The organism is Curtobacterium oceanosedimentum, assembly GCF_040545555.1.
In the GTDB taxonomy this organism is placed as follows: domain Bacteria; phylum Actinomycetota; class Actinomycetes; order Actinomycetales; family Microbacteriaceae; genus Curtobacterium.
In genome coordinates this window covers 1-57,671 of sequence record NZ_JBEPMD010000018.1, presented here as the reverse complement: position 1 = coordinate 57,671, position 57,671 = coordinate 1, and the positions used below count along the sequence as shown (strand labels likewise).

The window sequence follows — 57,671 nt, the reverse complement described above, 5'->3', positions numbered from 1 at the left end:
GCCCCGAGGTCGTCGTTCTCCGGTGCAACGACCGAGCCGTCCACCCGCCGGGCCATCGCGTCGACGAACCGCGCCAACCCGGGGTCGTCACCGAGCCGGAAGAACGTCGTCTGCGCGCCGAGCCGTCCGGCGTTCTCGAGCTCGCGGACGGTCAGCGCGATCGTCACCGGGTCGGGTGGGTAGCCGAACCAGACCTGCCCGTTCGGCTCGAGGTGCGACGTCGGCTCGCCGTCGGTCACGACCAGCAGCACGGGCTGGGCCGTCGGGTGCTTCCGGAAGTGCCGGTTCGCCAGCAGCAGGGCGTGGTGCAGGTTCGTGCCCTTGTCCCACTGCGCGTCCAGGCCGACGAGCTGGTCGACGTCCATCACCTCGGCTTCGCGACCGAAGGCGATGAGCTGCAGGTCGTCCCCGCGGAACCGGGTGCTGACGAGGGTGTGGAGCGCGAGGGCGGTGCGCTTCATCGGGACCCAGCGGTCCTCCATCGCCATCGAGAACGACGTGTCGACGAGCAGCGCGACACAGGCCTGTGTGCGGGCCTCGGTCTCCTGCACCTCGACGTCGTCGATCGTGAGGCGGACGCCCGCGCCGGTCCGTCCGTCGGCCGCTGTCCGGACCAGGGCGTTCGTGATCGACCGGGGGAGGTCCCACGGTTCGGTGTCGCCGAACGCCCACGGACGCGTCGCACCGGAGGGCTCACCGGACGCGCCGGACCGACGGAGGTCGCGGGCACCCTGGCGCCCCGACATCCGCTCGGCCACGTCCTTGAGCAGGCTCTTGCCGAGCTGCCGCATCGCCTTCGGGCTCAGGCGGAGCTGCCCGTCCGCCCCGCGCTGCAGGGCCCCGGAGTCCCGGAGGGCCTGCTCCAACCGCTGCAGGGTCCGGGCGTCGACCGTTGCCTCGTCCCCGAGCTGACGCTGCAGGGCATCGAGGTCGAGGTCGGCCAGGTCGGAACCCGGACCGGACTGCGCGAGCTGCTCGGCCAGGGCATCGAGGTCGGCGATGTCCTGGAAGACACCGGTGCCGTCGCCGAGCCCGAGGCCCTGCTCGCCGTCCATCCGCTCCGAGCCGCCCCAGTCCTCGCCGGGACGGAGCGCACGGAGGTTGTCGTCGAGCTGCCCGAGCTGGCCCATCAGGTCCGGCGAACCGAACGCCTGCTGTGCCAGGGCGTCGAGCTCGTCGCGCTGCTCCTGCGTCATCGAGTTCCGCATCCGCTGGGCGGCAGCAGCTCGTGCGGCGAGGTCGTCGAGCAGCTCCTCGACGTTCTCCGGGTCGGACGGGAAGTGCTGCCCGTGCTGCGCCATGAAGGCGTCGAACTGCTCCTGCGTGTCGGCGCCCCGCCGGTGGTCCTCGAGCAGCTGGTTGAGGTCGCGCATCATGTCGGACACGGCCGCGCGGTCGTCGTCGCTCGCGTTCTCGAGCGCCTGCTTCATGCCGGCGAACCGCTGGTCGAGCACCTCGCGCCCGAGCAGGTCCTTGATCTCGTCGTACTTCTGCCGGGCGGTCGGGCTCTTCCAGTCGTAGCCGTTCAGCTCCTGCACGGCGCTCGCGGGCGACGGCGGCAGGCTGTCGAGCTGCATCTCGGCCAGGGCACGGTCGCCGTCGTCGAGGTCGACGTTCCGGGCGAGCTCACCGCGCTCGGCGAGCAGGGCCTCGTCGAGGAGCTCCTTGACCTGCTGCAGGGTGCCGTCGAGGTTGTTCCGGCTGGTGAGCTCGCGCCGTCGCTCGGCGACGCGACGCATCAGGTCGTCGAGCCCGCGCTGGGTCTGGCCGCCGCGCCGGAGGAACTCGCGGAGGGCGCGCTCGGGCGAGGTGCCGCCCATGACGTCCTCGCCGATGGCGTCGAGCGCCTCGGACAGGTCGACCGGGGGCGCGAGCGGATCCGGTCCGCCCCCGTACTTCCCGTAGGAGGCGGTCTTCCCGTACCGGGCGTCGCGGGTCAGGCGGCGGTTCTGCCGACTAGCCATAGACGGCCTCGCCGCCCCCCGACTCCTTGCTGATGCGTCGAGCGAGGAAGAGCCCCTCGAGTGCGAGCTCGATCGCGCCGGCCCGTTCGCCGTCATCCGTCGCACCGAGCCGTTCGCAGACCTGGTCGTAGACGTCCGACTCGCCGATCGAGGGCAGTCCCTCGAGGAACGCCCGGGCGCTGACCTGCTCGCCGGTGGTCACCATCGTGCCGCCGTCGAGCGCCTCGACGAGGACGCCGAAGTCGATGCCGCGGAACCGCGAGCGGACGGTCTCGGCGGTCGCGGTGCGGAGCAGGTGCTCGAGGACCTCGTCGGCACGGTCCTCTTCGCCGTTCTCGAACTCGATCTTGCCGCCGAGGACGTCGACCGCGGTCTCGAGGTCGATCGGCCGGGCGACGGGGTGCTCCTCGCCCTGCCGCGCCGCGCGGTGCACGGCGGCGGCGGAGATCGTCTCGGCCCCGGCGATGGCGAAGCGCGCGCTGACGCCGCTGCGCTGGTCGACGGCGCTGGACTGCCGGAGGGCACGGGTGAACCGGGCGAGGATCTCGATCAGGGCGTCGGGGACCTCGGCGGTGAGCTGGGCCTCCTGCCGGATGACCGCGACCTCGTCGGCGAGCTCGATCGGGTAGTGCGTGCGGATCTCGGCGCCGAAGCGGTCCTTCAGCGGCGTGATGATCCGGCCGCGGTTCGTGTAGTCCTCGGGGTTGGCGCTCGCGACGACGAGCACGTCGAGCGGCAGGCGCAGCACGTAGCCGCGGATCTGCACGTCCCGTTCCTCCATCACGTTGAGCATCGCGACCTGGATGCGCTCCGCGAGGTCGGGGAGCTCGTTGATCGCGACGATGCCGCGGTGCCCGCGGGGGATCAGTCCGAAGTGGATGGTCTCGGGGTCGCCGAGGCTGCGCCCTTCTGCGACCTTCATCGGGTCGACGTCGCCGATCAGGTCGGCGACGCTGGTGTCCGGTGTCGCGAGCTTCTCGACGTAGCGCTCGTCGCGGTGGACCCACGAGACCGGCAGGGCGTCGCCGAGCTCCTCGGCGCGACGGATGCTCGCCGTCGTGATCGGTTCGAACGGGTGCTCGCCGAGCTCGGACCCGGTGATGACCGGGGTCCACTCGTCGAGCAGTCCCTGCAGGGTGCGGAGCAGACGGGTCTTCCCCTGCCCGCGTTCGCCGAGCAGCACGACGTCGTGCCCGGCGATGAGCGCGCGTTCGAGCTGGGGGATGACGGTCGTCTCGAACCCGTGCAGGCCGGGCCAGGGGTCGCGGCCCTCACGCAGGGCCTGGAGGAGGTTGTCGCGGATCTCGGCGCGGACCGACTTCTGGACGTGTCCAGCAGCGCGGAGCTCGCCGACCGTGTGGATGTCAGGTCGGGTCACGGTCCGCACGCTACGCCCGCGCACCGACATGCGGACGTCAGCCGAACAGGCGGCGCGACGCGATCTCGGCGCCCTCGGCGAGCACGCGCAGCTTCGCCCAGGCGACGTCCGAAGCGACGAACTCGTAGCTCGCGAACGTGGCCAGGCCGCAGTCCGTCCCCGCGACGATCCGCGTGGGGTCGCCGACGGCCTCCGCGGCCTCGACGATCCGGTTCGCGACGAGCTGCGGGTGTTCCAGGTAGTTCGTCGTCACGTCGATCACGCCGGGCACGAGCACCGCGCCGTCGGGCAGCGGCAGGTCGCTGAACGCCGGGAACTCGTGCGCGTGCCGAGGGTTGCCGAACGGGATGCTGAAGGACCCGACCTCCGCCCGGTACAGGTGGGGGAGCAGCACGTCGACCGGCACGTCGTCCTGGTGCGGGCCCTGCCAGTTGCCGTAGCAGACGTGCAGTCGCGTCCGTTCCTTCGGGATGTTCCGCAGCGCGTGGTTGAGCGCGTCGACGTGCAGGTCCACGGCGGCGAGGAACTCGTCGAGCGACGCGTCGCCGAAGTGGATGACCCGCTCCATGGCGAGGTCGGGGGCGTCGAGCTGCAGGACGTGCCCCCGCGCGACGATCTCCTCGTACTCGACGCGGAGCTGTTCGGCCAGGGCGAAGACGTACTCGCGGTGGTCGCGGTAGTGCGGGTTCTCGTCGTCGAGCAGCAGGGTCGTCGCGACGATGCCGGGTGTCGCGGCCGAGATGAAGGTGCCCGCCGGGATGCGCCCGGCGGCGGCGTTGCGGGCGAGTTCGCGCTCGAAGCCGTCGAGGTCCTCGCGGATGCCGGCGCGCTCCTGGTCGTACTCGAGCAGGCCCTGGGCGAGCGGGGTGTCCCACACCCGCGCGAACTCGGCGCCCTCGTCGATCTGCCGGGCCTGGAACGCCGCGTACTCCGGGAACTTCACGCTGTCGAGCGTGGGCTTGCGGTGCCCTGACCCGCCGAAGCCGGACAGCCGCTCGCGGATGTACGTGGAGAAGCCGACGCGCGGGACCTCGCCGTCGTTCACGACGTCGATCCCGGCGTCGAGCTGCGCGTCGACGGTCCGCGCGAGGACGGCGGCGGTCTCGTCACGGAGCGCCTGTTCGTCGTACGGCTTCCCCTGGTCGCGGGCGACGAGCAGCGCGGTCAGCTCGGGCGTCCGCGGGAGGGACCCGGTGTGCGTGGTCAGGATGCGGTCGGTCGAGTTCTGCAGGGGCACGCTCGCCACGGTACCGAGGCGGACGCCTGCCTCGCACGACATCCTGAATCTGTGAGGACGTAAAGCTGCGCTCGCACTGGGAACCAGCCTGGAATCTCCGGAGTACGGTCCGCTCTCGTGAGCAGTACGACGAACGGGGCGATCAAGAGCCTGGTCCCCGCCAGGATGGACAGACTGCCGTGGACACGGTTCCACTGGAGCGTCGTGGTCGGGTTGGGGGTCTCGTGGATCCTCGACGGACTCGAGATCCAGATCGTGTCGAACGCCGGCTTCCAGGCAGACCTCGACCTGTCGACGCAGCAGGTCACCCTGCTCGGGACCATCTACCTGGTCGGACAGGTCGTCGGAGCGCTCGTCTTCGGGCGCATGTCGGACCGCCTCGGGCGTCGGAAGCTCTTCATCCTCACACTGGCGATCTACCTGATCGGCTCGGGCATCGCGGGCCTGGCGCAGGACTTCTGGTTCCTCGCGGCGTTCCGGTTCGTCGCGGGCCTCGGCATCGGCGGTGAGTACGCGGCGATCAACTCGGCGATCGACGAGCTCATCCCGTCGAAGTACCGCGGTCACGTGGACATCGCGATCAACGGCACGTACTGGGGTGGTGCCGCGCTCGGCGCCTTCGCCAACATCTACCTGCTCGACACGTCGATCTTCGCCGAGAACATCGGGTGGCGCATCGGGTTCTTCCTCGGCCCGGTGCTCGGCATCGCGATCATCTTCCTGCGGCGGCACATCCCGGAGAGCCCACGGTGGCTCATGACGCACGGGCGCGAGGAGGAGGCCGAGCGCACGGTCTCCGAGATCGAGGCCTCGGTCGAGAAGTCGACCGGGCACCGGCTGCCCGACGTCGACCAGTCGAAGGCCATGACCGTCACGCCGCTCGACAAGGTCGGGTTCCTGACGATCGCCAAGGTGCTGCTCAAGCAGTACCCGACCCGCACCCTGGTGGGCGCGACGATGATGATCACGCAGGCGTTCCTCTACAACGCGATCTTCTTCACGTACGCCCTGGTGCTCACGAACTTCTTCGGCCTGAAGACCGCCGAGACGGCCGTCTACTTCTTCCCGTTCGCCATCGGCAACCTGCTGGGGCCGATCCTGCTCGGCCGCTTCTTCGACACCTGGGGTCGGCGGCAGATGATCTTCCTGACGTACCTGGTGTCCGGGCTCGTCCTGGCGACCTCGGCGTTCCTGTTCCGTGCGGATGCGATCAGCGCCACCGTGCAGGTCGTGTTCTGGTGCGTCTCCTTCTTCTTCGCCTCGGCCGGGGCGTCGAGCGCGTACCTCACCGTGAGCGAGATCTTCCCGCTCGAGCTGCGGTCGCAGGCGATCTCGTACTTCTTCGCGCTGGCGCAGATCTTCGGTGCGGTCGCGCCCGCGATCTACGGCGCGTTCATCGGGGACGGGTCGTCGCGCGAACCGCTCTTCTGGGGGTACCTGCTCGGTTCGGCGGTGATGATCGCCGGCGGGATCGTGGCGTTGATCTTCGGGGTCGACGCGGCGCGCAAGGGACTCGAGGACATCACCCAACCGCTGTCCGTGCTCACCGGCGAGTCCAAGAAGTAAGATTTCGTATACGTGATGTTTAGCGCCGAGGCCCTCCCGCTGGGAGGGTCTCGGCATGTCACTCCTCCACATCCCGACACCGACCGGATCGTTCCACCGGTCGCCCACCCCCGGAACCCCCGGTGGTCGTCGTGCGTGACCCTGGGGCGATGGATCGGTCATCGTCCTCGGGGAACGACCGGGTCCCCGACCCGAACGGCATCCGGCGCAGCCTGCTGCGGGACGCCGTCTTCCTCAAGCTGCTCGAGAACGTCCTGCGCGGGGTCTACCGGCGGGGGCAGCGGCTCCGGCTCGACGACATCGCCCGCGACATGCAGGTCTCGCGGACACCTGTGCGCGAAGCGCTCGTCCCGCTCGAGTCGCTGCGGCTCGTCAGCGTGCAGCGCTACGTCGGGGTCGTCGTCGCGCCCTGGTCCGTCGGTCAGATGGTCGAGCGGCTCCGGGTCGCTCGGGCGATGATCGCCGATCCCGCGCCCGGGTGCCAGGGTGTCGACGAGCCCTTCGATGCGCACGTGCTCCGGTCCTGCCTGACCGAGGCCGGGGCGCTCGTCGAGCTCGGCGCCTGGTACCTGCGACGGCGTGGTGCGATCGTCAGTGCCGACTGGCTCGCGGCGCAGCGGGCCGTACTCGACACGTTCTTCACCGACGACGTCGCCGTGGCGAACGGGATCGACGCCGTCGTCGGGCGGCGCGCTCGGGTGCAGCAGGTCGAGCGGGCTGCCGCTGCGGCGGAGCGAGGACAGCTCAACCTGTGTGCGTCCGAGCTCCTGGGGTTGGCCGAGGACCTCATCGCGTTGCCGGACCGGTTCCGCTCGGCTGCCTGAGGTGTGGCGAGGGCAGCACACGGTGACGAGCGCCCAGAGCGGGGGCGCGGACCGGGTCCGCGCCCCTCGACCGTCCCCGTCCGGGCCGCCGCGATCGAGTGCGTCGGCTCGGCAGAAGGGGGGATGGTGTCTGGTGCTGTGTCGCGGCGACAGGGGAGGTGATGCCCCCGGAACGTGATGTCCGCGTCCCGTCGATGCTAGGCGTCGGGGTACGACCCGACAACCCCCACCTGTCCCCACTTCAGGGGACCCGGCGATCGAGCCGACGTGACCGTGTCGTCGCGTGAGGTCGAGAGGACGCTCGTCCTCCTGTATGGTGGGACACGCGCTCGCGAGAGCGCACGGAGACGTCGCATAGTCCGGCCGAGTGCACCACCCTGCTAAGGTGGAGTCCCCTTTGAGGGGACCGAGGGTTCAAATCCCTCCGTCTCCGCACCACACAGAACCCCCGCCACCGGCGGGGGTTCTGTCGTTCCGGCACGGTGCGCCCGAGCTCCCGGCGAGCGCGGTGCCTCGGCGGTGTCTCGGTCTGCCCGTTACCGTTGGCCCGTGCTCCGCTCGTCCGCCCGCTCCGTCGTCGTCGTCGCCCTGGTCGTGACCGCCACCGCGCTCACCGGCTGCGCCGACACGTCCGCTGCCCACGGTCCCGCGGTCGAGGCGTACGTCGAGCCGGGATCGCCGACGGCCGCCACGCGGGTGCGCGCCGCCGCCGAGCGGGCGGGCACGATCGGCATCGACGGTGTCACGCTCACCGCGGACGGGCAGGGTCTCGCACCACTGCCCGACGGCGTCGACCGACTCGCCCGTGCTGCGGCCCGCGGGGGTGCTCGACCGGAGCTCCTCGTCAGCAACTACTCCGAGACGCTCGCGGACTTCTCGCCGGAGACCGCCTCGGCGCTGCTGGCCGACCCGGTCGCCCGCGAACGGGTCGCCCGGGAGCTGGCGGCGCTGGCGCACGACCACGACTGCGCCGGCGTGCAGATCGACCTCGAATCGCTGCGCGACCGTGACCGCGCGGGACTCGTCGCCTTCGCGGCTGCACTCGACGACGCGGTGCACGACGAGCTCGGCGCCGGAGCCCCGGTGTCGATGGCGGTGATGGCGTCCACCTCGGCGGCGGGCTTCCGGGACACCGGGTACGACCTCGGTCGGCTCGCGGAGCACGTCGACCGGTTCGTGCTGATGACCTACGACCAGCACGGTCCCTGGAGCGCGCCCGGCACGATCGGGGCCCTGCCGTGGGCACAGCGGGTCGTCGAGGCGGCCGAGCACGAGGGGCTGGACGCCGACCGCATCGACCTCGGCGCCGCCGGGTACGGGTACCTGTGGGGCGGACCGGACGCCGGGCAGGTGTCGCCGGCGCACGCCCGAGCCCTGGCCGGCCGTGCCGCGCGGTGGTCGGAACGGGCAGGGGAGTGGTCGGCGACCCTCGGTGACGGCCGCGAGCTGCACTGGTCGGACGCGCGCTCCTACCGGGCGCGCGTCACGCTGGCACAGCGACTCGGACTGCACGGCGTGGCGCTCTGGTCGCTGACGACGGGGCCACTCCCTCGGTGAGTCGGGAGGAGATGCGGACGGCCGAGCCCGCGGCCGGTCCTTCGTGGTCTCATCCCCCTTCGGTGGCAGCCGGTTAGCATCGACCCGTGCGCATGCTGGGGACTGCACGTCGACTGCTCGGCTCGGAGAGGTCACGCCCTGACCGAGACGGCGCCGCAGCCGATCTCGTCAGGGGTGCGGACGATCATGCGGCTCGCGTCAGATCGGTCGTGGTCAAGCAAGCCGTGATCTCGCTCGGCGTGGCGTTGTTCATCGGACTGCTGCTCGCTTTCAACGAGTTCAGCGCCGGGGCAGCGCAGGGTCCGATCGGAGGTGCGGTGCGGACCGAACCGACCTCGGGTGCGAACGTCATGGCCGCATACGCTCTGTTGAGCGGTTTGCTCTTCGCGTTGCAGGTCAGTGTCCGGTCGCTCAACAAGGAGAGCGATCTCACCGAGCAGATCGACGCGGCTGAAGCTGGTCGTCGGCGGACCGTCGCATTCCTGGCGGTCGTTGCGGGCATGTCCGCGTTCTGGCTGTGCTACCTCTGCTTGTGGTGGTTCGCTCGCCCCGGCGACGAGATCGATCTGCTCCGGATCCTCGGGCCGGTAGGCGCGAGCATCGTGCTCGCGGTCATATCAGCAGAGACCTTCGTCGCTGCCGAGCTCCCAGACGACCCGATTCTCCGGCGTGCTGTCCAGCAGCGGAACCTGACAGCGGCGGTCGAAGCACGGGGACGGCTTCCCTCCGGTGGGGAACGTGCGGCATACCTTCGGGCGGTCCTGCTCATCGGCTTGGTCAGTGTGGCGTGTTGGCTCGTCTGGTGGCTGGTCGCCGGACAGGAGCGCCCGCGACTCATCATCGGGTTCGCACTGGTCGCACTCTCCGTGACGATCGGCTGCTTCTTCACCACGATCTCCGCGGTCGTGGCCGTGGCCCGCAGACAGGTGCTCGACGGCGTGATGGTGATCGTCATGCCGGTGCTGATCCTCGTGGTGTACGGCGGGACGACCTGGTTGGCACTCGCGACGTCGAGAGACGCCGCTGACCTCGGCGATGCGTACGGACAGTTGGTCGGATGCATCGTCGTGTTCCTCGGCCCGCCGGCCCTGATCGCGCTCGTCTCCGTGCGCGGGCAGGGGGACGGAGTGGTCGGAGTGGTCATCGTGTTCGCTGCCCGTCGTCTCGATCGCGCAGTCGAGCGGGCAGATGAAGCGCTCGGAGAGGTCAGTCCACGGAGAACCGCATCCCCGTCGCTGGTGGCAGCCTGGTTCTTCTGGCTGCCGGTCGTGCCGCAGCTGCTGCTCAGGGTGGCGAAGGCGGGTGGTGACGGGGACGAGCACCCGATGCGGCTCAGGATCGTTGCGGCTCTGTCCTGGACGTGTCTCGCCGTCTACTGCGTCGTGCTCATCCTTCCGCTTGTTCTCGAGCGCGCCTGACCGGGAACGCGGCCGCGGCGGGAGCGGAGTGCGCCTGGGCAACGGGTGGCGACGCAACGCACCGGATCGGAGCCGGTGGTCAGGGTCCTGCGCTGGGCGGGACGAGAGCGGGATCCCCGACGGAGCCCCTACGCGCCTCCCGTCCGCCGCGAGACAGCGCCCGTGTGTGCCTTCCGGATGATCGGTGACGCATCCTCCGGTGCCTGTCACCGCGCCGTTGTAGCATGCACGACACCTGTCCCGAGACGAGGAGGCCTGCGTGCCGGACCAGACCGACCGAGCCTTCCCGATCGAGCACGTGCGGGCGGTGGGCGACGACGTCGTCGCGGCCGTCTCCACCGTGGTGGACGGCAAGGTCGACGCGATCCGCACGGCCTTCACGGTGATGCTCGCCGAGGGGCACCTGCTCGTCGAGGACGTCCCGGGCGTGGGCAAGACCGTGCTCGCGAAGGCGCTCGGTGCCACGGTCGGCGGGACGGTGAACCGCATCCAGTTCACGTCGGACATGCTGCCCTCCGACGTCACCGGCGTGAACATCTACGACCAGTCGTCGGGCACCTTCCGGTTCTCGCCCGGACCGGTGTTCGCCAACGTCGTCATCGGCGACGAGATCAACCGCACGAGCCCGAAGACCCAGTCGGCCCTGCTCGAGGCGATGGCCGAGGCGCAGGTCACCGTCGACGGCGTGACGCGGCCGCTCGAGTCGCCGTTCATGATCGTGGCCACGCAGAACCCGATCGACATGGAGGGCACCTACCCGCTGCCCGAGGCCCAGCGCGACCGCTTCATGGCCCGCATCGCGATGGGGTACCCGAGCGCCGACGCCGAGCGCCGGATGCTCGCCGCGCGCGGGACCCGTGACCCGCTGTCGTCGCTCCGACCGATCGTCGACGTCCAGACGCTGCGGGCGATCGTGCACGCGGTGCGCGGGGTGCACCTGGCCCCCGACGTCGAGGCCTACATCGTCGCGATCGTCCGTGCGACCCGGTCGCACCCGGACCTCGTGCTCGGCGCGAGCCCCCGCGCGACCCTCCACCTGGCCCAGGCCGCCCGTGCCCACGCCGCGCTGCTCGGCCGCCCGTTCGTCACGCCCGACGACGTCGCCCACCTCGCCCCGCTGATCCTGTCCCACCGGCTCGTCCCGGTCGCCCGCGGACTCGGTGGGGGCGCCGAGGACACCGCGCGCGACGTGGTCGTGCGGATCGTGTCCGACACCGCCGTGCCCTTCGCCTCGGCCGCCGTCCGCTCCTGATGCCCGACGGCGGAGGGCCCTCGACGACCGCGCTGCGCGCCGGAGCGGTTCGGTCGTGGGTGCTCCGGACCGGCCGACGCGGTGCAGCGATGCTCCGGCGCACGCCGTTCCCGCGGCCGACCGCCCGGGGGTGGACGGTGCTCGGGTCGGGCGTCGCCCTGGTCGGCGGCGGTCTCGTCGCCACCACGAGCATCGCCGTCTCCGCCGGGCTCCTGCTGCTCGTGCTGCTCGTGCTCGGGATCGTGATGGCGCTCGTCGTCGCCGCGCCGCTGCGGGCCACCCGGTCGACGGCCCGTGCGGTCGTGCAGGTCGGTGAGGTCCACCGTGAACGGATCACGCTGCGGGGGACCTCGTTGCCGATCGGCCCGCGGACGACGCTGCTCGTGCGCGAGCAGCTCGAAGACGCCCTCGCCAGCGTGTCCGACGCCGAGACGTACGCGTTGGTCGGTCCGAACGAGCCGCCGGCGGTGCTCGACGTCGAGGCCCTGGCGATGCACCGCGGGCGCACCCTGGTCGGCCCGGTGACCATCCGCGTCGAGGACCCGTTCGGGCTGCTGCGCATCGACCGCCCGGTCGTCCCCGCCGAGGAGCTCGTGGTCGTGCCCGCCTCCACCACGCTCGGCGCGATCGACACCGGGGCGCTCGCGGGTGCCGTGTCGGCGGACGAGGGGCGTGTCGGCCAGGGCGGCTCCGCCGACGACAGTGAGCTCCGGCCCTACCGACAGGGCGACCCGATCCGTCGCGTGCACTGGGCCCAGAGCGCCCGACGCGGTGAGCTCCACGTCCGCCAGACCACCCAGGCGCAACCGCCGGAGGCCGTCATCGCGATCGACGTCCGACGCGAGTCCTACCAGGCGCTCGGCCGCGACGACCTCGCCGAGCTCAGCGACCTCGGTGGCGACGCCGCGTTCGAACACGCGGTCGTCGTCGCCGCGAGCGTCGCCCGGGCACTCAGTGCGCGGACCTCGCGCGTGGTGCTCGTGAGCGACGACACCCCGCGGGCCGATCGGCACACCGGCGACGTGGGCAGCCTGACCGACGTGCTGGTCGGGCTCGCCGACGTCCGGGTCCGCTCGGACGCCCGTCCCGTCACCGAGGTCCTGCCCGAGGTCCACGGCCGCGACGTCCACGGCATGACCGCCGTCGTCACCGGCCGGTGCACCGCCGAGCAGGCCGCCGAGCTCGTCGCCGCGACGAGCGGATCGAGCCGCGGCATCCTCGCCACGATCGTGCCGCCGGACCCCGTGGTGCGCGGCATCCTCGACCGCGCCGGCTGGCGGACCCTCGTCGTGCCGGTCGCCGGTACCCGGTCGCAGGGGAGCGCCCGGTGAGCGGGGGACACCCGGCGGGCGGGACCGCGATCGCCGACCGCTCCCGCACGCCCGCCGGCTCCGACCGCCCCGGACGTCCGGCCGAGCGGTCCGACGCCCCGGCCCCGTGGGTCGTCGCACTCGCGCCGCTGCCCGTGCTGATCGCGGCGCTCTCGATGCGACCGCTCGTGCAGGGCACCGCCTGGTGGGTGTCCGGTGTCGTCTTCGCCGCGGTGCTCGTCGCCGTCGTGCTCGCCGTCCGCCGACGCGCGCCGGGCGTGCGCTTCATCGCCCTGGTCGTCGCACTGGTCGTCGGGTCCTGCGTCGCCGCCGTCGCGAACGACGTGCACCCGCTCGGCTGGCTCGACCGCGAGGGCGCCCTCGGCGAAGCGCTCGCCGCCATCCGGCTCAACCCCGCGCCGCTGCCGCAGAGCGACGCGATCCGGCTGATCGTGACGATCGCGATCGGTTGGGTCGCCGGGGTGTCCCTGTTCCTCGCGGCGATCGCCCCGACCGTCGCGCTCGCCGCCGTGCCCGCGCTCGTCGTGCTCATCGTGCCCGGTGTCGTGACGGGGGAGCCCGCGTCGCCCGTGCTGGTCGTCCTGGTGGGCGTCGCGTTCCTCGGGCTCCTGTGGCTGTCCGTCCGACCGGTGCAACGGGCGTTCCCCGCCGCCGTGGTGGGTGCCATCGGGCTCGTCGTCGCCGTCGGGCTCCCGGTGCTCGTCCCGATCAACGCCAGCTGGCTGTCCGGGGTCACCGGTGCGCTGCAGGCCCCGATCCAGCCCGGTCGCCCCGGCACCCTGCTCGAACTCGGCCGTGACCTGCGCCAGCCGAACGAGCTCGAGGTGTTCCGCTACCGCACCGCCGACGGGCAGCCGGAGTACCTCAAGCTCGCCGACCTCGACGAGTTCGGCACCGGCGACTGGGTGCCGACGGTCACCGACGCCAGCGACGCGGCGACCGCGGACCGGCAGCAGTGGGCGGTCGGCATCAACCCCCGCCTGGCGAGCCGTGGCGACCTGACGGTGCAGATCACCGGGCTGTCGAGCAACTACCTGCCCGTGCCCGGCGGAGCCGCGTCGGTCGAGTCGCAGTCGACGAACCTCGACCTGTCGCAGTGGCGCTGGATGGGGGACTCGAACACCGTCCGGTCGACCGGCCCCGTGACCCAGCGCGGTTCGACGTACCAGGTGTTCGGCGCCTCCACCTGGTCGGGTGAGTACCTCGACGCGATCGCCGCGAGCGGGATCCTCGGGCGCACCGACGGTCGGGGCTTCACCGCGCCGAGCGACGCCCAGCTCCGTACCGACCTGGCGTTGCCGAAGGACCTGCCGCGAGACATCCGGCAGGCCGCGCAGCGGGTGGCCGGTGGCCTGCCGAACGACTACGCCCGGGCACGTGCCCTGGAGCAGTGGTTCCGGAGCGACCTGTTCACCTACTCGGAGACCGCCCCGGTCGAGCAGGGCTACGACGGCGACAGCATGGACGTGATCGACACGTTCCTGCGGGTCCGGCAGGGGTACTGCGTGCACTTCGCGTCGTCGATGGCGGTGATGGCCCGCACGCTCGGGATCCCGTCACGCATCGCGGTCGGGTACCGGGCCAGCAGCGACCAGACCGAGGACGGCGAGTACACGGTCTCGAACCGCCAGCTGCACTCGTGGCCCGAGCTGTACATCCGTGGCGCCGGATGGGTGTCCTTCGAACCGACCCCGAGCTCGGACGCCGCTGCCCAGGCGGGCACCGAGTCGTCGGCGGCCCCGGCTCCGGCGCCGTCGGAGACACCGCTGCCGGCCCCGGGCGAGACGGCTCCCGCCGAGGCCTCGCCGACCCCGACCCCCTCGGCCTCGACCGAGCCGGGAGCGGCCGCCTCGACGGGCGGCTCCGCCGGCCCGGGTGCCGCCGGCCTGGCCGTCGGTCTGCTGCTCCTGCTCGCCGTGCTCGTCGCGCCCGGCGTCGTCCGGGTCGTCCGCCGACGTCGTCGGCTCGCCGCTGTCCGCGCCGGACGCTCGCCCGCCCTGCAGGCCTGGCGTGAGGTGCTCGACGACGTCGCCGACCACGGGTACGCACCGGGGCTCGCACCGCCGGGTGACGCCGCCGCCGCAGCCCGGACGGCGCGCGCCGTGCTCGGGCGTCTCGCCGGGATCGTGCCCGCCACCGTCCTCCCGCACCTGACGAGCATCGTGGACGCGGTCGACCTCGAGCGCTTCGCCGCGGAGGGCGCGGCTGGTGTGGACACCGAAGCGCTCCGACGGGCCGTCCTGGAGGCTCGGGTCGCCCTCGACGCGTCCGTCCCGCGGGCGCGCGTGGCCCGGTCGCGCCTGTTCCCGCCGAGCCTGCTGCCCTCGTCCGCCTGGTCGCACGAGGGTCGGCGGAGCCGCCGCGCGGCGCCGCGCGTCAGCGCCGCGGGCGCACCACCGCGTCCACCAGGCTCGCGATGACGTCGCCCGGGTTCACCCCGGGCAGCGCCGGCCCGTCGAACACGATCCCCACGTTGGCGCCGACGAGCAGCACGGCGAAGTCCTCGAGCGGCATGCCCGGCTCGACCTCCGGGTGCGCCCCGAACCACGTCCGGACCAGCTCGAGCACACCGTCCTGCAGCTCGCGGCGCTGCCGGACGAACTCGGGCATGAACTCGGGGTGCCGCAGGGCGTACCCGCGGAGCTCGGAGACGAGCGCGAACTGCCGACCCTGGTCGTACCGCCCGAAGGCCGCCCGGACGACGTCGGCGATGCTCGCGGCGTCGACGTCCTCGCGCACGACCTCCTGCAGCGCCGCGAGGATCCGGTTCGTCGAGCGCTGCATGACCTGGGCGACGAGGTCCTGCTTCGACGAGAAGTTCGAGTAGACGGCCCCCTTGCTGAAGCCGGCGCGAGCGGCGACGTCGTCGAGCCGGGCGCCGTGCACGCCGGACTCGGCGAACACGTCCGCACCGGCGACGAGCAGTCGTTCGCGCACCTCGGAGCGGGGTGTCCTGGGACTGGGGGATGAGGCGTCCTCGCGCATGGGTCCTGGTCCGTGATCGTCGTCGTGGACGGTGGTGCGCCGTCCTGTCGATCCCCGCGCGTCGGTGGCGCACGGGCCGTGCCGCACCCGGTCCGGTGCGACCCTCGAGGTCCTGCCGCGCCGCGCGTCGTGATCACGCGCGGCACCAGCGGGGCCCCCGGCCCCGTCGCTCGGTGGACCGCCACGTTCGGGTCGTGTCGGTGCGTCGAGGACGGTGGTCACCGGGTCGATACCCGGCGGTAGCGATGATACCGCGCAGGGGCCCCGATGACCCCGGTCCCGCGCTCCGGGGACGGATGGACGTCACCGCGGCGGAGCCACCGGCGAGACCGCCGACGGAACCGCCGCCGCGGGCTGCTCAGGTGTCGTCGGGGGTGCCCCGCTCGCTGCGGACGGCTCCGCGGCCGGTCCGCCGTCCGGGGCGACGGAGCAGCCGGATCGCGTCCGGCCGGAGCCGCCGTCCGCGCTGCAGCAGTGCGCCGAGCGTCGACTTCGGCTGCCACTCGCGGCCGTTCGGCAGGCCCCACCCGCGCTTGACGGCGCCGTACCGGAGTCCGAGCGACAGCACGATCGCGGCGATGATCCCGATCGACGGCGACCCGAGGTACGAGGCCACCACCATCACCGCGGACGCCGCGACGGCCACGGTCGCGTACAGCGCGTTCCCGCCGAACACCGCGGGCACACGCCGGAGCAGCAGGTCGCGCATCGCCCCACCACCGACCGCGGTGATGGTGCCCATGATGATGGCGGCGGGCCAGCCGAGCCCGGCGTCGAAGGTCCGCTGCACCCCGACCACGGACCAGAACCCGATGACGGCGGCGTCGAGCACGGTGAAGAGCCGGTCCCACGTGAGCTCGGAGAACGACACGAGGAACGCGACCAGCGCGCCGGCGATCGCCACCGGCAGGTACAGCGGGTCGACGAGCGCGACCGGCGGGCCGTTCTGCAGCAGGGTGTCGCGGAGCATGCCGCCGCCGAGCCCAGAGACGAAGCCGACCACGAGGAACCCGAACAGGTCGAAGTCCATCGTGCGCGCGAGGGATCCGCCCAGCAGTGCCGAGGCGAACACGCCCGCGAGGTCGAGCACGTTGGTGACCGACGCCAGGGCCTCCGGGGTCAGCACGTTCATGAGAACAATCAAACCCCACGTCGCAGGAGTGGCGAGCCGAGTGCTGGTTAGGTTAGCCTCACCTTCGCCATGATCGCCACCCTCGTCATCGGCCTCCGCGAAGGCCTCGAAGCGACGCTCATCGTCGGCATCATCGCCGCGTTCCTCCGTCGCAACCGCGCGCCCCTCGCCCCGATGTGGGCCGGCGTCGGGCTCGCCGTCGCGCTGAGCATCGCGGTCGGCTTCGGGCTGCAGCTCGTCGAGCAGGCCCTGCCGCAGGCCCAGCAGGAGGGCATGGAGACGATCATCGGCGCCGTCGCGGTGGTCTTCGTCACCGGGATGATCGTCTGGATGCGCACCCACGCGCGCACGCTGTCGCGGGACCTGCAAGCCAGCGCCTCGGCCGCGCTCGGGCGCGGCACGGCGTGGGCCCTCGCCGGCATGGCGTTCCTCGCCGTCCTCAAGGAGGGCTTCGAGACCTCGGTCTTCCTCCTCGCGACCTTCCAGGCGTCGTCCGACACCGGCTCGGCCGCCCTCGGCGCGGTCGTCGGCATCGCCGTCGCGGTGGCGATCGGGTACGGCATCTACACCGGTGGCGTCCGCCTCGACCTCGGCCGGTTCTTCACCGGCACCGGCGTCTTCCTCGTCTTCGTCGCCGGCGGCCTCGTGCTGACGGCGCTGCGGCACGCGCACGAGGCCGGCTGGATCGTCGTCGGCCAGCAGCGCACCGTCGACCTCGGCTGGCTCGCCCCGAACGGGTCGCTCCGCGGCGCCCTGGTCACCGGCGTGCTCGGCATCCCCGCCGACCCGCGCGTGATCGAGGTGACCGGCTGGCTCCTCTACGTCGTGCCCGTCCTGGCGATCGCGGTCTGGCCGCGCCGCTGGCGACCGTCGGTCGCCCGCATCCCGCTGGTCCGTGCTGCGGTCGCCGCCGGGCTCGCGGCCACGGCGGTCGTCCTGGCCCTGGCCGTCCCCAGCACGGGCGTCGACCTGCCGCGCACGACCACGGTCTCCGGCGACGCACGCTCCGTCACGGCCGACGTCGACGGTGCGGCCGCCGTCCTGCACGTCACCGGCACCGGCCGGGAGGCGCGCACCACCCTCCCCGCGTCGGCCCACCGCCGCGTGACCCGCTCCGGCACCGCAGCCGACCGCTGGCAGGTCACCGAGGACGTCTCGGCGACCGGGCGTCCGACCTCGCTGACGCTCGACGACCTCGTCGGCCTGTTCGGTCGGGTCCCCGTCGGCATCTCGCCGAGCACGAACCCCGGGCCGTTCGCGGCCCGGTGGACCGTCCGCGACACCGTCGCCCTGACCACCGTCGGTGGGGGCGTCCTGGACGCGACCCGCTCGGAACGCGACGTGCTCACGCTGAGCGGTGGGGGCCTCCCGGCCGCCCGGACCACCACGCTGGAACGCACGGTGTGGGCGGTGCCGACGGACCATGTCGACCGCGCGGCCGCGGACCTGGCAGCCGCGCACACCCGCGCTGCCGAGCTGCGGCTCTGGGACACCTGGCTGCCGGTCGTGCTCCTGTTCGCCGCGGCCGCCCAGGCGCTGCTCGCCCTCCGCGACCGCCGTCGTGCGGTCGCCCCACCGACCACCACCCCCGGAACCGACCCGTCGCGCGGACCGCCCGCCGACGTCCCTGCAAGGAGCCTCGACCATGCCGTTCGGTAGGACCGCCCGCACCCGCGCCGCCCACCCCCTGGCCGCCCGCCCCCTGATCGTCCTCGGCGCCCTCGGCACCGCCACCGCCCTCGCGCTGACCGGCTGTTCTGCCGGATCGCCCGCCGACGACGCCTCGAGCGGCACCGGGAAGGTCTCCCGCGTCACCATCACCCTGACGAACGACGGGTCCGACGCCTGCGCCGTGTCGACCACGAAGGTCCCCGCGGGCCCCGTCACGTTCACCGTGCACAACGAGTCGTCCACCGCCATCACCGAGGTGGAGCTCCTGCAGGACCAGCGCATCCTGGGCGAGAAGGAGAACCTCGCCCCCGGGCTCGACGCCGTCCGCTTCACGGCCACGCTGAGCGGTGGGGAGTACCAGGTGTACTGCCCGGGTGCCGAGCACGAGCTCACCGACTTCACCGTGACCGGCAAGGCCGCGTCGACCGCGAACAGCAGCGCGGCCACCCTGCTCGCCGACGGCGCGAAGGGCTACGCGACCTACGTCGACGGCCAGGTCACCGACATGGTGGCGGCCGTGCAGCAGCTGCAGCACGACGTCGACGCCGGCGACCTGGAGGCGGCGAAGCGCGACTACGCGGCGGCCCGTCCGTTCTACGAGCACGTCGAGAGCGACGTCGACGGCTTCGTGAAGCAGGGCTTCTCGGCCACCGACAACGCCGGCAACCTCGACTACCTGATCGACATGCGCGCGTCGAACCTCGACGACGCCGTCGGCTGGAGCGGCTTCCACGCCGTCGAGAAGGACCTGTTCCAGGCCGGCGCGATCACCGCGTCGACGAAGGAGACCGCGGCCGCACTGACCGCCGACGTCGAGCTCCTCGCGAAGCGCGTGCCGTCGATCGAGTACAAGCCCGAGGACCTGGCGAACGGCGCGGCCGGGCTGCTCGAGGAGGTCCAGTCGAACAAGATCACCGGGGAGGAGGAGGCGTACAGCCACATCGACCTCGTCGACCTCGCCGCGAACGTCGAGGGCGCCCGGCAGGCCTTCGCGTACCTCAAGCCCGGCCTGACGAAGGTCGACCCGGCGCTGACGAAGCAGATCGCGACCCAGTTCGACACCACGAACACGTTGATGGACGGGTTCCGCGACGCGGACTCGCTCGGCGGCTTCGCCACGTGGGACGACGCCGCGAAGGCGGAGGACGCCAACCGCATCTCGCAGCAGGTCCAGGCACTGCAGGACCCGCTGTCGCGCCTCGCCGAGAAGGTCGCGACGGCGTGACCGACTCCCGGTTCTCCCGTCGCGGGCTGATCGGCGCCGGGCTCGCGGCCGCCGGTGCGGGCGTCGGAGCCGTCGCGGGCGTCGCCGGGTCGGCGGCCGCGACCGGGGTCGACCCGTTCACGGCTGCGGCGAACGGCGACGAGTCGATCGACCTGTCGCAGGCGGTCCCGTTCTACGCGACCGCCGCCCGGCAGCCCCAGGGCGGCATCCGCACGACCCCGCAGCGGCACTGCGTCGTCATGGTGTTCGACCTGACCGCCTCGACCGCGACCGAGCTGCAGGTCCTGCTCGCCCGCTGGTCGGCCGCGATCGCGCAGCTGCAGGCCGGCCGGACGATCGGCAGCGTGGAACCCGCGCACGGCGACGGCGTCGGTGCCGACACCGGCGAGGCGCTCGACCTCGGTCCGGCCTCGCTCACCGTCACCGTCGGGCTCGGCCCCGGGGTGTTCGACGAGCGCTTCGGCCTCGCCGCGAAGCGTCCGGCGCACCTGGCCGCGATCCCCACGCTGCCCAGTGACAGCCTCGACGAGCAGCTGACCGGTGGAGACCTGTCGCTGCAGGCCTGCGCCGACGACCCGCAGGTGGCGTACCACGCGGTGCGCGACCTGGCGCGGATGGCCCGTGGCACCGCGACCGTGCGCTGGACCGTGATCGGCTTCGGTCGCGCCTCGGCCGGTCCCACGCAGTCGACGCCGCGCAACCTGATGGGCTTCAAGGACGGCACGCGCAACGTGACCACCGACGCCGAGTACGACCGCTTCGTGTGGCTCGACGACGACGCCGGGTGGATGGCCGGCGGCACCTACCAGGTGGTGCGGAAGATCCGGATGAACCTGGAGACCTGGGACGCCGACGTCGTCAGCGACCAGCAGCGGGTGTTCGGCCGGACGAAGGTCGAGGGGGCGCCCCTGTCCGGCGGGACCGAGCACACGACGCCGGACTTCCACGCCCGGGCGCCGCACGGCACCGAAGGCGGGACCGCGATCGACGCGCGCTCGCACGTCGCCCTCGCGGCGCACGAGAACAACGGTGGCGTGAAGATCCTGCGGCGCGGGTACAACTACACGGACGGGCTGAACCAGTACGGCCAGCTCGACGCCGGACTCCTCTTCGCGGCGTACGTGAACGACCCGGAGCACTTCACGCGTCTGCAGCGGAAGCTCGGGGCGTCCGACCGGTTGAACGAGTACGTGTCCCACATCGGGTCCGGTGTCTTCGCCGTGCCGCCTGCGCCGCGGAAGGGCTCGTACATCGGGGAGCAGCTCTTCCACTGATCCGCCGCAGGCAGGAGGTGGGTGCCCTCCGTCGTTTCCCTGGAGACGGAGAGCACCCGCGCCGCGGAGTCCGGCGGACGGAACCACCGTCCGCCCCCTGGGGGACGACCCGGCACGGCGCATCGCGGTGCGACAGGGGGAGCGTACCTCGCGAGGCCGGCGTGGGGCAGTGGCCGTCCGGGATCGGACAGTGGAACGGGCCGCCCCACCTGGTGGGGCGGCCCGTCGCGCGGCCGGGAGGCGCGGTGTCAGTCCGTCAGGACCGGCCCGTCCTCGACGGTGCGCTTCCGGCGTGCGAGCACGAGTGCCACGGCTCCGGCGAGCAGCAGGACGCCGGCGGCGATGCCCGGGAGCACCAGGTCCGCGCCGGTGAACGCCAGGTCGCCGCGGGCGGCACCCGGTCGACCGGCGTCCGCGACGCCGGTGCCGGTACCGGCTCCGGAACCGCTGCCCGGCAGGCCGGTGCCGGGGGTGCCCGGGTCGGTCGGCGCGCCGGTGCCCGGCTCCGGCTCGACGGCCGCCTCGACCGGGATCGTGACCGCGAGGGTCACGGTCTGCCCGTTCGGCAGGGTGAGGACGAGCGGCTCGTCGGTCGTGGCGGTCGGCGCGGCGAGGGCGGCGACCCGGGCAGCGGTCGTCGGGGCGGTCGGCTCCGTGTTCGCGTCGGGCGCACCCGGCACGGTGAACTCGAGGGTCGCGCGACCCTGCTCGTCGGTGGTGTCCACGACCGTGGTGTCGACGTCGGCGGTCGCGAGCTCCTGACCGCCGGCGCTGACCGAGACGGTGCCGCCCTGGTCGGCCGCGTTGCTGAAGGTCAGGGACGACAGGTCGATGCGGACGGCGTCACCGGGGCCGAAGCCGCCGGTCGGTGCCTCGGAGACCCGGACGCCGACGGACCGCTGGTCCTCCTGGACGGCGACGGTCGGGTGCGCGCGGAAGTACTGGACCTGCGCCTCGAGGTCGACCATGCCGCTGTCCTGCTTGGCGGCTGCCTCCGTGAAGGCGCCGAAGTTGTCGCCGCCGGTCGCGAGGAACGAGTTCACCGTGACCTTGTAGGTGCGGTCGGCCTCGATCGGCTGGCCGTCGAGCGTCATGCTCGTGATGCGCTCGCCGGCCGAGGCCAGCGGGTCGTACGTGTAGCTGAAGCCGGCGGAGGCGCCGAGCTTGAGGAACGGGCGGCTCGCGGTGGTCGGCTGCCACTGCTGCTCGAGGGCGCGGCGGACCTGGTCGCCGGTCAGGTCGAGCACGACGAGCGTGTTCGCGAACGGCTGGACGACCGCGGCCTCCTTGTAGGTGACCGCACCGGAGGCGATGTCGGCGCGGAGGCCGCCCGGGTTCATGAAGGCGATCTGCGAGCCCTGGCGCTGGGTCTGGTCGCGCTGGACCTCGGCGACGAAGTTGCCGAGGGTGGACTCGCCGCCCCGGTTCTCGCTGCGCAGTCCTTCTGCGTTCGGCGACTGCACGGCGCGCTCGAGGTCACGGTTCACCGTGCCGAGCTCGACGGCGCCGAGACGGTCGGCCTCCTTCACGGCGGCGTCGACGGTCGCCTGGACGGCGGGGTCCGGCGTGTACGTGCCGTCGACCAGGCGCAGGTTCTCGGGCGCCGCTGCGGTCACGGTACCGTCCGCGGCGACCGTGAGTCGCACGTGGCCGAGGTTGAAGCCGTACGAGCCGGTCTGGATCACCGGACGGGCGACGGTGCCGCCGGTCGGGACGACCGAGTACGCGTACGTCTGGTGGGTGTGCGCGGAGAGGATCGCCGAGACCTTCGGGGTGACGCCGTAGACCGCGCGGGCGAAGTCCGTGCTGGACGACGGCGTGACCGGCGTGGGCGACTCCGCGCCGTCGTGCACGAGCAGCACGAGCACGTCGGCCTCGTCGTTCGCCGTGTCACCGTCGGTGAGCTGGGCGGCGACCTTGTTCACCTCGGTCGTGATGTCGCCCATCTCGAGGCCCGCGATGCCGTCCGGGGCGACGAGGCCCTGGCCGACCAGATCGACCGTCGCGCCGATGAAGCCGACACGCTTGCCGCTGATCTCCTGGATCGAGTACGGCTGGAACGCGGGCTTGCCCGTCGTCGAGTCGAGGATGTTCGCGGAGACGTAGTCCCACTGTGCCGCACGGACGCCCTCGCCCTGGCCGCCGATCACGCGGTCGCGCAGGTCGTCCTGGCCCTTGTCGAGCTCGTGGTTGCCGATGGCGCTGACCGACAGGTCCATCTGGTTGAGGACGTCGATGGTCGGCTGGTCGTCCTGGATGAAGGACTCGAAGGTCGAACCACCGATGTTGTCGCCGGAGCTGACGAAGGCGGACGTCGAGGGGTCGGCGCCGCGCAGCTGCTCGAGCGCTCCGGCGAGGGTGGCCGCGCCGGCGGCGTCGCCGTCGCGCGGGGTCGGCTTGCCGTCGGTCTGGGAGATCGACTTCGCGATGCGGCCGTGGAAGTCGTTGACGTTGTACAGGTCGATCGTCGTGTCGCCCTCGGCGGCGAGGGCGGCGGACGGGACTGTCAGGGCGGTGAGGACGCCGGCGGCGACCAGGGCGGCGGCCCCGGCCAGGCGCCGGCGACGCGGGGGAGTGTGAGCGTTCATCGGCGCCGAACCTACGAAACCGCACAGGCAACGCGCCAGGTGTTGCCGCAACACGTCACGCGTTGTTCACACCACGGGGGACGTTCCTCCCGTTCGGGGGACAGGCGTCGACGCAGTCACGGCGTCAGTCGCGCCCGAGTGCGCCCTTGACCCGTTCGACCGCCTCGGCCGCCATCGCCTTCGCCGAGTCCTTGATGACGCCGAGCTCCGCCGGGTCGCCCTTGAGCAGGCTCTTCGCGGTGTTGACGGCGTACTCGGCGGTGATGTGCGGCGGCAGCGGCGGCACGTTGCGGCTGACGTAGGCGTCGATGAGCGTCACGCCCGGGTTCGCGAACGCCCGCTCGACCGCCGCCTCGACTTCGCCGTCAGCGCGGACCGCGATGCCCTCGAAGCCGAGCAGCCGCGCGTACCCGGCGTAGTCCATCGACTCGACGTCCTGTGAGCCGGACCACATCGGGTTGCCGTCCTCGGTCCGCATCTCCCACGAGACCTGGCCGAGGTCGTCGTTGTGCATGACGACGATGACGAGCTGCTGGTTCGGCCACTGGGCCATGTACTTCTTCACGGTGATGAGCTCGTTCATGCCGAGCATCTGGAAGGCGCCGTCGCCGATGGTGCAGACCGCCGGGGCGTCCGGGAAGGCGAACTTGGCGGTGACGGCGTACGGCATCGCGGCGAGCATCGTCGCCAGTCGGCCCGACATGTCGCCGTGCATGCCGCGGCGGAGCCGGATGTGGTGGCCGTACCAGTCGGCCGTGGTCCCGGCGTCGCAGGTGACGGTGACGCCCTCCGGCAGCCGCTCGTTCACGGCGCGGATGACGCGACGCGGGTTGACGCCGTCGTCGTACGCGACCTCGGCCTGGCGGTGCATCTCCGCCTCCCACTCGCGCATCTCGCCGGCGAGCTTCTCCTGCCACGCAGTGTCCTGCTTGTCCCGCAGCAGCGGCATGACCGCCTCGAGCGTCGCGCCGACGTCGCCCCAGAGGTTGAGCTCCGTCGGGTACCGCAGGCCCATCTGCTCGGGCTTGATGTCGACCTGCACCCCGCGCGCCTGGCCGGAGGCCGGCAGGTACTCGCCGTAGGGGTAGTTCGAGCCGAGGAGCACGATCGTGTCGCACTCCTTGATCTGCGTCAGGCTCGGGCGCGAGCCGAGGAGCCCGACCTGCTGCGTGTGGTACGGCACGTCGGAGGGCACGACGTCCTTGCCGCGGAGCGCCGTGATGATGCCCGCACCGGTCTTCTCGGCGGCCTCGAGCACCAGGTCCGTGGCGCCGCGCGCACCGGCGCCCACCAGGAACGTCACGCGCTCCCCGGCGTTCAGGATCTCGGCGAAGCGGGCGATCTGGTCCTGCGGCGGGACGATGCGGGTCGACGGGGCGACGTCGCTCGACCGGGACACCCAGTGCTCGGCGGCCGGGGCCTCGTACGCCATCGCCTGCACGTCGTGGGGGAGCACGACGACCGCCGGCTGCTTCCGGAGCATCGCGGTGCGGAACGCCGTGTCGACCACGACGCCGACCGCGTCCGGCGTGGCGACGGTCTCCACGTAGCAGGCGACGTCGGCGAACACACGCTCGAGGTTCGACTCCTGCTGGGTGAACGACCCGATCGATGCCAGGCCCTGCTGCCCGACGATCGCGACGACCGGCTGGTTGTCCATCTGCGCGTCGTACAGGCCGTTGAGCAGGTGGAACGCGCCGGGGCTCGAGGTCGCGACGCAGACCCCGACCTCGCCGGTGAACTTCGCGTGCGCGGTCGCCATCAGCGCGGCGATCTCCTCGTGCGTCGGGCGGACGTACTCGAGCTCGCGTTCGCTGCCGTCGGCCTTGCCGAGCGCCCCGTCGAACGCGCCGATCCCGTCGCCCGGGTAGCCGAAGACGCGCGAGACGCCCCATGCCTTGATGCGGTCGATGACGAAGTCGCTCACGGTCGTGCTCATGCACCCACCGTGCTCGGCCGTTCCTGTACGCGCTCAGGTCCCGGTGCGGACGGTCAGGGGATGGGGCGCCAGGTGCCGTCGGCGGCGCTGGCCACGACGGTCTCGATCACGGACGCCGCCCGGGCGCCGTCGGCGAAGGTCGGGAGTCCCTCGGGCCAGGCCGACCGGTCGCCCTCGGCACGGACCGCGGCGTAGGTGTCGGCGACGAAGGCCGCGAAGGCGTCGAGGTACCCCTGCGGGTGCCCGGCCGGCACGACCGCCAGGCGCCGCTGGTCCGGCACGCCCTGCGACGGGTCGCGGACGACGATCTGCGCGCCGCGCTCGTTGCCGAACCACGCGGTCTCGGGCTGCTCCTGGTCGAACGCCGCCGAACCGAGGGTGCCGTCCACCTCGAACCACAGCCGGTTCTTCCGTCCCGCCGCGACCTGCGAGATGACGACGTTGCCGATCCGTCCGGCGGCCGAGCGGAAGGTGGCGACCGCGGTGTCCTCGGTCGTCACCTCGTCCCGCCGCCCGGAGTCGGCGACCGGGTCGGGGTCCGGCGAGCCGGAGAACGACGGGCCGGACGCCGCCGGGCGGGTCGGGTAGACGATGTCGGTCGCCGCGCTCACCGACCGGAACGGCTCTCCCGTGACGAACTCGACCAGGTCGCACCAGTGCGAGCCGATGTCTGCGAACGCGCGGGACACCCCGCCGGCGCCCGCGTCGACGCGCCAGCTCGAGGCGTCCTCGTCGAGCATCCAGTCCTGCAGGTAGTGGCCGTGCACGGCGAGCAGTCGTCCGAGCTCGCCGGCGGCGATGCGCCCCCGGATCTCGCGGACCGCCGGGTGGTAGCGGTACACGAACGGCACGGTGGCGACCACGCCGGCCTCGTCGGCGGCGGCCACGAGCTCGGCGGCCTGCTCGGCGCTGATCGCGAGGGGCTTCTCGCACACGACGTTGATGCCGGCACGGATCACCGCCATCGACTGCGGGTGGTGCTGGTCGTTCGGCGTGCAGACGTGCACGACGTCGGGGGCGTCGGCGATCACCTCGTCGAGCGACGCGTAGCCGCGGGGCACGTCGAGCTGTGCGGCGACCTGCTCCGAGCGGGACGGCGTCCGCCCGAGCACCCCGACGACCTCGGCGCCCGCGGCTCGTGCGGCCCGGGCGTGCACCCCGGCGATCATCCCGGTGCCGACCACGGCGACGCGGATGCGCCGCCCTCCGTACCCACTGCTCATGGTGCTCCCTCGCGCCGGACTCGCCCCACCGTACCGACGCAACCCGGCCGCGTGCCGGAACGCGTGAGTACCGTCGGGGGCATGTCGAGCCTCCAGACCAGCCTGCTCATCCTCGGAGCCAGCGGCGACCTGTCCAAGCGCCTGCTGCTGCCCGGTCTCGCCACCCTCCTCGAGGTCAAGGACGACTGGGACGTCCAGCTCGTCGGCGCGGGTGTCGAGGACATCTCGGACGCGGACTGGAAGGCGCAGGTGCGCACGTCGTTCGAGAACGCGCAGGCGTCGAAGAACGAGGAGGACGAGGGCGCCCACGACGGCGGCGAGAAGCTCAGCAGGCGGCTCGTCGAGGTCATCGAGGCCTCGACCTACCGCAAGGCGGACGTCACCGACGCCGACGACCTCGAGGCACTGCTCGACGCGTGCGACCACGACCCGGCGATCTACTTCGCGCTCCCGCCGGCCGTGACCGAGCAGAGCTGCGCCGTCCTGAAGGGCCTCGACCTGCCGTCGGGCACACGCCTCGCGCTCGAGAAGCCGTTCGGCACCGACGCCGAGAGCGCCGAGCACCTCAACGACGTGTTGCACTCGTTCCTGCCCGAGGAGCGGATCCACCGCGTCGACCACTTCCTCGGTCGCTCCACGGTCCTCAACCTGCTCGGACTGCGCTTCGCGAACCGCATCATCGAGCCGCTGCTCTCGTCGGCGCACGTCGACCGCGTCGACATCGTCTACGACGAGACCCTCGGGCTGGAGGGCCGAGCGCGCTACTACGACAAGGCCGGTGCGCTGGTCGACATGATCCAGAGCCACCTGCTGCAGGTGATGGCCGTCGTCGCGATGGAGGCCCCGGCGTCCATCGACGCCGACGACCTCCGTACGCAGAAGGAGCTCGTGCTCCGCGCCGTACGGCCGTGGGGCGGGGACGTCGTCGCCGCCGGCAAGCGAGCGCGGTACACGGCGGGGACGATCGGCGACCGCGAACTGCCGTCCTACGTCGACGAGGACGGCGTGGACCCGTCGCTCGGCACCGAGACCCTCGCGCAGCTGACCCTCGAGGTCGCGAACTGGCGGTGGGCCGGCGTGCCCTTCACACTGCGCTCCGGCAAGGCGCTCGAGCAGCAGCGGCGCGAGATCGTCATCACCTTCAAGGACTCGCCGCACGTGCCGAACGGCCTGGCCGGTGCCGAGCGGCCGGACAAGCTGCGGATCTGGATCGCCCCCGACGAGATGCAGCTCGAGCTCAACGTGAACGGCCCGGGCGACCCGTACACGATCGACCACACGGCCCTGTCGGTGACCTTCAACCCGGGTCGGCTCAGCGCCTACGGCGAGGTCCTCGCCGGCGTGCTCGAGGGGGACGCGACCCTGTCGGTGCGCGGCGACAGTGCCGTACAGGGCTGGAAGGTCGTCGAGCCGTTCCTGCAGGCGTGGCGCGACGGGAAGGCGCCGCTCGACGAGTACGCGGCCGGCTCGGCCGGTCCCGACAGCTGGGACAACATCGACTGCTGACGCCGCGTCGGCCTGCTGGCCAGGTGGCCGACGGGAGGCGCGTGGCGGGCCCGCCACGCACCTCCCGTCCGTCCGCCGGTCGCGCGGCGTAGCGTCCGGTGACGTGAAGACCACCGACGACGTCCTGTCCACCGTCCCCGCTCCCGCCGGCTCCGACGTCCGCGTCGAACCCGTCCGCTACGACCACGAGGGCACCGCACTCCTCGGTGTGCTGGCGAAGGACCACGCCGTGTCGGGCCCCCGACCCGCGGTCCTCGTGATCCACGACTGGCACGGCGTCAACGAGCACGTCGAGGCCCGGGTGACCATGCTCGCCCGGCTCGGCTACGTCGCGTTCGGTGCCGACGTCTACGGCGAGGGCGTCCGCCCCGGCGACGACACCGCCGGCGAGGTCGCGGGTTCGTACTACCAGGACCTGCCGCTGTTCCGCGCACGGCTGACCGCCGGGCTCGACCGGCTGCGCGAGGACCCCGACGTCGACCACTCGCGCATCGTCGTCATGGGGTACTGCTTCGGCGGGTCCGGTGCGATCGAGCTCGCGCGCACCGGTGTCGACCTGGCCGGTGCGGTGTCGTTCCACGGCGGATTGATCGTGCACGAGCCGTCCGACGCGTCCGCGATCCGGGCGAAGCTCCTCGTGCTCACCGGGGGAGCGGACCCGATGGTGCCGGACACGAAGGTCGCCGAGTGGCAGGACGAGATGCGTGCCGTGCCGTCGGTCGACTGGCAGGTGGTGACCTACTCGGGTGCGATGCACGCGTTCGCGGTGCCGGGCACCGACGCGCCGGACCACGGGGCGCAGTACCAGGAGCGCGCCGACCGTCGCTCGTGGCAGGCGCTGCAGGTGTTCCTCGCCGAGGTGTTCGACGAGGAGCCGACCGTGGTCTGAGCCGCGCGACACGCCGAGGACTCCGTGCGGCGCGGCTCGATTGGCGTTCCGCGCCGCACCTGTTGTAGAGTCTTCCACGGCCGCAAGGCCAGCATCGGTCGCAAGACCGGATGCGCTCGTAGCTCAATGGATAGAGCATCTGACTACGGATCAGAAGGTTGGGGGTTCGAGTCCCTTCGAGCGCACATCTGAGAAGGCCCCGTCGCACTGCGGCGGGGCCTTCGTCGTTCCCGGATCTCTGACGGGCCCTCGTCGCTCTCTCAGCCATGCCGCTGTGCACCGTGCACTGATTCACGTGCTCGAAACGACATCCTGCACGTTCTCTCGCTCCTGTGCCGTCACTACGGTTGCTCCAACCCGGTCGCCCCGGCCGGCACCCCTTCCCCCCAGGAGCATCCGATGGCCAGTGCAGCGTCAGCACCACCAGCCCCGTCGGTCGTCGTCGACGACCACTCCCTGTCCCGTGTCCCCGCCTCCGCCCGCTACGGCTGGTTCCAGGTCGCAGTGCAGCGGTTCGGACAGATCTCCGCACTGTCCCAGTTCCTGCTCGGCGCCACGCTCGGTTTCGGCATGGGCTTCTGGCAGGCGTTCTGGGCCATCACCCTCGGCGCCGTGATCCTGGAGATCGTGTCGGTCTTCGTGGGCATCATCGGCATGCGCGAAGGTCTCAACACGTCCGTCATCGCCCGGTGGACCGGGTTCGGCAAGGCCGGTTCGGCACTGGTCGGGCTTGCCATCGGCCTGAGCCTGATCGGCTGGTTCGGCATCCAGTCGGGTGTCTCCGCCGCCGGCCTCGTCGCGATCCTGCCGGTCCTGCCGGCATGGGCGTGGTCGCTCGTGTTCGGCCTGCTGGTCACCGCGATCGTGCTCCGCGGCTTCCACTCGATGCAGTGGCTCGCGAACATCACGGTGCCGCTGTTCCTGATCCTGGTCGGCTGGGCGGTCACGGTCGAGCTGAGCCGGCACTCGATCGCCGAGCTCGCCGCGAAGGCCCCGGCCGGCCCCGAGCTGAGCTTCGTCGCCGGCACCACGCTCGTGGCGGGCGGCTTCATCGTCGGCGCCGTCATCACGCCGGACATGACGCGCTTCAACCGCTCGGTCGGCGACGTCGTGAAGCAGACCGCGCTCGGCGTCACCCTGGGGGAGTACGTCATCGGGCTCGCGGGTGTCCTGCTCGCCCACGCCGTCGGGTCGTCCGACATCACCCGCGTCATCACGTCGAGCGTCGGCTGGGTCGGCATCCTCGTGATCCTGCTCGGCACGTTCAAGATCAACGACTGGAACATCTACAGCTCGAGCCTCGGCGTCACGAACTTCATCGACGTGGTGTTCCGCCGCAAGGTGAACCGCGGCGTCGTCACCCTCGTGCTGGGTGTCGTCGGGTCGGTGCTCGCCGCGGTCGGGTTCCTCGACGCCTTCACCCCGTTCCTCATCGTGCTGGGCGTCGTGTTCCCGCCGATCGCCGGGATCATGGTCGCCGAGTACTTCGTCGTGAAGCGCTGGCGCCGCGAGCTCAGCGAGAGCGAGGGCCTCCCGGCGACGAGCCCGACCTGGGTCCCCGCGACGCTCGTCATCTGGGCGGTCGCCGCACTGGTCGGGTACTTCGTCGCCGTCGGCATCCCGTCGATCAACTCGGTCGTCATCGCCTTCGTGCTCTACGTGATCGCCGGCAAGGCCGGCTGGGTCCGCGGGGTCGGGATCAGCCGCACCGAACAGGCACCGGCAGCGGTCGACGGCGGCACGACCAGCGAGGCCCCGGCGACCGCTCCGGCACCCGCACCGGCGCCCTGAAGCCGGCGGTCGGCAGCTCCCTCGCCGACCGCCACCTGGCCGCCGACCGTGCCGCGGCTCCCTGATCCGGACACGGCACGGTCGGCCCGCCCCCCGCTCCAGCACCACTCGAGCACGCACCACCAGCACGCACCACCAGCACGCACCACCCCGAAGGGAACCCCATGCGCATCGGCATCGACGTCGGCGGCACGAACACGGACGCCGTCCTGATGGACGGCAGCACGGTCGCCGCGGCCGTGAAGCGGTCGACCAGCCAGGACGTCACCTCCGGGATCGTCGCCGCACTGGCCGGCCTGCGCGAGCAGCGCGACTTCACCTCGGCGGACATCGACGGCGTGATGATCGGCACCACGCACTTCATCAACGCACTCATCGAGGCCCGCGGGCTCGCCCCCACCGCGGCCGTCCGCCTCGGCCTGCCGGCGACCGCATCCCTGCCGCCGTTCACCGACTGGCCCGAGCACCTGGTCGGTGCCGTGCAGGGTCGGGCCTTCCTGGCACACGGCGGCCACGAGTTCGACGGCCGGGTCATCTCGGAGCTCGACCCGGACGAGCTGAAGCGGCACGCCGAGGCGATCGGCGCCGCCGGCATCCGCTCGATCGCGATCTCGTCGGTGTTCTCGCCGATCAACGACGAGTTCGAGCAGCGGGCACAGGAGATCATGGCCGCCGAGCTCGGCCCGGACGTCGCGTTCTCGCTCTCGAGCGAGATCGGCCGGATCGGCCTGCTCGAGCGCGAGAACGCCACGATCATCAACGCCGCGCTGCGTGAGCTCGCCGAGCGCATCGTCGACGGGCTGTCCGGTTCCGTCGCCGGCAGCGGCATCGACGCGCCCCTGTTCCTCAGCCAGAACGACGGCACGCTCATGGACGTCGAGTACGCCCGTCGGTACCCGGTCGCCACCTTCGCCTCCGGACCGACGAACTCGATGCGCGGCGCGGCCGTGCTGTCCGGCTTCGACACCTGCGCGGTCGTCGACGTCGGCGGCACCACGAGCGACGTCGGCGTGCTGACCGGTGGGTTCCCGCGCGAGGCCACCGGCGAGGTCGCCGTCGCCGGCATCCGCACGAACTTCCGGATGCCCGACGTGCTGTCGATCGGCATCGGGGGTGGCTCCCGCGTCCGCGCGGACGGCGCCCTGGTCGGACCGGACTCGGTCGGCTACCGGCTCACCGAGGAGGGGCTCGTCTTCGGTGGCGACACCCTGACCGCGACCGACGTGGCCGTCCGCGGCGGTCGGGGTGCGATCGGGGACGCCTCGCGTGTCGCCGGGGTGCCGGCCGAGGTCGCCGAGCGAGCCCTCGCGGTGATCGCCGAGCGCGTCGCCGACGTCGTGGAGCGCATGCGCACCTCGTCGGACCCGCTCCCGGTGGTCGCCGTCGGCGGCGGCTCCGTGCTGCTGCCGGACACCCTGCCCGGACTCGGCACCGTGCACCGGCCCGAGCACTACTCCGTGGCCAACGCCATCGGCGCCGCGATCGCCCAGGTCTCGGGCGAGGTCGACAAGGTCTACGCCATCAGCGACGGCAAGCGCTCCGCCGTGGTCGACGAGGCTCGGCAGGAAGCGGTCGACCGTGCCGTCGCCGCCGGCGCGGACCCGTCCAGCGTCGCGATCGTGGACTTCGACGAGGTCCCGATCCCGTACCTGCCCGGCAACGCCACACGCATCCGCGCCAAGGCCGTCGGTGACCTCGCGCTCGGGGCGCTGGTCCGATGACCACGACGGTCACGGGCCCGGGTGCGGACACGCGTCCGACGACGCCCACCGTCCGCCTGATAACCGAGATCGGCGAGGACTGCTCCGCCCTCGCCCGCGGTGCCGCCGTGCTCGGCACCGGCGGCGGCGGTGACCCGTACATCGGCCGCCTGCTCGCCGAGGCCGCGGTCCGCGAGCACGGCCCGGTGCCGGTCGTCCAGGTCGAGGACCTGCCCGACGACGCCGTCGTGCTCAACGTCGCGATGATCGGCGCACCGACCGTCATGGTCGAGAAGCTGCCGTCCGGCGCACAGTTCGCCGAGGCGATCCGCAGCCTGGCCACCCACCTCGGCGTCACCCCGACGCACGTCGCGTGCATGGAGGTCGGCGGCGTCAACTCGACCAGCCCGATCGTCGCCGCGGCCGAGCTCGGCCTGCCGCTCGTCGACGGCGACGGCATGGGCCGTGCCTTCCCCGAGGTGCAGATGGTCCTGCCGACCCTGTCGGGGATCAGCGCCACGCCGATGGCACTCGCCGACGAGAAGGGCAACACCGCCGTCTTCGACACCGTCGACAACCGCTGGGCGGAACGGCTCGCCCGCACGGCGACGGTGGAGATGGGGTGCTCCGCGATCACCGCGCAGTACGCGATGTCCGGCGCCGAGCTCAAGCAGTCGTACGTCCGCGGCAGCCTGTCGCTGAGCGTCGCGATCGGCGAAGCCCTCGTCGATGCCCGTGCCGCGAACGAGGACCCGGTCGCCGCCGTCACCGCAGTGCTCGGCGGGACCGTCGTGTTCGAGGGCAAGGTCGCCGACGTCGAACGGAAGACCGTCACCGGCTTCGCCCGCGGGACCGCCCGGATCGCAGGATCCGGCGGCGACACCGGCCTGGAGGCCGTGCTCCGGTTCCAGAACGAGCATCTGCTGGTCGAGGTGGCCGGGTCGGTCTGTACCACCACCCCCGACCTGATCGTCACCCTGGACGCCGAGACCGGCGAACCGATCACCACCGAGGGACTGCGGTTCGGCGCGCGCGTCCGGATCGTCACCGCCCCGGCCGACCCGCGCTGGCACACCCCGGCGGGCCTCGCGCTCGCCGGACCCCGGTACTTCGGCTACGACACCCCGGCGGTCCGCCACGACGGCACCGTCAGCGAGGGAGAACACGCATGAGCTGGACCATCGACGTCGACGACCTGCCCGACCTCGCCCGCGGCGCCGCACTGCTCGGCACCGGCGGCGGGGGCGACCCGCTCATCGGGATGCTGCTCGTCAAGGCGGCGATCGAGGAGCACGGCCCGGTGACGGTCCTCGACCCGCCCGAGGTGCCGGACGACGCCCTCGTCATCCCCACCGCGCAGATGGGCGCCCCGACCGTGGTGCTCGAACGGCTGCCCGCCGGCCCGGAGCCGCTCGGCGCCCTCCGGCGGCTCGAGGCGCACCTCGGCCGGACCGCCACCGCGACGATGCCCATCGAGTGCGGCGGCATCAACTCGATGATCCCGCTGCTCGTCGGCGCGACCGGTGGTCTGCCCGTCGTCGACGCGGACGGCATGGGCCGTGCGTTCCCCGAACTACAGATGGAGACGTTCTCGGTCTACGGGGTGCCGGGGTCCCCGCTCGCGATCAGCGACGAGAACGGGCACGGCGTCGTGATCGACACCGGGCACGACAACCGGCAGATGGAGTGGCTCGCCCGCGGCGTGACGATCCGGCTCGGCGGCGTCGCGTACATCGCCGAGTACGCGATGACCGGCAGCCAGGTCCGCGCTACCGCGGTACCGAGGACCCTGTCGTTGGCGCTGTCGGTCGGACGCGCGATCCGCCGGGCACGTGAGGAGCACCGCGATCCCGTCGAGGGGCTCGCCGAGGCCTTCGGGCAGACGATCTACACGCACCTGCGCGAGCTCTTCGACGGCAAGGTCGTCGACGTCGAGCGCCGCACGGTCGACGGGTTCGCGAAGGGTCGCGCGGTCGTGCAGGGTGCCGACGGCTCCGAGCTGGAGATCGCCTTCCAGAACGAGAACCTCGTCGCGCGGCGGGACGGCCGACTGGTCGCCGTCGTGCCGGACCTGATCTGCGTGCTCGACGCGGAGACCGCCGAACCGATCACGACGGAGCGGCTGCGCTACGGGCAGCGTGTCCGGGTGATCGGGGTCTCGACGCCCGACCTGATGCGCACACCGGAGGCCCTCGCGGTCTTCGGCCCGTCGTGCTTCGGCCTGGACGACGAGTTCGTCCCGGTCGAGCAGCTGCACGAGCGCACCCCGGTGGGGGCGCGCTGAGCAGCGCCGATGCGCGAGGATCGCTGGTGTGCACCAGGGCGAGCAGCGTGACGGAGCCGTGACGGGCCTCCGAGCCGACGACGTCGACGACCTCGCGCGCGGCACTGCGCTGTTGGGGTGCGGCGGTGGCGGCCAGGTCGACCACATGGCGCACGCGCTCCGGCGGGCGCTCGGGACCGGCGGGGTGCCCGTCGTACCGATCGACGCCGGTCTCGGCGCGGTGGTGGCGGTCGGACTCGTCGGTTCCACCACCGTGCTCGAGGAGAAGACGCCGAGCGGGCGGGAACTGCCCGGTGCGCTCGCCGCCGTCGAGCGGTGGACGGGCCGGACCGCCGATGCGGTCGTCGCCGCGCAGATCGGTGGCGTCACCGGGCCGGCGGCGGCGCTCACGGCACACGCGGCGGGCCTGCCGCTCGTCGACGCGGACCTGGTCGGTCGGGCGACGCCGCGCCTCGACCAGCTGTCCCTGTTCGTCGACGCGCTGCCGGCGGTCACCGCGGCGGCGGTGACGTCGAGCGGCCTGCGCATCGTGGTCGACACGGCCGATCCCCGCGACCTGGAGACCGTGTGGCGCGAGGCGGTGTCGCACAGCGGCGGGTGGGCGGCCTTCGCGGTCGGCCCCGTCGACGCCGAGGTGCTGACGGGCCGCTGCATCACCGGGAGCGTCGACCGGGCACTGCGGACCGGTCGGGCCGCTGCGGACGCCGCGGGGGTCGAGGACCTCGTCCGCGGGCTCGACGGTGCCCGGCTCGTCGCCCGCGGCCGCGTGCTCGACGTGCAGCGCAGCGGGGACGCCGTCGCGTTCGTCCACGGTTCGATGGCGATCCGCGACGCCGCCACCGGAGCGGTGGCCCGGGTCGAAGCGGGCAGCGAGTGGGTGCACTGCCTGGTGGACGGCGAACCGGTCGCGAGCACGCCGAGCTGCATCGTGGTCGTCGACGCACGGTCCCTGCGCCCCGTCACCACCGAGCGGGCACGGGTCGGGGACGAGCTCGCGGTGCTCGTGCTGCCCGGAGCGCCGTGGTGGTGGGCGTCCCCGCACCGGACCGCACGCGTCTCGCCGCGGGCCTTCGGCATCGACGCCGACGCGGTCCCCGAGGTCGTCGCGTGATCCCCGTCGCCGAGTTCCTGCCCCTGCTGCCGGCTGGCACGACGTTGCTCGTCGGACCGGCGTCGGGCACGGTCGGCACGGTGCGCGGACTCGTCGGCCCGCCCGAGCACGTCGGCCGGCTCCTCGGGTCCGGGGACGGAGCGGTCGTCCTCCTCACCCCGGTCGAGCGCTTCGACGCCCGCTTCGACGTGCTGCTCCGACGCGCGGCGTCCGCGGGGGTCCCGGTGCTCGTCGTCGGCGTGAGCGACGGGACGCCGCTCCCGGGAGCCGGGACCGCGGCGCTCGCCGAGCGGCTCGGCGTCGCGGTGGTCGCGACCCCGGACCCGTGGGCCGCCTCGGTCCGGGTCCACGAGCTCATCGGGTCGGGCGACGCGCCCGCTGCTCGTGCCGCCGTCGCCGCGGCACGCATCGGGCTCGACGCCGGACCCGCGCTCGACGAGCTCTTCGTGCGGCTCGAGACCGAGCTCGGACACGCGGTCCGGTTCCTCGACGCGTCGGGTCGCCCGCTTCGTGGTGCCGGCGTCGCACCGGCGACCGCGGCGCTGCTCGCCCGCACGGTCGGGACGAGCGAACCGGTCTGGGCGAGCGACGACCGGGAGACCGTCGTGGCCGTGCCCGTGCCCACCGGCATCGGGCCGCGGGCCTGGCTGGCGGTCGGGACCACGACGCCGCTGCGCGCCGAGCGGGCGGTGCTCGCGACGGCGCTCCGGGTGGCGGCGGTCGCGGCCGGGCACCGGCTCGTGCTCACCCGGCTCGACGACGAGCGCGACGCCCGGTACCGGATGGCGATGCTCGACGACCTCCGCGCCGCTGACGGAGCGCCCGCGCCGCCCCTGGTGCAGCGGACCATCGCCGCGGGGTGGGAGCTGGACGCCTGGCACGTCGGTGTCCGGCTCGTCGCACGGGGACTGGTCGACGCCGTGGCGCTGCGGCGCGAGGTCGAGACGACCTTCGACGGGCACGGGCTCGACGTCGTGGTGGTGGAGCAGACCGACGGCTGGGCGCTCTGGTCCTCGACCGTCGACGAACCCGACCGTGCCGCGGTCGCCGCGGTCGCCGCCTCGGTGCGTGCGGCGCAGAACGCCCTGCGCTCCGCGGTCGACACGAACGTCGGTGTCGGCAGCGTGCACGCCGGTCCGGCGGGACTCGTGCGGACGCTCGGCGAGGCGGGTGACGCGGTCCGCCTGGCTGCTGCGCGACCGGAGTCCGGCTTCTTCGTGCACGTCGACCGGCTCGGGCTCGCGCAACTGCTGCTCGCGTGGACGCAGACGGACACGTTCCTGCCGGCGGCGGAGCAGCTCCTCGCGCCGCTGGAGCGCGGGGGCGGTGCGCTGCGCTCGACCCTGGCGGCGTACCTCGACGCGGAGTCCTCGGTGGCGGAGACGGCAGCGGTGCTCGGGGTGCACCGGAACACCGTGGCGGATCGGATCGACCGGGTGCAGCGGTTGCTCGGTGTGGACCTCGGCGACCCGGAGACCCGGCTCGCGCTGCACCTCGCGACGCGGGCGCTCGGCGGGGCGTAGCCCGCGGGGCGGCGCGCCCGCGGGGCGGCGCGCCCGCGGGCCGCGACGCGCGCTCAGGCGTCCCCGGGGCTGTACGGGCGGCGCGGCGTCCGGCACCATGAGGGCATGAGGACCCGCACCGTCGCGGCCACGGCCGTCGTGGTCGTCCTCGTCGCGCTCACCGGGTGCACCCGGCAGCAGACCGCGTTCGACGGGGTCGCGCGGGCGGCGTGCGAGACGAAGGTCGGACCGGCCATCGTCGCGTGGTGGCGGGACGAGTACGGGACGACCCCGTGGAAGGTCGTGGACACCCGTTCGACGAGTGTCGAGCGCGGTCAGGGCGGCCCGAGCGAGATGGCCACGGCCTCCGTCACCGGCGAGTCGTCGGTGCAGCGCGAGGAGCACGGGGTCACGACGAAGCCGGTCGAGTGGTCGTGTTCGGTGCAGACCTCGGCCGATGACCCCTCCGCGGTGTCGGCGACGATCCGTGAGATCACGCTGCGTCCACGCGGCCGGTCGTGACGTCGAACGCCCGCTCGACCCTCCGGAGATCGCACGTCGAACTCCGTTCCCGACATCGAACCAGGAGCGTGACCTGGTTCGACGTCGGGAACGTGGTTCGGTACCGGCACGGGAGCGCTCTGCTGGCAGGTCAGCCCGGCCAGGACTCCTGCGCCCACGAGCCGTCCGAGTGGCGCTCGTAGGCGAGCCGGTTGCTCGCGGCATCGGTCGCGCCTCGCCAGAACAGCATGCGCACCGGTGTGAGGGCGAACCCGGCCCACGTCGACGGCGGCTCCAGGTCCCCGCCCGGCCGCTCGCGCTCGAACGCCGCCCAGCGCTCCCGACGGCGCACGGGGGTTTCCGCGGCGGCCGCGTGGTCGTTCACCCATGCGAGCACCTGCAGGTACCGGGTCCGGGCGACGTAGGCGGTACGGGCCTCGGCGTCGGTGACGGGTGCCACGTCGCCGACGACCACGAGCTGCCGGGCGGCCTCGGGCCAGACGAGGGTGACGGCGGCACGGGGGAGTGCGGCGAGCTCGGCGGCCTTGCGACTCCGGCGGTCGGTGTGGAAGTGCAGTCGGTGCCCGTCGAAGCGTGACAGCAGCACGGTCCGAGCGGACGGGTAGCCGTCGAGGCCGACCGTGGACAGGGTCATCGTCGGACCGGGGCCGTCCTCCGCGGACGGCAGCCACGACGCCGCCAGGACGAGCGGGTCCGCCGGGGCAGCGGCAGCGTCGTCGGCCGCAGCCGCCGCCTGCCCCGGCAGCACGGTCACGGCACCGCCACCACGTCCGGCGCGAGCGGACCGGCAGTACCAGCACCAGAGGCACGCACGGCGCCCGCGCCGGCGGCACCGACCGACGGCTTCGCGACCGCCGGGTCGAACCGGGCGATCTCGTGCAGGGACGCCACGGCCTCGTCGAGCGACAGGTCCCACAGCGCCCGCCCGTAGGCCGCGGTCGCCCGGCTCGCATCCCCGACGACCCCCGGCGTGCCGAAGTCGTTCGACAGCCACCCGAAGGACACCGGACCGCCGTTGAACCGGATCCGCGAGAACTCCGCCAGGTGGTCCGGTACCCACCGCTCCGCGAGCGACATGTCCACCAGGTCGGGACGCAGGTGCAGGATCATCGACGTCTCCGCCGCTCCGCCGTGGATCCCGAGCCCGCGCTCGTCGGCGTCCTCGCCCGAGGGGCCGGGCATCCGCGCGAGCGTCGGCATCAGGAACGTCTTCAGCCCGTACCGCTTCCGGATCTCGCGCAGCGCGACCTGCAGCAGGGCGACGTTCCCGCCGTGCCCGTTCGCGAAGACCAGCGACCCGGCACCCGTCAGCGCGACGGCCCGACCGATCTGCACCGCGGTGTCGAACATCGTCGACTCGTCGAGCCACACGGTGCCCGGTGCCCAGCTGTGCTCGTCGGACTTCGTGAACGCCAGCGCGGGCAACTGCCAGACGTCGAGGCCCTCGGCAGCGGCACGCTCGACGGCCGCGCCACCGATGTGGTCGGCGAGCAGGAAGTCGGTGACGAGCGGCAGGTGCGGTCCGTGGTGCTCGACGGCCCCGGTCGGCTGCACGACGATCGTGTCCGGTCCGAAGCCGGCGGCGACCGCCGGTCCCGACAGCTCCGCCAGCCGACGCGAGCGCACCGCGTCGCTCACTTGCCGAACCCCGGCACGACGGGCTGCGCGGACGCGGTCGAGCCACCACTCACCACGAGCGACGGATCGATGACGTGCCCGGGGTTGAGCAGCCCGTCCGGGTCGGTACGCCGCTTGAGGGCCACGAGCTCCTCGACCCCGTGGTCGACGTAGTACTGGTGCGGACTGTGCACCCGGACGCCCAGGTCACGGAGCACCGGGTACCCGGCGTAGACGTCCTCGGCCCCGGTGTACGGCGCGGTGAGCATGCCGATCGGGCCGACGTGTGCCGCCTCGATGTGCAGCATCCCGCCCGGGTACACGGCCTCGACCTCGGCGATCCGGTCGATCAGCGCCTCGCCACCGACCTCGACGTGGAAGTACTCGGTGTCGGGGGTGTTCCGCTTGAGCCACCAGATCGGGTGGTTGTACGACAGCATCGACACCTTGGTGGTCTGCTGCAGGCCTTCACGGACGTCGGACACGGTGCCGCCGGCCTGCTCGACCAGGGCGCGGGCCTCGTCGAGCACGACGTCGTCGATGATCGCGCGCAGGCTCGCCCGGTCGTCCGGGATTGCCGTGTCCGAGGGCAGCGTGGCCGCGACCTCCGGCCGGTCGGCGCTGACGAGCCGCGGCACCGGGTCGAGCCCGCGCAGGGTCCGCACCGCGACGAGCGCGTCCTCGAACGTCGGGAACGAGGCGTACACCGCGCGCCACTCCTGCAGCGGCTCGAGCCGGACGGTCGCCCGGGCGATCACACCCGCCGTGCCGTAGGTGTGCACGAACGGCTGCGCCTCGTCACCCTCGACGTGCAGCAGCTCGTCCGAGCCGGGCAGTGCGACGTCGAGCGCGGTGACGAACCCCTGCCAGTTCGAGCCGTGCGCGATCGAGCCGGTGCCGCCGGAGCCACCGGACAGGAACCCGCCGATGGTGGACTGCGCGGTCGACGGGTACATCCAGAGCTGTTGCCCGGCGGCAGCCGCGGCCTGCTCGAGGGCCACCATCGAGGCGCCGGCCTCGGCGGTGATCCACCCGTCGCCGACCTCGACGACGGCCCGCGCCCGGGAGGTGTCGAGGACGAGTCCGCCGTGCAGCGGGATGCCCTGGCCGTAGTTGCCGGTGCCCTTGCCGCGGGTGGTGACCGGGACACCGTGTCGGACGGCCGCCGCCAGCGTGGCGGCGACGAGCTCCGCGGACGCCGGGTACGCGACGAGGTCGGCGAGTCCCAGCGGCAGCTGCGCGCTGAGGACGGGGCTCATGGTCGCCTCGTCGACGGAGGCGCGGGCTCGGGTGCGCTCGTCGGCGCTGACGCCGCGCTCACCGAGCAGGTCGACGAGGTCGGCGTGGAGCGCCGCGAGCGCCTCGGCGGAGACGACGGTGGTGGAGGCGGGGGTGACGGTGGTCATGCTCACTCCTGTGGGGTGGGTGGTGCGGGAGACGACGGACGGGAGGGACGACACACGACGTGTGCCGCGCCTCCCGTCCGGTGGGTGGTCGGCCGACACGACGGACGTGCGGCCGACCCGGTGTCAGTTGCCCAGGCCGATGGACTTGTCGAGGAACTCGTTCGTGTACAGGTCGGACGGTGCGAGGTCGCTCTTCACGTCACCGGTGCCGGCGAAGACGGGCTTCGCCTTGTCGATGAAGTCCTGCATGCGCTGCTCGTCCATCGAGCCGATGTAGCCGTCGGTGTCCTTCGCGAGACCGAGGTCCACCATCTGCTTCGCTGCGAACGCCCCGACCTTCGAGTCGTACGTCCAGCCGTTGTTGTACTGCTGCACGAGCTGGGTGATGAGGTCGTTCGTGGCCTCCGGTGCCTTCAGGTAGTCCACGTCGGCCTGCTGCATCACGGGCACGAGCTTCTTCAGGCACGGCGTGAGCTCCGACAGGTCGCCGGTGCGGACCGACATTGCCTCGGGGTAGGGGTTCCACCCGGTGCTCGAGATGGTCTTGTACGCGACCTTCTTGCCCCAGGCGGCGACCTGGTTCTGGTAGATGTACGGCTCGGCGGTCGCGAAGCCCTGCTGTGCGTCCTTGCCGCCGGCGGAGACGAACTTCGACGGGGTGCCGTCGTAGCTGCCGTCGAGGACCTGCTTCGGCAGGATGCCGGACTGCTCGAGGTACGTCATGTACGCGGCGCCGTTGAAGTAGCGGACGACGCCGCCGTTCTTCTCGAGCTCCTTGCCGAGGTCCTCGATGGAGTCCACGTCGGGGTAGGTCTTCGGGTCCCACATGATCGACATCGGGGACGAGTCGTTCTCGGCGAAGACGGCGGTGGTGGGCAGGTTGCCGGAGAACTGCACCTGCTCGTCGGTGGACATGTAGCCGAGGGTGATGTCCTTGTCCTGGTACATCTGCGAGGCGACCTTGGTGTAGCCGATCGCGGGGCCGCCGGCGCGGACCTCGAGCTGCACGCCGGTGCTCTTGCCGTTGGCGTACAGGTCACCGGTGACGGTCTTGCCCGAGGCGTCGATCGAGGGGTTCGGGCCGAGCATCTCGTACAGGTGGCCGTGTTCGCCCTCGGGGTTCCAGTCGGTCTGGACGACGACCGTCGCGGGGCAGACGCCCGAGAGGTCGATCGCGGGACCGGTCGCGGTCTTCGCGCTGGCGCTCGACGCCGCGGTGCCGGCGGACGAGCCGGCGGCGCATCCGGTCAGGGCGAGGGCGGTCACCGCGAGGGCTGCGGTGGCGACGCCGAGTCGGGTGGTGGTGCGCATGGAGGCTCCGTTCGTGGTGCGGGTCTCGTGGTGCTGTGGGTCGGGTGAGGGGAGGGAAGGGAGAACCGGGAGACCCGCATCGCGGCGGTCAGGGGGGGGAGACCGCCGCGATGCGGATCAGCTGAAGTCGTGCCAGCGACCGACCGCCAGGCGGCCGATCAGTCCGAACACGAGGAAGACGGCGACGCCGTACAGCGAGGCGATGATGATCGTCGCGTAGAGCTCCGGTCCCATCAGCCGCGAGGCGGTCACCTGGATGAGGACGCCGAGCCCGGGGTTGCCGCGCTGGAAGAACTGGTCGCCGACGATCGCACCGATGACGCTCAGGCCGGCCGAGGTCCGCAGGCCGACGAAGATCGACGGCAGCGCCGCGGGGAACTGCAGCTTCACGAGCTGGGCGAACCGGCTCGCCCGCTGCAGCCGGAAGAGCTCGCGCTGTGCCCGGTCGGCGGACTGCAGGCCGAAGAGCGTGTTCGACACCATCGGGAACAGGGCGATCATCACGGTGACGATGACCCGGCTGGCGAACTCGTAGCCGAACAGGGCGCCGATGAGCGGCACGAGCGCCAGGATCGGCACGCACTGCAGCACCACCGCGTACGGGTAGAGCGAGCGCTCGAGCCACTTCGCCTGCGCCATCGCCATCGCCCAGACGACACCGATGACGATCGCGAACCCGAGGCCGACGAGGGACACGACGGTGGTGCGACCGAGCGCTGACCACAGGTCGGTGCCGAAGGTCGAGGGCGAGCCGTCGGGCATCGTCGGGGCGACGATCGCCTTCGCGACGAGGTGCGGGTACGGCACCAGGAACGCGAGGCCACGGACGTGGTCGTAGTAGGCGGCCGCGGCGTACCAGATGCCGACGAGCACGACGAGGACGACGACGGGCTGCCACCACGACACGCTCCGACGGGAGCGGGGTGCGGTGCGGCGTGCTGCCGCTCGGACGGCACGGGTCTCGGCGACCTCCTGCAGGGTGACCATCAGCGGTGTCCTTCCCGGAGCGCGTGCGAGACCTCGCCGACCAGTTCGGCGAACTCGGGGGTGAAGCGGATGTCGGGGTCGCGCGGCATCGGGAACGGCACCTCGAACCGGCCGACGATGCTGCCCGGACGACCGGACATGACGACGACCTCGGTGGACAGGTACACGGCCTCGGACACCGAGTGGGTGATGAACAGTCCGGCGAACTGCTGCTCGACGAAGAGCCGCAGGAGCTCGTCGTTCAGACGCTCGCGGGTGATCTCGTCGAGGGCGCCGAACGGCTCGTCGAACAGGAACAGCTCGGGGTCGAGCGTCAGCGACCGGGCGAGCGAGACGCGCATCCGCATGCCGCCGGACAGCTGCTTCGGCAGGTTCGTCTCGAAGCCGCCGAGCCCGACCAGGTCGATCGCCCGCGCAGCCTTCGCCGCCCGTTCGGCCTTGGACACGTGCCCGAGCTCGGCGAGGAGCTCGACGTTGCCCTGCACGGTGCGCCACGGCAGCAGGGTCGCGTCCTGGAACACGTACCCGATGCGGTCGGCGGCGACGTCTGCCGACCCGTCGGACGCCGACTCGAGGCCGGAGGCGATGCGCAGGAGGGTCGACTTGCCGCAGCCGGAGGGCCCGACGACGGAGACGAACTGCCCGCGGTCGACGGTGAGGTCGACTCCCTGCAGGGCGATGGTGCCGTTCGGGAAGGTCATCTCGACGTTCCGGAAGTCGAGCAGCGTGTCCGTCGTGGTGACGGGCGGCGGGGCGGTGGTGGTCACGGGCACCTCGGGTTCTCGGGTCACGGGTTCGCGGTGGTGGGGCGAGTGGGTCAGGCGGGGACGGGTGCGGTCGCGCGGACGGGCACCGGGAGGGCGACGGTCGTGCGGACCTCGGTGCGTGCGACGAGCCGCCCGCGGGACAGGACGATGCGGTCGGCCGGAGCGTTCGCCACCGCGTCGGTGACGCTCGTCGCGGCGATCGCGAGCAGGTCGGCCCGCCGTCCGGGGACGGGGCCGGCGGTCGGGAGGCCCATCACGCTCCGGGCGGTGTCGCTCACCATCGCGTACGCCTGGTCGGGTGTGACGTGGCCGGCCGACACGAGCAGGCTCGCCGTCTCGAGGGCGTCGCTCCGCCCGACCGGGTTGAACGGGTCGCGGACGTTGTCCGCGCCCGCGGCGACCCGCACGCCGGCCTCGGTCAGGGCGCGGATCGCGGTGAGTCCCCGCGGGGTCGACACCGGGTGCTGCCACCCCTGCAGGTACAGGTTGGTGATCGGCAGCGCGATGACGCCGAGGTCGGCCGCGGCGACGTCGGCGACGACCTCGGCCAGGCGCTCCGGGCCGAGCGTGCCGAGCCGGACGCAGTGCCCGGCGGAGTACTGCCGGCCGGTGCGCTCGCCGTGCGTCATCCGCAGGACGGCACGGGCGTAGTGGTCGAGGGTGACCGGTCCGTCGAGGCTCTCGTCGGTGTGCAGGTCCACCCCGACCCCGTACCGCTCGGCGATCGCGAGGAGTCGGTCGACGTCGGCGAGCGGGTCCTCGGCGAGGTGCGGGGCTCCGCCGACCAGGTCGACGCCGCAGTCGAGGACGGCCTCGACGTGGTGGTCGGGGGCGAGCGGCCCGGCGAGGGCGACGAGCTCGATGTCCATGAGGCCGGCGAGCTCGTCGCGGACCTGCACGAGGGCGCGGGCGCCGCGGGTGGCCGACTCGACGGAGGCGGGTGCGTCCGCGGCGGTGCGGCGGCCGCTCAGCACGTCGACGTGGGTGCGGACGGACGTGGTGCCGGCGGCGAGCAGTGCCAGGGCGGCGGTCCGTGCCCGGTCGGCGACGTCCTCGACGGTCATCGTGGTGGCGTGCGCGGACCACGAGGCGATCGCAGCACCGAGGTCACCGAGCGGCGGGCGGATCGCGTCGGCGCTCAACGCCTTGTCGAGGTGCGCGTGCGGCTCGGCCGGGGCGGTGAGCAGCAGGCGTCCGTCGAGGTCGAGCACGGTACCGGCAGGGGCGGTGAGGGAGCCGGCGGGGGCGACCCGGCTCACGGTCTCGTCGTCGATCGCGACGTCGACCAGGCGCCCGTCCGGCAGCAGTGCGGACCGCAGGAGCCCGACCTGGCGGGGTGCTGTGGGGTCCATCCGGGGCCTCCCGATCGTGTGTGAGAATGTTGATCGCATCAACATCTCCGATGCTAGGGCGGCAGTGTTTCCCTCTCGTTTCGAGGCGGTTGCCGTGTGTGACACCCGTCCCGGTCGGACCGGGCGGCCGGAACGACGGTTCCGACCGGGGCCCGTCGGACGCGCCCTCGACCGCACCGGAGTGCCGCCACCAGGCCGAGAGGAGTGCGCGTGAGCACCGGTACCACCACCGAGACCGACCGCGTCGTCGACGACCAGACCCAGCGGATCGGGGAGCACATCCGCGCCCGCAGACGCGCTGCACGGCTCACCCTCGTGCAGGTCGCCGAGCTGACCGGGCTCTCGCACCCGTTCCTCAGCCAGGTCGAACGGGGACACTCCCGCGCGAGCATGGTGTCCCTCGAGAAGATCGCCGCCGCGCTCGGGACCACCCAGGTCGAGCTCCTCGCCGCCGGCGCCCCGGAACGACCGGACCACGACGTGCGGGACCCCGAGGTCATCCGCGCGGGCGAGGGAGCGCGCGGGCCGTTCTCGAGCGGCGAGGCCCGACTCCTCGTGCACGCCGGTCCGCACGCCTTCGAGCCGCTCGAGTGGACTGGTGAGAACACGGACCTCGGCGACTGGTTCGAGCACCGCGAGGACGAGTTCCTCACCGTGCTCGCGGGTGACGTCCTGCTCGACCTCCGCGGGCAGGAGCCCCTGCGGCTCGGCCCGGGCGACTCGGCGTACTACCGCGGCGGCACCGGGCACCGCTGGTGCAGCGCCGACGGCAGCCGGTTCCACATGATCGTGGTCAAGGAGACCCCACGCGCCGGCGCGGCCCCGAGCACCGGAGTCGTCGCGTGACCGCCGCACCGGAGCGTCGCCGTGTGCGGGTCGCCGCCCGCCGCGAGGTCGCGACCGACGTCGTCGCGCTCGACCTGGCACCGGCCGACGGTGCACCGCTGCCCGACTGGGAGCCCGGGGCGCACGTCGACCTCGAGGTGGTGTCGGGCACGGAGCGCCAGTACTCGCTCGTCACGACCACGCCCGAGGGGCACTGGCGCATCGCGGTGCTCCGGGAGCCGGAGGGCCGCGGGGGATCGGTCGCCGTGCACGAGGGACTCACCGTGGGGGCCGAGGTCGTGGTAGCCGGACCGCGGAACCACTTCGGCTTCGACCCGACCAGGCCCGCGGTGTTCGTCGCCGGCGGCATCGGGATCACGCCGCTCGTGGCGATGATCGACGCCGCTGAGCGCGCCGGCACGCCCTGGGAGCTCCACTACGCCGGCCGCAGCCGGAGCCGGATGGCCTTCGTCGACGAGCTCGTCGCGGCGCACCCCGAGCGGGTCGCCGTCGCCGCAGCGGACGAGCACCCGCGGTTGCACGTCGTCGGACTCCTCGCCGAACCGCGGGACGCCGTCGTGTACTGCTGCGGTCCGCGCGGACTATTGGACGCGGTCGAGGCGGCCGCCGCGCACTGGCCCGCGGGGAGCGTCCGGGTCGAGCGGTTCGAACCGGCCGCCGACGTCGACGCCCCCGGGGAACCGTTCGAGGTCGAGCTCGCCGTCACCGGCGTCACCGTGTCCGTGCCGGCCGACCGGACGCTGCTCGAGGTCGCCGAGGAAGCCGGCGCCTTCGTCCTGTCCTCCTGCCGCGAGGGCACGTGCGGCACCTGCGAGACACCCGTCCTCGAGGGAGCTGTGGAGCACCGGGACACCGTGCTCAGCCCCGAGGAACAGGCCGACGACCGGTCGATGATGGTGTGCGTCTCGCGCGCCCGGCGCGGCTGCCCGCGCCTGGTGCTGGAACTGTGACGGGCCGTCGACCGGTGCTGTGACGGACGGGAGGCGGTGCACACGACGTGCGCACCGCCTCCCGTCCGGTCCGTCCCCGACCCGGACCGTGGGCGCCGCTAGGGACGCTCGGTGTCGTCGAGCGCACCTCCGGTGAGCGCCGACAGGTGCTCCAGCCCCGCCTCGGCGACCAGCTGCCGGGCGAGCGGGCGGGCGCGGTCCACCGCCTCGCGGACGTCGACCTTCGTGACGTCGCCGTCGGCGACGCTGCGCTCGCCGTCGACCCATACGTCGCGGACCTCCCGGCTGCCCGCGACGAAGACGACCGCCTGGTACGGGTCGTGCACGTTCGCCAGCGTCGGGGAGTCGCCGTCGAAGACCACCAAGTCCGCGCGCTTGCCCGGCTCGAGCGACCCGATCTCCCGCTCCATCCGCAGAGCACGGGCGCCGCCGAGCGTGCCCATCTCGAACGCTTCGCGGGCGCTCATGGCGGTGGCCTGCAGGTCACGGACACGGGCGAGCAGGGCCGCGGTCTTCATCGCCTGCAGGAAGTCCTGCGAGTCGTTCGACGCCGGTCCGTCGACGCCGATGCCGACCGGGACACCGAGCGCCCGGAGCTCGGCGACCGGCGCGATGCCGCTCGCCAGGATGCCGTTCGCGACCGGGTTGTGGGCGACCCCGACGCCGTTCGCGGCGTAGCGCTCCCGGTCCTCGCGATCGACCCAGACGCTGTGCGCGGCGATCACCGGGACCTGGAACATGCCCGTCGCCTCGGCGTGGCCGATCGCCGTCCGCCCGGTGCGCTGCCGCGCGGCCGTGACCTCCTCACGCACCTCGTGGAAGTGCACGTGCACGCCGTGGCCGCCGGCGACCGCGTAGTCGACGTGCTCCTGCCAGGTGTCGTCGGTGTAGCGGCCGATCGACGAGACGCCGACCCGGAACGTGCTGTAGCGGCTGGCGTCGGCGGCCTCGCGGAGCGCCTCGAACTCCTCGAGGATCGGCGACGCGCCGAAGTCACGGTCGACGTCGCCGGACCCGAAGGACACGACACCGCGCAGTCCGAGGTCCTCGAGCGCCTGGACGACACCGGGTGTGGCCGGTTCGTCGGGCATCGGGTCCGCGCAGAACATGTCGTTCGCGGTCGTGACGCCGCTCCGCAGCAGCTGGATGCCCTGCAGCACCGTGCCGGCGTACGCCTTCTCGCGGGTCATCACGGGGTTGACGCGGCCGATCAGCGCGGTGAGCCACTCCCACAGCGTGTACTGCGAGCCGATGCCCGTGACGAGCCCCTCGCTGAAGTGGCCGTGCGTGTTCACGAAGCCCGGCGTGACGATGTCGTACGCACCCCCGCGGACCGGAGCGTCGGGGTGTGCGGCGGACAGCTCGGCGAAGGTGCCGACGGCGGCGATGCGCTCCCCGTCGAGCAGGACGGCGCCGTCGCGGATCGCCGCGGGCGTCGAGGAGTCGTCCGGTGCGGCGGTGAGCACCCAGCCGGCGCGGATCAGGGTCTGCGTCATGGGGCGAACCTAGGGTGCCCGTGTTTCGCGGGCGTCACCGCGGGGTTTCCCGGACGATGCTCGCGGCTTCGCCGGAACGTGTGATCCTCGACGCATGCGGAGATGGGCGAGGCGTCGCGGGCCCGGACCCGTCGAACCGCACCCGGGTCCGCTCCCCGTCGCCGATCGGGACGAGCAGGGCATCCCCTGCACCATCGGGTCGGGACCGGGAGCGGGGCGTGCGGTGAAAGTGTCAGGGGCTCAGCGACCCGGCTGGTTCGCAGAGGGTGAGTACCCCCTGCACGATGCGTTCTGCCAGGGATTCCTCGTCCCACTCCGTGAGTCCGCGGGGACGTGGAACACGGATGTGACGCCGGACGACACGACGGTCGAGACGATGATCGACCCGCTCGCGGTGTCCATCGACGTGCCGGGCACGACCGGCTCGCACACGACGCTCTGGGTGCTCTGCCGCCACGACGGGCACCGCGCATCGTCGCTCCGTGCCTGGTGGGGCACCACCGGCGTCGTCGACGACGGGCACGGCGGACCCGATGCGCCGGTTCAGCTGATCACCGACGTCCGGGGACGCAGTGCGCCGGACGCGGCTGCGCTTGCAGCGCTGTGGTTCGAGCAACAGCTGACGACGGACGTGTACCGAACCTCCCCGCATCGGGTCCTCCTCCGAACCGGTGGTTCCGCGGTACCGCGACGCTGACCGTGCTGGTCGCGGTGGGCACGACCGGAACGGGCGCGGTCCGTGAGACCGCGTGCGCCGTCGTCACGCACCGGAAACAGTCGGCTGCCAGAATCCGTCGCATGCTGACCGTCACCGGTGCCCGCCGTGTCCTCGTCGACCCCCGCACCGAACGGGTGGGCGACGTCGTCCTCGACGACGGCTGCGACCTCGCCACCACGCTCGACGCGTCCGGCTGCGTCGTGACGCCGGGCCTCGTCAACGCGCACCACCACCTGCTGCAGACCGCCTTCCGCACCCTCCCCGGCACCCGCGGCGTGCCGATGGCCGACTGGCTGCCGACGATGGCGGCGGCGTACGGCCGGGTGGGGCACGATCCCGAGCTCTACGGGCTGGCGGCGGCTGCCGGAGCGGCGGAGGGCCTCCTGTCCGGCGTCACGACCGTCGCCGACCACCACCTGAACTGGCCCGCGGACGCCACGACGGACGACACCGTGGCGCTCGCCGCGGCGACCGTCGACGCCGTGCGAGGAATCGGTGGACGGCTCGTGTTCGTGCGCGGGTCGGCGCGGGACGACCCGGAGCGTGCCGCGGCGTCGGCGGACGCGATCGCCACCGGACTGCTGCACGAACGGGCGGTGGGCGGGGTCGACCCGGACGGCGGACTCCAGCTCGCCGTGGGGCCGGCCGGCGTGCACTCCGACGGCGAGGCAACCTTCCGGGCACTCGGCGAGGTCGCCGCGCGGCACGGGCTCCGTCGTCGCACCCAGGCGAACGAGCAGGTCGACACCGCCATCGCGCTCGAGCGGTACGGCCGACGCCCGCTCGACCTGCTCGAGGAGTGGGGCTGGCTCGCGCCGGACGTCACCATCGCGCACCTCTGCGACGTGACGGACGACGAGATCGCCCGGCTCGGAGCGGCGGGGGTGACTGCGACGCACGCACCCGGGTGCGACGTGCCGATGGGATGGGGGATCGCCCCGGTGAGCAGGCTCGCGGCGGCCAGGATCCCGGTCGGTCTGGGCACGAGCGGTGGGGGCAGCAACGACGCCGGACACCTGCTGGCGGACGGGCGTCTGGCGATGCAGGTGTCCGCGCTCGTCGGGCCGCAGCTGCCCGCGCGTCAGGTGCTCGGGATGATGACGGAGGGGTCGGCCGCGGGTCTCGGCCGGCCGGAGCTCGGGCACCTCGGCGAGGGGACAGCAGGCGACCTGTGCGTGTGGGACGTCTCGGGTGTCGCCGACGCCGGCGTCGCGGACCCGGTCGCGGGACTCCTCTGGGCCTCCCCGGGGCGACGGCCGCGGCACGTGGTGGTCGGTGGGCGCGTGGTCGTCCGTGACTTCCGGCTCGTCACCGGCGACGAGCGCGAGGTCGCCGCCCGGCTCGGGGAGCGGCTCGCCCGGACGCCGTCCGTCGTCTGAGCGCGAGGACGCGCCGGCGGCGCCGGTGTCGTGCCGACACGCCGGTGTCGTGCCGAAGCGCCTCGGTTCCGCCGAGACGCCGGCACATCCGGCGGCGTCCCGCGAGCGTGGGGGCGTCTCGCGGGCCGGTCGCGTCGAACCCCTGATGCGACGTCGAACCAGGCGCCGCCCCTGGTTCCGTGTCGGGAGCGTGGTTCGACGCGCACACACACGACGCGCTCGATGCCCTCGATGCCTCGCGTCAGGGGACCCGCGCGGGGACGCGGTGGATCGGGCCGGATCCGTCGGTGAGCGCACCTCCAGAAGCACCGCGGCGCACGGCGACGACCTCGGCCACGATCGACAGCGCCACCTCGGCCGGGGTCCGCGCACCGATGTCGAGCCCGATCGGGGAGCGGAGCCGGTCGAGGTCCGGCGTGCCCATCGCGCGGAGGACCTCCGTGCGTCGCTCGTGGGTCGACCGGGAGCCCATCGCGCCGACGTACCCGGCACCGCGGCGGAGCGCCTGGTCGATCACCTCGGCGTCGAAGCGGTCGTCGTGCGCGAGCACCACCACCGCGGTCGTCCCGTCCACCTGCAGGCCCTCGAGCACCCTGGTCGGCCAGCCCACGATCCGCTGGTCGGCAGCGGGGAAGCGCTCGTCGGTGAGGAACACCGGGCGGGGGTCGACCACGGTCACCGCGTAGCCGAGCACGGCGGCGGCGTTCGTCACCGCGACGGCGGTCTCGACGGCACCGACGACGATGCAGCGGGGACGGTGGTCGCCGCGCTCGACGAAGACCCGGTCGCGACAGCCGTCCGGAGCGGTGACGACGGCGCCCAGCGTCCCCGGCTCCAGCGACAGGGCGAGCGACGTCGGCAGGCCGGCCGCAGCGTCACGGAGGGCACCGACGAGCGGGAGGTCGTCCGCCGTCACCCGGTGGACGAGCACCTCGACGCGACCTCCGCACCGGAGCGCCGGCGCCCACACGGCGTCGGGATCGTCCGGGTCGTCGTCGAAGCCGAACCGCTCGAGCACCGGCTCGCCGGTCTCGGCCACCCGCTCGGCGGTGAGGAACAGCGAGCCCTCGACGCAGCCGCCCGAGATCGTGCCGACGACCTGTCCGCCCGGCAGCACGGCCATCGAGGTCCCGACCCCGCTCGGTGCGCTGCCCGTCATCGAGACCGCCGTCGCGACGACGACCGGTGCGCCCGTGTCGAGGACGGCCAGGAGGCGCGGTGCCAGTTCGAACATCACGCACCTCCGGCGTCGGTCCCGGCCCCCTGCAACAGCGCCCAGACGCGGTCGCGGGTCATCGGCAGCCGGTACGGTCGGACGCCGATCGCGTCCCGGACGGCGTTCGCCACGGCGGGCGCGACGGGGTTGTACGGGGCCTCGCTCATCGACTTCGCGCCGAGCGGCCCGAGCGGGTCGTGCGTGACGGCGAAGCGGACCTCGGTGCGGGGCACGTCGGAGATCTTCGGCACCCGGTACGACCGGAAGGCGTCGGTGGTCACGCGGCCGGTGTCGTCGAGCACGACCTCCTCGTACAGCGTCGACCCGATCGCCTGCGCGGCGCCGCCCTCGACCTGCCCGCGCAGCTGCTCGGGGTTGAGGACCGTGCCGGCGTCGACGGCCTGCACGCTGTGGAGCACCCGGACCTCGCCGGTCGGCCGGTGCACCGCGACCCGGGCCCCGTGCACCGTGAACGCGAGCGACCGCGGGGTGCCGTCGTGGCTGCCGTGGGCGACGAGCGGCCCCTCGGCGAGCAGCTCGGCGTGGGGGACGACCTCGTCGCCGACGCGGACGACGTCCGGCAGGACCTCGACCGCCGGACCGAGCGGGCCGACGGCGTTCCGGGGCGTGCGGTGCGCCACGATCCGGAGCGCCCGGGCGGTCAGCTGGTCCCGGAGGTCCTCCGCCGCGGCGAACAGGGCCTTGCCCGCGACGACCACCCCGGCGGAGCCGAACGCCCCGGTGTCGTACCGCGCGGCGTCGGTGTCGGACTGGTGCACGTCGACCCGGTCCGGCGTCGTGCCGAGCGCGGTCGCGACGAGCTGGGTGTGCACGGTCGTCGTGCCGTTGCCGAACTCGGCCGTGCCGACGCCGATGCGGTACCGCCCGTCCGCCGTGGCCTCGACGGTCGCGTGTGCGTGGTGCCCGCGCGGCGGCATCGTGGCGATCGCGGCGAGGGCGATCCCGGTCCCGTGGGCCCAGTCGCCGGAGTCGTCGAGCACGGGGCCGTCCATCGCCGGGACCTCCGGCAGCGGGGCACGCAGGGCGTCCTCCACCAGGTCGAGGCACTGGTCGAGCCCGTAGCTGCCCTCCCACCGCAGGTCGTCCTGCTCGTCGGGGTCGGTCACGACGAGGGGGTCGCCCGGCACGACGACGTTCCGGCGCCGGAGCGCGAACGGGTCGAGGTCGAGGCGGTGCGCGAGCTCGTCCATCGCGGACTCGATCGCGAACACCACCTGACCGAGGCCGTACCCACGGAACGCCCCCGACGGCAGGTTGTTCGTGTAGACCGACTCGGCGTCGACCCGCTTCGACGGGCAGCGGTACACGGCGACCGACTCGCTGACCGAGTGGAACATGACGCCGACGCCGTGGTTCCCGTACGCGCCGGTGTCCATCACCTGGTCGACGTGCATCGCGGTCAGGCGACCCGAGGCGTCCGCCCCGAGTCGGACCCGCACGCGCATCGGGTGCCGCGTCGGCGCGATCGTGAACTCGTCGCGCCGGCTGAACTCGTACTGCACGCTCCGACCGGTGCGCAGCACGGCGAGGGTGACGAGGTCCTCGGTGAGCATCTCCTGCTTGCCGCCGAAGCCCCCGCCGACGCGTCCGGCGACCACCCGCACACGCGAGGGGTCGAGACCGAAGACGTGTGCGATCTCGTCGCGGACCAGGAACGGGACCTGCGTGGCGGTCCGCAGCACGAGCCTCCCGTCCCGGTCCAGCGAACCGCGGGTGGCGTGCGTCTCGAGCGCCGCGTGGGAGACGCGACCCGTGGTCCAGGTGCCCTCGACCGTCGCCGCGGCTGATGCCAACGCGGCCTCGACGTCGCCCGTCTCGCCGTGCAGGGCCGCGACCACGTTGCGGTCGGGCTCGGCGATGCGGTGCTCCGCGGTCGTCTTGTCGCCGTGCAGCAGGGGAGCGCCCGGGTCGCGCGCGGCGTCGACGTCGTGCACGCTCGGGAGCACCTCGTACTCGACCCGCAGCAGCGCGCACGCCTGCTCGGCGACCCGGACGCTGTCGGCGACGACGGCAGCGACGCGCTGGCCGCGGAACCGCAGGACACGGTCGAACACCCGGGTGTCGTCGGGGTCGTCGAGCCGGGAGTCGTGGCGACCGGTCGAGAACAGCACGCCGGGGTCGTCGTGGTGGGTGAGCACGAGGTGCACGCCGGGCAGCGCCTCGGCCGCGCTCGTGTCGATCGACACGATGCGGGCGTGCGGGTGCGGGCTGCCGAGGACCGCGAGGTGCAGGAGCCCCTCGGTCCGGCGGACGTCGAGCGTGTACTCCTCGCTGCCGGTGACGATGCGCATCGCCGCGGGGGCCGCGACCGAGGTCCCGACGGCCGCACCGGCGCTCGCGCACTCGGTGTTGCGCACACCGTCCAGGGCGTCCTCGATCGCCCGGTACCCCGTGCACCGGCAGAGGTTGCCCTTGAGCGAACGGTGCCGGTCGGCAAGCCGGTCGTCGTCGAGCGCGGACGCGGTGACGACGTACCCGGCCGTGCAGAAGCCGCACTGGAACCCGGGGGCCTCGGCGAAGGCCCGCTGCACGGGGTGCGGGTCGTCGGGAGTGCCGAGTCCCGCGGCCGTCGTCACCGTGCGCCCCGCCACCCGGTGTGCCGGCGTGATGCAGGAGTGCACCGGCGTGCCGTCGAGCAGGACCGAGCACGCGCCGCAGTCCCCGGCGTCGCAGCCCTTCTTGACGCTGGTGACCCCGTGCTCCCGGAGCAGCGTGCGCAGGACCTGGCCCGGCTGCGGGTCCGTCTCGAGGGGTGTGCCGTCGACCGTGACCTTCATCGTGCGCCCCCGTCCGGAGCAGCGGAGCCCGGCCCGCCGGCCTCGGCACCCGGCCCGCCGGTCTCGGCGACGAGTTCGCCGGCGAAGCGGCGGGACACCGAGCGGCGCCAGGCCGGGGAGCCGTGCGGGTCGTCGTACCAGTCGTCGTGAGCGGCGAGCACCGTGTCGACCTCGGCCGCCGTCGGCACCGCGTCCCACCCCAGCACGAGCGGCCGAGGGGTCCCACCGGTGACCACGAGCACGAAGCCGTCGGCGTCCCGTCGTGCGGTGACGAGCGTCCCGGTGCGCCCGTGCGGGCTGAGCGACACCCGGCGGAACCCGGTGGTGCTCGCGAGCGCCGACGCGGGCAGGTCGAACGCCCGGACCACCTCGCCGGCGGTGAGGGCCGTGGTGCGGACCCCGGTGACGAGGTCGGCGACGGGCAGGCGACGCTCCCCGCCGTCCGGCGTCCAGACGACCGCGGTCGCGTCGAGGGTCACCAGCAGCGCCGTGATCGCACCCGCGGGCAGCGCGGTCACCACGTTCCCGCCCACGGTCGCCGCGTTCCACACCTTGAACGACGCGAGCAGGGCGTTCGCGCACCGGTCGACGAGCGGCCAGGCACGCCATCCGGGCTCGGGGTCGAGCCGCAGCAGCGCGGCGATCGTGCACGTCGCGCCGAGGCGCAGTCCGTCCGGGGTGCGCTCGGCGTCCGGCCAGCCGAGGCCCGTCAGGTCGACGAGACCGGTCGTGCCGGGCTGCTCCTCGGAGTACAGCCAGGTGCCGCCCGCGAGGGGCTGCTCACCGGGGGCGAGCGCGAGGTCGTCGCGGTGCGACGGTGTCCGCAGGGTGCGGACGGTGACGAGGTCCATGCAGGGGTCCGATCGGGGTGGCGGGGCGGGTGACGACGGTGTCGCCCGGCCGTCGGCCGTGCGCGATCATCCCGCGGTTCCACGCCGAGGACGCCTCGGGAGCGGTGCTGCGCGCCACGGTGCCTCCTCAGTCGGATCGGTTCGTGGCCGCAACGCTAGGGAACTGGTGTTTCCGCGTCGTTACGGGGGAGCGACGCCCGCGTCACGACCGGACGCGGTGCGTGGACGCAGCTCGTGACGTGTTCGACCCACCACCGAAACACTCGGGTGTCATCGTCGCCGCATGGACACCACCGCAGCGCCCACCGTGCAGGACACCACCGCCCCCGTCACCACCTCCGTCCGCCTCGGTGCGAACCAGTACGGCAAGGCCGAGGTCCGGCTCGTGCGCGTCACCCGCGACACCGACCGCCACGAGATCGAGGACCTGACGGTCACGACCCAGCTGCGCGGGGCGGCGCTCGCCGAGTCGTACACCGAGGGCGACAACGCCAAGGTCGTCGCGACGGACACGCAGAAGAACACCGTCTACGCGTTCGCGAAGGAGCACGGGGTGGGCACGCCCGAGGAGTTCCTGCTCCGCCTCGGCCGGCACTTCGCGACCGCGTTCGACTGGTACGACGGGTCGACGCTGTCCGCCGAGCAGCACGCGTGGGAGCGCATCGCGGTCGACGGCCGGGAGCACGACCACTCCTTCGTCCGCTCCGGTCGGGGGACCCGGACCGCGGTGGTGCAGGTCGACGGTGACGACGTGCACGTGCTCGCGGGCGTGACCGACCTGACCGTCCTGAAGAGCACCGGCAGCGAGTTCCACGGCTTCCCCCGCGACGGCTACACGACGCTGGTGGAGACCGACGACCGGATCCTGGCGACGTCGGTCACCGCGCGCTGGCGCTACACGCCGGAGGCGGTCGCCGCCGGGATCGACTACGACGCGGTGTACACCGGGGTGCTCGACCGGATGCTCGCGACCTTCGCGGACCTGCACTCGCTCGCCCTGCAGCAGACCCTGTTCGCGATGGGCCGTGCGGCGATCGAGACGTTCCCCGAGATCGCCGAGGTCCGCTTCTCGATGCCGAACAAGCACCACTTCCTGGTCGACCTGTCCCCGTTCGGCCTCGAGAACCCGGGCGAGGTGTTCTTCGCGGCGGACCGCCCCTACGGCCTGATCTCCGGCACGGTCGTCCGCGACGGTGTCGCCGAGGCCCCGGCAGCGTGGGCGTCGGTGCCGGCGTTCGTCTGATCGAGGGCCCGACGTGCGGCTGCCGGTGACCGGGGTCCTGCTGGCCGCAGGTGCCGGGCGGCGGATGGGGATGCCGAAGGCGCTGGTGCGCGCGGCGGACGACACCCCGTGGGTCGAACTGGGCACCCGGGCACTGCTCGACGGTGGGTGCAGCGAGGTCGTGGTGGTCCTCGGCGCCGCCGCCGGGACCGCCCGGGACTCCGTGCCGGACCACGTGGGTGTGCGGACCGTCGTCGCCCCGGACTGGGCCACCGGGCCCGGTGCCTCGCTCGCCGCCGGGCTCCGGGCGCTCGACGGGGAGACCGTGGCGTGCGTCTCGCTCGTCGACCTGCCGACGCTGCCGGTCGCGGTCGTCCGGCGGGTCCTGGCGAGGGTCGACGGCCCGGACGTGCTGTGCCGCGCGGTCTTCGGTGGCCGTCCCGGCCACCCGGTGCTGGTCGGTCCCGCCCACCGCGCTGCGCTCGTCGAGGCGGTCACGTCCGACCCGACGGACCGCGTCGCCGGCGCCTGGCTCCGGCGTGACGGCGTCGTCGGTGTCGACTGCGCGGACCTCTGGGACGGCGTCGACCGCGACCGTCCCGATCGTTCCGACCCATCGCCCGTGGAGTAGGAAGCCGATCCGCGCATCGAAGGCCGTTCCGCCGTGTCTCCTTCGCGCGGATCGGCACGCCACGCGCGGATCGGCACGCCATGCCCGGATCGGCACGCCACGCGGTCGTAGGTCGTGACCACCGGACGGACGGGAGGCGGGGGGGCCGGGGGGCCCCCCCCCCCCCCCCCCGCGCGGGGGGGGGGGGGGCCCCCCGCGGGGGGGGGCCCGGGGGGGGGGGGGGGGGTAGGGGGTTGCCCACGGGCGGGCCCCCGG

Annotated in this window: 44 protein-coding genes and 2 tRNA genes (1 of these 46 running past the window's edge); 27 read left to right on the top strand and 19 right to left on the bottom strand. The window is 73.0% G+C overall.

What is annotated here, in order from left to right; translation table 11 throughout:
- The 3 genes in view from ABIC52_RS15215 to ABIC52_RS15205 are tightly spaced (at most 7 nt apart) and all read right to left on the bottom strand, a layout consistent with a single transcriptional unit that may run on beyond the window.
- Positions 1-1,964: the 5' portion of a vWA domain-containing protein gene (locus tag ABIC52_RS15215; RefSeq protein WP_354027727.1), read on the bottom strand. Its footprint begins 73 nt before the window's first position; only the first 1,964 of its 2,037 coding nucleotides appear in the window; it begins with the start codon at positions 1,962-1,964; its stop codon lies beyond the left edge, outside the window.
- Entirely contained in the window at positions 1,957-3,372 is a 1,416-nt protein-coding gene (locus ABIC52_RS15210; RefSeq protein WP_354027726.1) for a MoxR family ATPase, read from the bottom strand. Before ABIC52_RS15210 ends, ABIC52_RS15215 begins: the two co-directional genes overlap by 8 nt.
- 7 nt (positions 3,373-3,379) lie before the next feature.
- A complete protein-coding gene (locus tag ABIC52_RS15205; protein ID WP_238638058.1) occupies positions 3,380-4,579 on the bottom strand; it encodes a cobalamin-independent methionine synthase II family protein in 1,200 nt (399 codons plus the stop codon).
- A gap of 165 nt (positions 4,580-4,744) precedes the next feature.
- On the opposite strand from ABIC52_RS15205, the gene ABIC52_RS15200 reads away from it, so the two are divergent.
- From ABIC52_RS15200 to ABIC52_RS15165, 8 genes are all read left to right on the top strand, one after another.
- Complete coding sequence (locus ABIC52_RS15200; protein ID WP_174234676.1) at positions 4,745-6,145, top strand: MFS transporter; 1,401 nt, start codon at positions 4,745-4,747, stop codon at positions 6,143-6,145.
- A 149-nt stretch (positions 6,146-6,294) separates the two neighbouring features.
- The gene (locus tag ABIC52_RS15195; RefSeq protein ID WP_209823936.1) at positions 6,295-6,969 is read left to right on the top strand and encodes a GntR family transcriptional regulator; all 675 of its coding nucleotides are present in this window, start codon (positions 6,295-6,297) and stop codon (positions 6,967-6,969) included.
- A 343-nt stretch (positions 6,970-7,312) separates the two neighbouring features.
- A tRNA-Ser gene (locus ABIC52_RS15190) sits at positions 7,313-7,402 on the top strand.
- 116 nt (positions 7,403-7,518) lie between these two features.
- On the top strand, positions 7,519-8,526 hold the full coding sequence (locus tag ABIC52_RS15185; RefSeq protein ID WP_354027725.1) for a glycosyl hydrolase family 18 protein: 1,008 nt from the start codon (positions 7,519-7,521) through the stop codon (positions 8,524-8,526).
- 86 nt (positions 8,527-8,612) lie between these two features.
- A complete protein-coding gene (locus ABIC52_RS15180) occupies positions 8,613-9,944 on the top strand; it encodes a hypothetical protein (protein WP_354027724.1) in 1,332 nt (443 codons plus the stop codon).
- A gap of 259 nt (positions 9,945-10,203) precedes the next feature.
- Complete coding sequence (locus ABIC52_RS15175) at positions 10,204-11,196, top strand: AAA family ATPase (protein WP_126890328.1); 993 nt, start codon at positions 10,204-10,206, stop codon at positions 11,194-11,196.
- Positions 11,197-11,285: 89 nt separating this feature from the next.
- Positions 11,286-12,527: a DUF58 domain-containing protein gene (locus ABIC52_RS15170; RefSeq protein ID WP_126890327.1), complete on the top strand. Its 1,242-nt coding sequence runs from the start codon at positions 11,286-11,288 to the stop codon at positions 12,525-12,527.
- Positions 12,524-14,947, top strand: a complete 2,424-nt coding sequence (locus tag ABIC52_RS15165) for a transglutaminase TgpA family protein (RefSeq protein WP_354027723.1) — start codon at positions 12,524-12,526, stop codon at positions 14,945-14,947. Before ABIC52_RS15170 ends, ABIC52_RS15165 begins: the two co-directional genes overlap by 4 nt.
- Here ABIC52_RS15165 and ABIC52_RS15160 read toward each other — a convergent pair.
- Both ABIC52_RS15160 and ABIC52_RS15155 read right to left on the bottom strand, forming a co-directional pair.
- Positions 14,904-15,464 (bottom strand): TetR/AcrR family transcriptional regulator, encoded by a 561-nt coding sequence (locus tag ABIC52_RS15160; RefSeq protein WP_209679082.1) that lies wholly within the window; start codon positions 15,462-15,464, stop codon positions 14,904-14,906. The genes ABIC52_RS15165 and ABIC52_RS15160 overlap by 44 nt on opposite strands.
- Before the next feature lie 406 nt (positions 15,465-15,870).
- Complete coding sequence (locus ABIC52_RS15155) at positions 15,871-16,644, bottom strand: trimeric intracellular cation channel family protein (RefSeq protein WP_354027722.1); 774 nt, start codon at positions 16,642-16,644, stop codon at positions 15,871-15,873.
- A 69-nt stretch (positions 16,645-16,713) separates the two neighbouring features.
- Here ABIC52_RS15155 and efeU point away from each other — a divergent pair, with 69 nt between their 5' ends.
- Genes efeU through ABIC52_RS15140 form a run of 3 tightly spaced genes read left to right on the top strand, consistent with a single transcriptional unit; the run spans position 16,714 to position 20,814 of the window.
- Complete coding sequence (gene efeU, locus ABIC52_RS15150) at positions 16,714-18,303, top strand: iron uptake transporter permease EfeU (protein WP_354027721.1); 1,590 nt, start codon at positions 16,714-16,716, stop codon at positions 18,301-18,303.
- Positions 18,290-19,540, top strand: coding sequence for an iron uptake system protein EfeO (gene efeO / locus ABIC52_RS15145; RefSeq protein WP_126892615.1), 1,251 nt, complete (start codon positions 18,290-18,292; stop codon positions 19,538-19,540). Before efeU ends, efeO begins: the two co-directional genes overlap by 14 nt.
- On the top strand, positions 19,537-20,814 hold the full coding sequence (locus tag ABIC52_RS15140; protein WP_209823934.1) for a Dyp-type peroxidase: 1,278 nt from the start codon (positions 19,537-19,539) through the stop codon (positions 20,812-20,814). The genes efeO and ABIC52_RS15140 overlap by 4 nt, the downstream gene beginning before the upstream one ends.
- A 248-nt stretch (positions 20,815-21,062) precedes the next feature.
- Here ABIC52_RS15140 and ABIC52_RS15135 read toward each other — a convergent pair whose 3' ends face one another.
- The 3 genes from ABIC52_RS15135 to ABIC52_RS15125 form a co-directional block, all read right to left on the bottom strand.
- Entirely contained in the window at positions 21,063-23,402 is a 2,340-nt protein-coding gene (locus ABIC52_RS15135) for a 5'-nucleotidase C-terminal domain-containing protein (protein ID WP_354027720.1), read from the bottom strand.
- A 124-nt stretch (positions 23,403-23,526) separates the two neighbouring features.
- The gene (locus ABIC52_RS15130; RefSeq protein ID WP_209679073.1) at positions 23,527-25,341 is read right to left on the bottom strand and encodes a thiamine pyrophosphate-requiring protein; all 1,815 of its coding nucleotides are present in this window, start codon (positions 25,339-25,341) and stop codon (positions 23,527-23,529) included.
- A gap of 53 nt (positions 25,342-25,394) precedes the next feature.
- Complete coding sequence (locus ABIC52_RS15125) at positions 25,395-26,564, bottom strand: Gfo/Idh/MocA family protein (protein ID WP_354027719.1); 1,170 nt, start codon at positions 26,562-26,564, stop codon at positions 25,395-25,397.
- A gap of 81 nt (positions 26,565-26,645) precedes the next feature.
- Between ABIC52_RS15125 and ABIC52_RS15120 the strand changes: the two genes are divergently transcribed.
- The 10 genes from ABIC52_RS15120 (at position 26,646) to ABIC52_RS15075 (ending at position 37,869) form a co-directional block, all read left to right on the top strand.
- Positions 26,646-28,070, top strand: coding sequence for a glucose-6-phosphate dehydrogenase (locus tag ABIC52_RS15120; RefSeq protein WP_354027718.1), 1,425 nt, complete (start codon positions 26,646-26,648; stop codon positions 28,068-28,070).
- Positions 28,071-28,173: 103 nt separating this feature from the next.
- Positions 28,174-28,959 carry a dienelactone hydrolase family protein gene (locus ABIC52_RS15115; RefSeq protein ID WP_354027717.1) on the top strand — a complete coding sequence of 262 codons (786 nt, stop codon included), beginning with the start codon at positions 28,174-28,176 and terminating at the stop codon, positions 28,957-28,959.
- Positions 28,960-29,071: 112 nt separating this feature from the next.
- Positions 29,072-29,144: transfer RNA gene (locus ABIC52_RS15110), tRNA-Arg, on the top strand.
- Between the two features lie 214 nt (positions 29,145-29,358).
- Positions 29,359-30,750, top strand: a complete 1,392-nt coding sequence (locus ABIC52_RS15105) for a purine-cytosine permease family protein (protein WP_354027716.1) — start codon at positions 29,359-29,361, stop codon at positions 30,748-30,750.
- Positions 30,751-30,914: 164 nt separating this feature from the next.
- Positions 30,915-32,471 (top strand): hydantoinase/oxoprolinase N-terminal domain-containing protein, encoded by a 1,557-nt coding sequence (locus ABIC52_RS15100; RefSeq protein ID WP_126892147.1) that lies wholly within the window; start codon positions 30,915-30,917, stop codon positions 32,469-32,471.
- Positions 32,468-33,622, top strand: a complete 1,155-nt coding sequence (locus ABIC52_RS15095) for an S-methyl thiohydantoin desulfurase family protein (protein WP_354027715.1) — start codon at positions 32,468-32,470, stop codon at positions 33,620-33,622. Before ABIC52_RS15100 ends, ABIC52_RS15095 begins: the two co-directional genes overlap by 4 nt.
- On the top strand, positions 33,619-34,734 hold the full coding sequence (locus ABIC52_RS15090) for an S-methyl thiohydantoin desulfurase family protein (protein WP_126892148.1): 1,116 nt from the start codon (positions 33,619-33,621) through the stop codon (positions 34,732-34,734). Before ABIC52_RS15095 ends, ABIC52_RS15090 begins: the two co-directional genes overlap by 4 nt.
- Before the next feature lie 28 nt (positions 34,735-34,762).
- The gene (locus ABIC52_RS15085; protein ID WP_209679065.1) at positions 34,763-35,845 is read left to right on the top strand and encodes a DUF917 domain-containing protein; all 1,083 of its coding nucleotides are present in this window, start codon (positions 34,763-34,765) and stop codon (positions 35,843-35,845) included.
- Positions 35,842-37,368: a PucR family transcriptional regulator gene (locus tag ABIC52_RS15080; RefSeq protein ID WP_209679062.1), complete on the top strand. Its 1,527-nt coding sequence runs from the start codon at positions 35,842-35,844 to the stop codon at positions 37,366-37,368. Before ABIC52_RS15085 ends, ABIC52_RS15080 begins: the two co-directional genes overlap by 4 nt.
- A 105-nt stretch (positions 37,369-37,473) precedes the next feature.
- Positions 37,474-37,869: a hypothetical protein gene (locus ABIC52_RS15075; RefSeq protein WP_354027714.1), complete on the top strand. Its 396-nt coding sequence runs from the start codon at positions 37,474-37,476 to the stop codon at positions 37,867-37,869.
- A 130-nt stretch (positions 37,870-37,999) separates the two neighbouring features.
- On the opposite strand, the gene ABIC52_RS15070 is transcribed toward ABIC52_RS15075, so the two are convergent.
- From ABIC52_RS15070 to ABIC52_RS15040, 7 genes are all read right to left on the bottom strand, one after another.
- Positions 38,000-38,623: a pyridoxine/pyridoxamine 5'-phosphate oxidase gene (locus tag ABIC52_RS15070; protein ID WP_354027713.1), complete on the bottom strand. Its 624-nt coding sequence runs from the start codon at positions 38,621-38,623 to the stop codon at positions 38,000-38,002.
- Complete coding sequence (locus ABIC52_RS15065) at positions 38,620-39,507, bottom strand: creatininase family protein (protein ID WP_354027712.1); 888 nt, start codon at positions 39,505-39,507, stop codon at positions 38,620-38,622. The genes ABIC52_RS15070 and ABIC52_RS15065 overlap by 4 nt, the downstream gene beginning before the upstream one ends.
- A complete protein-coding gene (locus ABIC52_RS15060; RefSeq protein ID WP_354027711.1) occupies positions 39,504-40,892 on the bottom strand; it encodes an FAD-binding oxidoreductase in 1,389 nt (462 codons plus the stop codon). Before ABIC52_RS15060 ends, ABIC52_RS15065 begins: the two co-directional genes overlap by 4 nt.
- A gap of 123 nt (positions 40,893-41,015) precedes the next feature.
- Positions 41,016-42,203 carry an ABC transporter substrate-binding protein gene (locus tag ABIC52_RS15055; protein WP_354027710.1) on the bottom strand — a complete coding sequence of 396 codons (1,188 nt, stop codon included), beginning with the start codon at positions 42,201-42,203 and terminating at the stop codon, positions 41,016-41,018.
- Positions 42,204-42,320: 117 nt separating this feature from the next.
- A complete protein-coding gene (locus ABIC52_RS15050) occupies positions 42,321-43,190 on the bottom strand; it encodes an ABC transporter permease (protein WP_354027709.1) in 870 nt (289 codons plus the stop codon).
- Positions 43,190-43,957 (bottom strand): ABC transporter ATP-binding protein, encoded by a 768-nt coding sequence (locus ABIC52_RS15045; RefSeq protein ID WP_354027708.1) that lies wholly within the window; start codon positions 43,955-43,957, stop codon positions 43,190-43,192. The genes ABIC52_RS15050 and ABIC52_RS15045 overlap by 1 nt, the downstream gene beginning before the upstream one ends.
- A gap of 50 nt (positions 43,958-44,007) precedes the next feature.
- On the bottom strand, positions 44,008-45,309 hold the full coding sequence (locus ABIC52_RS15040) for an amidohydrolase family protein (RefSeq protein ID WP_354027707.1): 1,302 nt from the start codon (positions 45,307-45,309) through the stop codon (positions 44,008-44,010).
- A gap of 210 nt (positions 45,310-45,519) precedes the next feature.
- Between ABIC52_RS15040 and ABIC52_RS15035 the strand changes: the two genes are divergently transcribed.
- Both ABIC52_RS15035 and ABIC52_RS15030 read left to right on the top strand, forming a co-directional pair.
- Positions 45,520-46,155 (top strand): helix-turn-helix domain-containing protein, encoded by a 636-nt coding sequence (locus tag ABIC52_RS15035; protein ID WP_174234738.1) that lies wholly within the window; start codon positions 45,520-45,522, stop codon positions 46,153-46,155.
- On the top strand, positions 46,152-47,105 hold the full coding sequence (locus ABIC52_RS15030; RefSeq protein WP_354027706.1) for a PDR/VanB family oxidoreductase: 954 nt from the start codon (positions 46,152-46,154) through the stop codon (positions 47,103-47,105). The genes ABIC52_RS15035 and ABIC52_RS15030 overlap by 4 nt, the downstream gene beginning before the upstream one ends.
- A 98-nt stretch (positions 47,106-47,203) precedes the next feature.
- Here ABIC52_RS15030 and ABIC52_RS15025 read toward each other — a convergent pair whose 3' ends face one another.
- Positions 47,204-48,601 carry an amidohydrolase family protein gene (locus tag ABIC52_RS15025; protein ID WP_354027705.1) on the bottom strand — a complete coding sequence of 466 codons (1,398 nt, stop codon included), beginning with the start codon at positions 48,599-48,601 and terminating at the stop codon, positions 47,204-47,206.
- Between the two features lie 346 nt (positions 48,602-48,947).
- Between ABIC52_RS15025 and ABIC52_RS15020 the strand changes: the two genes are divergently transcribed.
- Entirely contained in the window at positions 48,948-49,298 is a 351-nt protein-coding gene (locus ABIC52_RS15020) for a hypothetical protein (protein WP_354027704.1), read from the top strand.
- A gap of 101 nt (positions 49,299-49,399) precedes the next feature.
- Entirely contained in the window at positions 49,400-50,698 is a 1,299-nt protein-coding gene (locus tag ABIC52_RS15015) for an amidohydrolase family protein (protein ID WP_126891899.1), read from the top strand.
- 241 nt (positions 50,699-50,939) lie between these two features.
- On the opposite strand, the gene ABIC52_RS15010 is transcribed toward ABIC52_RS15015, so the two are convergent.
- Genes ABIC52_RS15010 through ABIC52_RS15000 form a run of 3 tightly spaced genes read right to left on the bottom strand, consistent with a single transcriptional unit; the run spans position 50,940 to position 55,563 of the window.
- A complete protein-coding gene (locus ABIC52_RS15010) occupies positions 50,940-51,932 on the bottom strand; it encodes an XdhC family protein (protein ID WP_354027703.1) in 993 nt (330 codons plus the stop codon).
- Positions 51,932-54,712: a molybdopterin-dependent oxidoreductase gene (locus tag ABIC52_RS15005; RefSeq protein WP_354027702.1), complete on the bottom strand. Its 2,781-nt coding sequence runs from the start codon at positions 54,710-54,712 to the stop codon at positions 51,932-51,934. Before ABIC52_RS15005 ends, ABIC52_RS15010 begins: the two co-directional genes overlap by 1 nt.
- Complete coding sequence (locus ABIC52_RS15000; RefSeq protein WP_354027701.1) at positions 54,709-55,563, bottom strand: FAD binding domain-containing protein; 855 nt, start codon at positions 55,561-55,563, stop codon at positions 54,709-54,711. Before ABIC52_RS15000 ends, ABIC52_RS15005 begins: the two co-directional genes overlap by 4 nt.
- Before the next feature lie 283 nt (positions 55,564-55,846).
- Here ABIC52_RS15000 and pucL point away from each other — a divergent pair, with 283 nt between their 5' ends.
- Both pucL and ABIC52_RS14990 read left to right on the top strand, forming a co-directional pair.
- The gene (gene pucL, locus ABIC52_RS14995; RefSeq protein WP_126892503.1) at positions 55,847-56,806 is read left to right on the top strand and encodes a factor-independent urate hydroxylase; all 960 of its coding nucleotides are present in this window, start codon (positions 55,847-55,849) and stop codon (positions 56,804-56,806) included.
- 13 nt (positions 56,807-56,819) lie between these two features.
- On the top strand, positions 56,820-57,416 hold the full coding sequence (locus ABIC52_RS14990; protein ID WP_354027700.1) for a nucleotidyltransferase family protein: 597 nt from the start codon (positions 56,820-56,822) through the stop codon (positions 57,414-57,416).
- Positions 57,417-57,671: the final 255 nt, after the last annotated feature.

Excerpts from the sequence above, each read along its gene's own strand:
- ABIC52_RS15025 (WP_354027705.1), bottom strand. The coding sequence starts at position 48,601 with ATGACGCAGACCCTGATCCGCGCCGGCTGGGTGCTCACCGCCGCACCG.
- ABIC52_RS15055 (WP_354027710.1), bottom strand. The coding sequence starts at position 42,203 with ATGCGCACCACCACCCGACTCGGCGTCGCCACCGCAGCCCTCGCGGTG.
- ABIC52_RS15075 (WP_354027714.1), top strand. The coding sequence starts at position 37,474 with ATGAGGACCCGCACCGTCGCGGCCACGGCCGTCGTGGTCGTCCTCGTC.
- ABIC52_RS15105 (WP_354027716.1), top strand. The coding sequence starts at position 29,359 with ATGGCCAGTGCAGCGTCAGCACCACCAGCCCCGTCGGTCGTCGTCGAC.
- ABIC52_RS15125 (WP_354027719.1), bottom strand. The coding sequence starts at position 26,564 with ATGAGCAGTGGGTACGGAGGGCGGCGCATCCGCGTCGCCGTGGTCGGC.
- efeO (WP_126892615.1), top strand. The coding sequence starts at position 18,290 with ATGCCGTTCGGTAGGACCGCCCGCACCCGCGCCGCCCACCCCCTGGCC.
- ABIC52_RS15130 (WP_209679073.1), bottom strand. The coding sequence starts at position 25,341 with ATGAGCACGACCGTGAGCGACTTCGTCATCGACCGCATCAAGGCATGG.
- ABIC52_RS15010 (WP_354027703.1), bottom strand. The coding sequence starts at position 51,932 with ATGTTCGAACTGGCACCGCGCCTCCTGGCCGTCCTCGACACGGGCGCA.
- ABIC52_RS15135 (WP_354027720.1), bottom strand. The coding sequence starts at position 23,402 with ATGAACGCTCACACTCCCCCGCGTCGCCGGCGCCTGGCCGGGGCCGCC.
- ABIC52_RS15210 (WP_354027726.1), bottom strand. The coding sequence starts at position 3,372 with ATGTCGGTGCGCGGGCGTAGCGTGCGGACCGTGACCCGACCTGACATC.
- ABIC52_RS15090 (WP_126892148.1), top strand. The coding sequence starts at position 33,619 with ATGAGCTGGACCATCGACGTCGACGACCTGCCCGACCTCGCCCGCGGC.
- ABIC52_RS15000 (WP_354027701.1), bottom strand. The coding sequence starts at position 55,563 with ATGGACCTCGTCACCGTCCGCACCCTGCGGACACCGTCGCACCGCGAC.
- ABIC52_RS15155 (WP_354027722.1), bottom strand. The coding sequence starts at position 16,644 with ATGAACGTGCTGACCCCGGAGGCCCTGGCGTCGGTCACCAACGTGCTC.
- ABIC52_RS15005 (WP_354027702.1), bottom strand. The coding sequence starts at position 54,712 with ATGAAGGTCACGGTCGACGGCACACCCCTCGAGACGGACCCGCAGCCG.
- ABIC52_RS15120 (WP_354027718.1), top strand. The coding sequence starts at position 26,646 with ATGTCGAGCCTCCAGACCAGCCTGCTCATCCTCGGAGCCAGCGGCGAC.
- ABIC52_RS15170 (WP_126890327.1), top strand. The coding sequence starts at position 11,286 with ATGCTCCGGCGCACGCCGTTCCCGCGGCCGACCGCCCGGGGGTGGACG.
- ABIC52_RS15100 (WP_126892147.1), top strand. The coding sequence starts at position 30,915 with ATGCGCATCGGCATCGACGTCGGCGGCACGAACACGGACGCCGTCCTG.
- ABIC52_RS15060 (WP_354027711.1), bottom strand. The coding sequence starts at position 40,892 with ATGACCACCGTCACCCCCGCCTCCACCACCGTCGTCTCCGCCGAGGCG.
- ABIC52_RS15095 (WP_354027715.1), top strand. The coding sequence starts at position 32,468 with ATGACCACGACGGTCACGGGCCCGGGTGCGGACACGCGTCCGACGACG.
- ABIC52_RS15015 (WP_126891899.1), top strand. The coding sequence starts at position 49,400 with ATGCTGACCGTCACCGGTGCCCGCCGTGTCCTCGTCGACCCCCGCACC.
- efeU (WP_354027721.1), top strand. The coding sequence starts at position 16,714 with ATGATCGCCACCCTCGTCATCGGCCTCCGCGAAGGCCTCGAAGCGACG.
- ABIC52_RS15195 (WP_209823936.1), top strand. The coding sequence starts at position 6,295 with ATGGATCGGTCATCGTCCTCGGGGAACGACCGGGTCCCCGACCCGAAC.
- pucL (WP_126892503.1), top strand. The coding sequence starts at position 55,847 with ATGGACACCACCGCAGCGCCCACCGTGCAGGACACCACCGCCCCCGTC.
- ABIC52_RS15050 (WP_354027709.1), bottom strand. The coding sequence starts at position 43,190 with ATGGTCACCCTGCAGGAGGTCGCCGAGACCCGTGCCGTCCGAGCGGCA.
- ABIC52_RS15200 (WP_174234676.1), top strand. The coding sequence starts at position 4,745 with ATGGACAGACTGCCGTGGACACGGTTCCACTGGAGCGTCGTGGTCGGG.
- ABIC52_RS15040 (WP_354027707.1), bottom strand. The coding sequence starts at position 45,309 with ATGGACCCCACAGCACCCCGCCAGGTCGGGCTCCTGCGGTCCGCACTG.